Below are 52632 nucleotides of genomic sequence, written 5' to 3' on the forward strand. Positions count from 1 at the left end.
TAGGATCATTCATGGCGGGTGTGGTCTCCGGAAACGGCACGGATCGGCGTAAGCAACCAAATCCTACGTCATTTCAACGGTTTGAACCATATCCGCCAACCCCTCGTGAATTATTCGGGCTAGAGGAGGAGCGTTATGGCGACGCGCTGCTGACGGCGCTGCCGACCCGTCTCGTCAAGGCCGATGGGCTTCCCTCGCGCGGCGAGTCGCGGGGCGCCCTGTGGGTGGAGGTGCCCGTCGATGACGTAGTACTACAGATTTTCGTCACCCATCTTGGCCTGCTTGGCGCCGAACGTGTACGCCAGACCGAAGCTCTGATCGGGCCGGGATGGCTGGGGGCGCCGATGGCGGAGGATGCGCGCGTCATCCTTGCCGGTGATTTCAACGCGGTCTCGCGCTCGCCGTCCTATCGCATGCTCGCGCGGCGCTTTCGGGATGTGCAGATAGATGCCGGCGGCCGGCCCGTCTCAACCTTTCCCTCCCGCCTGCCGCTGCTGCGCATCGACCATATCTTCATCGGTGAGGGGATTTCCGTTCGCCGGACCTTCGTCCACGACACACCACTCGCCCGCCGGGCATCCGACCACCTGCCGCTCTGTGCGGACCTGGAGATCGCGTGATGCGGCACAATGGGCCTTTCATCGCAACAGCCGCTTGGTCGATCCCCAAGACGGTCGCGGGCCGTTTTCCAAAGACGGGCAGTGGCCTCGAACGCTATGCCGCCGTCTTCAACGGCGTCGAGATCAACTCGACCTTCTATCGCCATCACCAGAAGAAGACGTTCGTGCGCTGGGCAAGTGCGGTGCCAGCGCATTTTCTTTTCGCAGTGAAAATACCGCGCGATATCACGCATGAGGCGCGCCTACGGAACATCGGCCCGCTCTTCGATGTATTCGTGGACGAGATTTCTGTGCTGGAGGGAAAACTTGGCCCTTTGCTGTGCCAATTGCCGCCGAGCCTCAGATTCGACGCCGCCGAAGCCGAAGAGGCTTTCTCGGCCATGCGCCGCATTTTTACCGGCCCGCTCGTGCTCGAGCCTCGCCATAAAAGCTGGGCGTCCGCACCCGCCCGCGTGCTTCTTCAGAAATACGCTATCGGTCGTGTTCTGGCCGATCCGCGCCCGTATGGCCCGTATCCGATTTTCGTGAGGCGCCGGAATATGTCCCGTTGCACGGCACGACCCAAATTAATCACTCCAGCTACGACGATGCCGACATCCGTCGCATCGCCGATCAATTCGGTGCGGAGAGCTGGTGCGTCTTCGACAACACGGCCTCGGGCGCCGCCATCGAAAGTGCACTGGTGATGCGGGATTACATGGCGGGCCGGCGGGATGGATGAACATTTCTTTGCGCGCGACGTGGTTGCCGTCGCTGCCGATCTTCTCGGCGCGCGTCTGCTGGTCGATGGCGTCGGCGGGCTCATCGTTGAAACGGAAGCCTATAGGCAGGACGACGACGCATCACACAGTTTTCGCGGGCAGACGACTTGGAACGCGGCGATGTTCGGGGCGCCGGGACGGGCCTACGTCTATCGCTCCTATGGCCTGCACTGGTGCTTCAATATCGTGTGCGAGCGCGGCAGCGCCGTGCTCATTCGCGCGCTCGAACCGACACACGGGCTGGAGACGATGATGGCGCGGCGGGCAGTCGGCGAGGCACGCAAGCTGTGTGCTGGGCCGGGCAATCTGTGCAAGGCGCTGGCCATCACCGGGGAAATGAACGGGTTGTCGGTTCTTGCCGATCCTTTTTCCCTGGAGGCTTCCTCCGACGTGCCTGCTTTGATAAGTGGTGTGCGTATCGGCATCACCAAGGCTGCCGAGCGCCCATGGCGCTTCGCCGTCAGGGGATCGCGTTATCTGAGCCGCCCGACTTGAGCCACGCTCCTACGATTCCACGATATCAAGCTCGGCGGTGAAAGTCGTTCCATCACTTCCGTCGAAGGTGTGGGTGCCGTTCAACTGATTGACGACGCCTCTGATCAGGCGGCTTCCCATGCCCTGTTGCATGGTCTGCGGATCGAAGCCGACGCCGTTGTCTCGCACCGTGAGGCGGGCGCGGCGCTCCCCGATTGACTTGAGCGCGATGGAAATTCTTCCCTCGCGGCCATCGGTAAAGGCATATTTCAGGATATTGGTCAGAAGTTCGCTGATCAGCAAAGCGAGTGGGGTCGCATTGTCGGTGGAGACGGCGATCTCGTCGATGTCGTAGTCCACGGTAACGGCAGCGCCATAGGCGCTTACAAGCTTCTCGACAACGGAGGCTATGAGGTCCCGTGCGCAGAGGCGGGAGAATTCGTCGTGCCGGTAGATCTGCTCGTGCACCGCGACCATGGAGGAGATGCGGTCAGCAAGCGACCGCTGGATTTCCGCTGGCAGACGCTGAAGCTGGATGATGCTCTGGACGGCCTGCAGGTTGTTCTTGACGCGATGGTGTATCTCGCGAAGGAGCAGCTGGTTTTCAGCGATGGCATTTTGCAGCAATTGGGACTGGGCGGCTTCGCGCCGCCGCAGATGACGAATCCACTGGCCGGCGGCCAGCAGGCTGACGCTGGCGAGGACCAGTACCGAGATTGCTACCGTCACATCCCGCCAGAATCGCTGGATGCCGAAATCGTGGTCAGCCGAAGCGAGCGCGATCAGCCGGGTACCGTCGACAGTTCGATAGGCGACGATGCGGTGGGCGCCATCGACCGGCGAGATGGCCTCGTAGGTGCCATCCTGCGTGTTGATGAGGTAGTCCGTGAACAGCACGTATTTGCTCATGTCGAGCGGCCCGTCGGCGAGCGGATAGCGCGCGACGAGCTGGCCATCGGAACGCACGAAACTGACGGTGGAGTTCGGGCCGAGATTCACCGCCTCCCAGACATCGGCGAGAACCGCACCAACCTCGAAGGAAACGACGGCGGCGCCGGCGAAGCGGCCGTTTCGCTCCAGCCTGCGGCTGAAGGCAAAAATCTGTTCGCCGTTGAGGCGGCTGATCAGCAGGCTCGAAATATGCTGTTTCGCGCCCTTCGCCAAATCCGAAAAATAGGGCCGGTCGACGATGTTGATCGGCTTCACCATGGGATCGGTCGAATAGAGGGTAGTACCCTTCTCGTCGACCACATAGGCTTTCACCTGACCAGGCAGGTTCGCGACCGCCTCATTGATGTTGCGCACGGTGGCGGAGGCCTGTGGCGTGAGGCTTTCGCCGAGCGTCTCGTCGATGCGCTGGAGGGCTTGTCGCGCGAGGGAATCGAGCAGCGAAACATTGCTTGCGACGATCTTTGAGGCTGCAATGGCCCGCTCCTCGGTGCGGCGAACGGCGTCCCGGTAGCTTGTGTTGAGCCACAGGCCGAGCATCAGGAGCAACGAGACGAACATGGCGATGATGATCATCGCAGCCGCCCTCGCCAGCGTGAAATGGATGTTCAGCCCGCGCAACACCACTATCCCCCAAGTGCGTCGGTCAACCTTAGCCGGAAGGTTGAGTTCTGTCCCGCCTTTCGTAAAGCCGACCGTGGTCGGTCATCTACCGTACCTATCGCCTCGATAGCCTGGTGTCGCCGGACATGGCCCGCTTTATGATATCTTCCAGTTGCCGCTCGCCGAAGGGCTTCGACAGGCGAAGCAGATCGGCGCGGGCCTCAGGCGGCAGTTCCGAATAGCCCGTAGCGAGCACGATCGGGATGCCCGGCCAGCGTTCCCGCACGATGTCGGCAAGTTGGGAACCGGTCATCTGCGGCATGGCCTGATCGGTGACGATGAGGTCGATGTTCCGTTCGGCGAGGAACGTAAGGGCCTTGGTACCCGAGCTGGCCTCGCAGACGCTATGGCCCATATCTTCCAGCATCATCACAGTGTTCATCAGCACAAGCGGATCGTCATCGACGGCAAGCACGCTAAGCGCATCGACCTTGTCCGGAAACGGAGGTGGTACAGTATGCTCCTCCTGCTTTTCCTCCACGCCGGCCTCAGCGATCGGGAGCCACAGTTCAGCTGTCGTGCCTGCGCCTTCGACGGAGTGAAGCACCAGCTTGCCGCTGGACTGCGCCATCAGGCCCTGCACCATGGAGAGCCCAAGCCCGGTGCCTTTGCCGACGCCCTTCGTCGTAAAGAACGGCGCGGTGGCGTTCTTCAGCGTGTCCGGGTCCATGCCATGTCCCTCATCCTGGATGTAGAGGCAGAGATAGGCTTTCTCCCGCAGCTCGGGATGGGCTTTGTGCGCATGGGTCTCCAGCCGCGCGCCGATGAGCAGGCGGCCACCCTCCGGCATTGCATCGCGTGCGTTGATCGCCAGATTGAGGAGGGCGTTCACCATCTGGTTGGGGTCGGTTCGCACCGAAGGCAGATTCAGCGGAAAATGTGTTTCGACGACGACCGCCGGGCCGATGGACCGTTGCAGCATGTCCGTCATGCCGCGAATGAGCACCCAGAGATCGACGGGTTCGAAATCCAGATCCTGACGGCGGGAAAAGGCAAGCAACCGTTGAGTCAGCGATGCTCCGCGTCGCGTCGCCTGCAAGGCATTGTCGATCAGGGACTGGGCCTCGGGCGTGGGTGAGATGCGTCGTTTCAGAAGATCGAGGCTCGCCTGAACCGCCATCAGCAGGTTGTTGAAGTCGTGGGCGACGCCGCCGGTCAGCTGGCCGAGAGCCTCCATCTTCTGCGCCTGGAAAAGCTCTTCTCTCGCCAGTTCGAGCGCCTGTTGCGCATCGCGTTTTTCCGTTATGTCGCGCGTGATCTTCGCAAAGCCGATCAGCGAACCGTCGTCGCTGCGTATAGCGTCGACGACGGCGTTGGCCCAGAAGCGTGTTCCGTCCTTCCTCAGCCGCCAGCCTTCCGACTCATACCGGCCATCCCGCCGCGGTTTCGAGCGCCAGCTGTGGAATGCCGGCAAGCCTGTCCTGTTCAGGAAAGAAGTTGGATAAGTGCTTGCCGATGATCTCATCCGGCCGGTAGCCCTTGATGCGTTCCGCGCCGGCATTCCAGCTCGAGACGTGACCGTCGGCATCCATCATGTAAATCGCGTAATCCGTGACGCCCTGCACGAGAAGGCGGAACTGCTGCTCCGTCTTGCGAAGCTGTTCCTCGGCCTGTTTCCTCTCTGTCAGGTCGCGGGTGATCTTCGCGAAGCCGATAAGATCGCCGCCGTTATCGCGTATGGGATCGACGATGACATGCGCCCAGAATTCGGATCCATCCTTGCGCACCCTCCAGCCTTCACCTTCAAAGCGGCCTTCTTCAGCGGCATATTTCAAGGCCAACGAGGGAAGACCCCTGTCTCGATCGTCGGAACGGTAAAAGCGGGAGAAATGCGTGCCAAGCACCTCTTTCGCCTCATACCCCTTGAAGCGGCTCGCACCGGCATTCCAGCTGACGATATTGCCCTGCCGATCCAGCATGTAGATGGCATAATCCGTGATCGCATCAACCAGCAGCTTGTACCGGTCTTCACCGACAAGGGCCGATGCCCCATCCCCATTCATGCTGTCCCCCACCAAAGCCAACTGCATCAAACGTGGAAGGTTGGGAAAGGTTCCGCGGCCCCGATACTTTTTCGTGCTCCGAAGGCCTGTGCAGCATTGGAGCCAAAGGGATTGAAACATTCCGTGTCGCCGACCGTTTCCGCCTTCGAGTTCACGGAGGAAGCGATGGATTTCACAACCTTCATGCAGAAGCGGGAGCAGGCGGCCCTTGCCTATTGCCAAGGCGAAGCGTCGGCTCTGCCACGCCGTCCAAAAAGGAGTTTTCATGACCATGCATAAGCCCGAACAAATTCGCCGACGCGCTTATGAAATCTGGCAGGCTGAGGGGTGTCCGCCAGGTGGCGAGCTGCGGCATTGGCTCATCGCCGAGTCGGAATTTGATGAGGAACACAAGCCGGCAGGTCCCTTCAGGGGATTTTCCGTGCTGGGCGAGAGAGCCGGCGGTAATGCAGGCGCTGTCGAAGCAGTGCCGGCTGCCGCCACAGATGAGGTCGTGATCACGACCGGGAAAGAGCCGGCGCGCCGGAAGATCAAGCGCACGGAAGGGCCGTAGCTTGCGCGGGACCGGTGCAGACCGGCCGCCACCGGGACGTAAAATGGCGGCCCTGCGAGGATTGGCTCTGTTCCGGTTGCGCGCATCCGCGGCAACAAATGGAACAATCGTTCACTCCTCCCGTTTGCGTTCTAGCTCGGGAGGCGTGCATGGCCGGCGAAACATCAGCCCATCTGGAAGGCAGGATCAACGCGCACCGACGGCTGCTTGTCGAACTCGTTTCGATCCTCGGCTCGATTCCCGAAGCGCGCGACGCCCTGATTGCCATGGCGCGAGATAACGAGACGGTCATCGACCATCAGGAGGATCCGGGCGTGGAGCCCGATACGGCCTTTGCCGCCCAGCAGATCGCGGATGACGAGATCAGGAGAATTCTCAAGGCTGCGATAGCGCGCCTCGAAACCAGGACATGAGGATGAAACTATGGGTATGATCGAGAAGATTTCCGGCTATTTCAAACAACTGGCTGGCGAAGTCACGGGTGATCAAGCGCTGCATGACCGAGGCCGCCGGGAGACAGAAGGCGCGTATCGGGAGCAGGACGATCAGGTTGTGCCGGTTGCTCCTCGCGTGATGCCGGGCGCAGATAGCGTTGTCTCGGCGCAGACTGGCCGCGAAAAAATCATTCATGCCGATGCGGTGCCGCAATTCAAGGTTTCGCAGGCGGGCCGGACCAATGACGGCGTATCCAGCGCGAAGCCGCGCGTCATCACGGGCAGCGACGATGCCACAATACATCGCACACCGCCGGGTGTGGAAACGCCCAGCCAGGACTGGTCCGTGGGTTTCGACGAAAATGCTCCGCGCCAGGATATGCCGACGCCCGTCCCCAACTATTCCGATCCTGAAGAGCTGAAGCTCTTCCGGCTGGTTCCGATCGCTTCCGCGACGGACACCAACTGGGACATTGCACCCAATCACGGCGAAGTGGTTGTGCGCGCCCGCTCGAGTGGTGATGCGCGTGTTGTGGCCGCGGAAGCCGAGCTCGACTACATGGAAATTGATGCCCTGCCAGGGGACGGCAACTCCACGACTTCTTCGAGCGCGTTTCGCAACGAAAAGCTCTACACGGTGGTTGACGAGCGTAACCCCTCATATTCGGTCGACGGACCGCGCGAGGTCGTCGCCGGCACTGTCCGCGTCGACAACATTCGCCCAACCGAGATTTGAGGAGACCGGCCATGGCCCGCAGTCAAACCGCCCGTACAGCGGCGAAACAGCGTGATATTCAGGCAGAGGTCGCGGAGGCTGACCACAAAGGAGAGGTCGAGAAGCCGCAGGCCATGCAGGCCGGCGCGCGCCTCTATCCTGTCCCTCCCTTTCCCAAGCAGCATCAGCCTAAGCCGGGTGATGAGGCGAAGCTCGACCCACAACCGATGTACGACGCGCCCTTCTACAAGGGCTCGGAGAAGCTTAAGGGTAGGGTGGCGCTGATTACGGGCGGGGATTCCGGCATCGGACGAGCGGTTGCGGTCCTCTTTGCCCGAGAAGGTGCGGATGTCGCGATCGCACATCTTGCGGAAGGAAACGACGCCACGGAGACGATCGCTGCCGTGGAGGCGGAAGGGCAGCGCTGCATCGCCTTTGCCGGCGACGTCAAGGACAAGGCGTTTTGCGCCGATACGGTAAAGTGCGTGGTCAAGGATCTCGGCCGCCTCGATATTCTCGTCAACAATGCCGCCTTCCAGGTTCACAGCAGGGACATCGTCGATCTTTCCGAAGAGCATTTCGACGAGACACTGAAGACCAACCTTTACGGCTACTTCTTCATGGCGCAGGCGGCGGTACCGCATATGAAGCCCGGGTCAGCGATCATCAACACCGGCTCCGTTACCGGTCTTAAAGGGTCGAAAGACCTCTTAGACTATTCCACCACCAAGGGCGGCATTCATGCCTTTACGCGTTCGCTCGCCGGCCAGCTCGTGCCGCGCGGTATCCGTGTCAATGCCGTAGCGCCGGGACCGGTGTGGACGCCGCTCAACCCTTCGGACAAGGAGGCGGCGGACGTTGCAAAATTCGGCGCTAACACGCCGATGAAACGACCTGCCCAACCTGAGGAGTTGGCCCCGGCCTATGTCTTCCTCGCGTCGCCGCAGTGCTCCAGCTACATCACCGGCGAGGTGCTCCCCATCATTGGCGGCTATTGAGCAGCCAGGTACCAGGCCGATACCTGGAAACAACTTTCAAAGGATGTTGTCTGTGCATTGAGGCCCCCGTCGAGCGCGGGAGCCTTTGTTTGAGGCAGGGTGTTGCGCAATGAAGCGGTGGGCGGTTCCTGCATTTTTTCAACCGAACTGCCCACCCCGCGCGTTCAGGCAGCGTTGGCCTTGCCTTCGCGGTTCACCTTCGTTTCGGCGAGTTGGCTCAGCGCCTGGTTGGTTTTCATTTCTTCCGAAAGTGTCTGTTCGAGCAGCTGGGCGACATCCTTGTGCCCCAGCTGCAGGGCCCATGACTTCAGGGTGCCGTAGCGGGCGATTTCGTAGTGCTCGACGGCCTGTGCGGCTGCCAGCAGACCGGCGTCGAGCGCAGGCGATTCCTTGAATTCCTCCAGGATCTCCTGGCCTTCTTCGAGGATGCCGTCGATGGCCGGGCAGGTTTTGCCGCCGGCAGGCTTGCCGAGGATTTCGAACACCTGAACGAGGCGCTCGATCTGGTCTTCCGTTTCCTGCAGGTGTTTGCCAAACGCGGACTTCAACTCTTCGGCCTTGGCGCCGCGGATCATCTTCTTGAGCGCCGCGACGATCTTGCGTTCGGCGTAATAGATATCCTTGACCCCATCGAAGAAGAGGTCCTCCATTGTTTTCGTGGGCATTTCAATCTCCTCGCTTGGAATGAGCCGTTGATCAGCTCCGGTTTCATCAAGTGCTTTCCGTGATTGTTCCGGGTGCCGGACAAAGCGCTATCGGAAGCGCGCAGGCCGTTTCGTAAGATTCATCTGGATTTCAAGCCTGCTCGCAAAACGGCCGACAATGAGCACGAGCTTTCTGGTCTCCCGCTCATCGATGTTGTGCGATCGGCAGTACGCGATGACGTCGAACACGTTGACGGATAGTTTCGAACGCTTCTTGTCGAAATGTTGCATGACGTCGCTCCCCCGCTGGTGGTGTCACGTAAATGAATTGGGGAAGGGGATGTTCCTGCCGGCTGAGTGTTTGTACGGAACCGTACATGTTCCGGCTTCTGTCCAACCGAAAGGTGCTGCAATTCGGCGGGTCGGTACGGTTTCGTACGGAGCCGGCATAAGTCGGCACACCGCTTCATCTCGCCTCTTCGTCGTGACACATTCCGCTCTCCCGCAAGGGAGGGCGCAGTTGCCGTTTGGCGATTGGGCGGAGGCCTCAAGTCCTTCGTTGCCAAAGCTCCCCCGAGCGTTGGCCGCCCTATCCTTTGCGCGGCGTGCTCGGTTACGGAACGTTTGCCCCGCTTTGCCATTGTCTTCTCAATCCGGGAGGCGGCAATGGAACGGTATTATTTCAAGATCCAGGATCAGGACGGCGTACTGCAGCCTGATCGCGGTTTCGAATTCGCGGATATGGAAAAGGCCAAGGACGAGGCAAGGACGCTTCTCGCCGAGATGGCCATCGATGGTTTGCCGAATGAGCCGGTGGACAGTATTTCCGTCGAATTGCAGGATGCCAACCGCGTGCCCATCGTCACCTTCCGGCTGGTTCTCGAAGCGATCCCGCACGGCGCCCAGGAGGTGTGACAGCGGGGGCAGGCCCTTTCGCCGACGCGGTCACTCACCGCAGGCGAAAACCGGCGTGCCATCTTCGCGGCCCATGCCGACCAGCGCACACATTTCCGTTCCTCTGTCCGCTTCCGTACCGACGCCAGACTCTGGGTTGTCTCGCCGATTTTATGGTCATAGATGGACAGCCATTGACTTTAGGAAGACCGAAGCCTCTGGCGGATATGCGGTCGCTTAACCGCATGGGATCGTTGGATGGATGACGTATGGCAGGGCAGGTTTCGAAACACCCTGTTACGGCGTTTAGCGGAAGCAAGCCTGCAGCGGTTCGCCGCGCAATTGGAGTGCGTCGATCTCCCCCGTTCGCATCAGCTGTCTTGCCCCCATCAGCCGATGGAACACGCCTATTTCTTCGAGAGCGGCATTGCATCCGTCGTCATCCGCTCGCCGGAGGGGCAGCGTAGCGAAATCGGGATCATCGGAAGGGACGGCATGTGTCCGGTATCGGCGGTCCTTGATGTCGACGCCGACCCATTCTCTATCCACATGCAGATGCAAGGCCAGGCTTACCGTCTTCCCGTTGCAGACTTAAAAGCGGTTTTGACGGAAGATCGCGAGGTTCAAAGGCTGCTTGCGCGCTACACGCAGGCACTGGCTGTCCAGCAGGCCTATACCGCGCTTTCCAATGCCGTGCACCATATCGACGAACGGCTCGCCCGATGGATATTGATGTGCCACGACCGGGTGGACGGTTCGGATATCAGCCTGACGCACGAATTCATGTCGATCATGCTCGCCGTGCGACGCCCCAGCGTGACGACGGCGCTTCATGTGCTGGAGGGTAAGAAGCTCATCTACTCCGAGCGCGGCGTCGTCAGCGTGCGTAACCGGGCTGGCCTGGAAGCCTTTGCGCGCGACGCTTATGGCGAATGCGAAAAGGAATACGAGCGGCTCATCGGCGCCGTCGTCTCGCGGCCGGCTAGCTGATCGCTTCCTTGAAGGGCACCTGCGCCATCAGCTCCCCCCGTTCATCGACGATTTCGAAGAGACGCGTTTCATCGACGTGCCCCTTTCGCAAATCCTCGGCCAGAATCTCGCGCGCTGCAAGACGGGCCTCAGCGAGGGCGGCGTCCAGCGTATCGAAATCCGCACCCTCCCGGTCTTCGATCCGTTCCGTTCGGCTGCAGATGTGGAAGAAGTAGTGGGTCATGGATCGCCTCGCAGCGTCATTGCTCCCATAGGGACTGGCGAAGCCGCCAAGTGTTCCATTTTCTTTCCAGCCCCATCTGTACGCTATCGTACGGCAACCTCCGCGGGCCCGTCTCGTTTCCTTCGAAATGGAGGAATGAATGGACGCCTTGGTCTCCGAACCCGTTTCTCAGACGGTCTACGCCGGCATAGAAGCCCAGCTGCCCGCGCTCAGGCGCTTCGCCCAGCAGTTGACCCGTTCGGCGAGCGACCGGGAGGACCTGATCCAGGAAACGGTGATGCGAGCGCTTCGGTCCTCGCAACAGTTTCACCCCAATACAAAACTCCGCTCGTGGCTCTTCACGATCATGCGCAATAGCTTCAACACGGAATATCGCCGCCGCTGCCGGGAGCCTGTCGGACTGGACGACGGCCTGCTAGAACGGGCGAGCATCATGCCGCCGCAGGAATGGGCGGTTCGCCGCAGCGAACTGCGCTGCGCCCTGCGTCGCCTTCCGCCGCGCTCGCGCCGTACGTTGCTGCTCGTGGCGATGGGCGTTAGCTACATCGATACCGCACGGCTGTGCGACTGCGAGATCGGCACGGTGAAAAGCAGGGTCAACCGTGCGCGCAAGATGCTCGAAGACGACATCGGCCGACCCGGCGCGCAATGACGAAATAGCGGCGCGGTCGCGGCTGTTCTCTGGAACAAAGGCCGGTCTGAGCGGTTGGCTGTCATCATTCCCAGATCAAACCGCGGAGCAAGACGATGGCCGATCGCAAGACAGTATCTCGTAAGGAGGATTTTCGAGACTACGAGGAGCGGGACACCCGCGACGGCTGGCCCTATCCGGACGATGACGATGCACGTCGAGCCGCGCAGAACTTGCCTTACGCAAGCCCCGGCGCTGATTTGGATCAGCTGGGCAACGGGGGAGTCTCGATCACGCGTGATCCCGCTGCACGCGATGTCGACGGCGCGCCACTGTCGTTTGCAGATGAGACGGGCGATATCATCGGCGACGACGATCTCGAGGCGCGCATTATGGACACGCTCGAAAACGACGCCAGGGTCGATCTTGCAACGCTGGAGCTCACGATCCGCGACGGCGTCGCGGTGCTCGACGGCGCCGTCGATAGCGAAGAGGACCGCCGCCACCTCATCGGCTTCCTGCGCCGTGTGAAAGGGGTGCGTGACGTAGAGGCTGACGGGCTTCTCGCGCGTGGTGTCGACAGCCATTTGCCTCGCGACGTTACGGATTGAAGTTCCTCCGTACGATTTCGTACCATGATGCCGCTTTGAATCGCACCTATACGGACCTAAACTCATGCCTGTCGCACAGAGGAGGCGGGCGTGGGCAGCTACACTTCCAAGGGGACTTTCGAGCCGGACGAGTTGGGCGCATTGAAGTCGGTCTTCGATGAACTCACCTCGCAACCCTGGTTCGATGCGTCGGAGGAGGCGAGGGAGAGTTTTGCCAAGTATCTCTTCGAGACATTCCCCGCCGTCACCTTCGACCCCGTCAAGCACCGCTCCATCATCGAGGCCACTGCCCGCATGTTCTACACGCGGGATAGCGCCTAGCACTCTATTCTGAACCATCGCTCCCTTGCCGCGTTGCAACCCTGATCCCTGAAGAAGAGGAGAAGGTGCAATGTCCGATGACAGCACGAAAACCATGTGGGCGACATTCGCGACCCGAGAGGCCGCCGACCGCGCTGTCGAGCATCTCGTACAGCAATGCGGAATTGCCCGTACCGATGTGTTCGTGGAGCCCGATACGGACGCAAACACGGCTGGCACGGCGCCTTCCGGCGGTGACGCCACCCGCGCCGACGCGCCGCTCCACGGCGAAATCCGCGTTTCCGCCGATATCGCGCGTTTCGATCTTCTCAAGGCCGAACGGGCCTTCCGCCATGCCGGCGCGCGCAATGTCAAGGCGCAATAGGGGCCTGTCAAACCAGTAAGGAGTTTCCCATGGTTATTATTCCGACCGAACCCGGCCCCGGCCCGAATCCGGTTCCCGACCTGCCGCCCATTGGCGAGCCAAGCCCGCCGATCAAGGAGCCGGAGCCCGAGTACCTGCCCGATGAGGAGCCCAATCCGAACCCCGACGAGAACGACGAACCGGCCAAACAGACTGGCCTTCGCTGACCTGGAAAGCCCGTTGGGCCTCGCCGAATGAAACACGTCGGCGGGGCACGTTTGTCCTCTGGGCTGGACGGTGTTGCTGCCGGCTCGCGCCAAGTGAAAAATCCGGCATCAGCCTGAAGTTATTTTAAGAAATCTCAAAATTTACGCGGAACCAAACGCCCGTATCCCGGTTTGCTCCTTGCCTTCAACGGCTGAACACGAGGAGACATCATGAAAAAGCTTTTGCTCGCCGCTGCATTTGTCGGCGCATCGACCCTTGGCGCCTTCGCTCAAACCTCCACGGCGCCTGCCACCGATGGCGATACCCCGGCGATCGCGACTCCGGACGACAAGAACGCCACTGCGCCGGTCGAAGGCGCGAACAGCTTCACCGAGGAACAGGCCAGGGAGCGCATCGTCGAAGCGGGCTATGCCGACGTCACCGGGCTCACGCTCGATGACAAGGGCCTCTGGCGCGGCACCGCGATGAAGGACGGAAAGTCCGTCAACGTCGCGCTCGACTACCAGGGCAACATCGTCGCCAACTAAGAGGATATTTCCATGAAGAAAACCGCTACCGGACTTTTTGACAACTACTCCGATGCACGCGCCGCTGTCCGCGCCCTCGAAGCGAGGGGCATTCCCTCGGATGACATCAGCATCGTCTCGAACAACGTGGACGAACGGCAGACCGGCGACACGAATGCCGCCGAAGGCGCCGGAACGGGTGCCGGGATCGGTGCAGCCGTCGGCGGCGTCGGTGGCCTCCTGACCGGCCTTGGCATTATGGCCATACCGGGTGTCGGTCCGGTGGTCGCCGCCGGCTGGCTTGCCGCAACCGCGGCCGGCGCTGCCGCAGGTGCGGTCGCGGGGGGCGCGGCAGGCGGCATCATCGGTGCAATGACGGAATCCGGCGTGCCGGAGGAGCATGCCCATGTCTATGCGGAAGGCGTGCGCCGCGGCGGCACGCTTGTAACCGCCCGGGTCGAGGAGAACCTCTATGCGGAAGCCGAGGCGGTTCTGCGCCAGTCGAACTGGGTCGATCCGGTCGAGCGGCGCGCGGCCTATACCGAACAGGGTTGGACGCGCTTCGACGAAACGCTCGATCCCTACGGACCCGCAGAAATCGAGCAGGAGCGTCTGCGTTATCGGCGCTGACTGCAAACCGTATTTCTCGCTTTGAAGAAGGCCGGTCCGCGAGCTGCGGACCGGCCATCCTTATATCCCGTCGATCAGTGTGCCCGGTTCTTGCCCGCCCTTGCCAGGGCGGCGAGAAGGCGTAAATTCGTTCCATTATCTCTGGGAGCCGGAAGCGCCGAAACAAGCCTCGGCCAGAAACTGGAGGCGTGAACATGACTGCCCCATTGCGCTCAGCGCCCCTCAACAATCTCCTGCAGCTTCTGCCGGAAATCGATTTCCAGATGCTGGCGCCGGATCTGACACACAATGTCTTTCCAAAGGGCACGCCACTGGCGCATCGTGACAAGCCGATCGACACAGTGCATTTCCTGACCTCCGGTATAGGGTCTGTGGTGATCATGACGCCGCTCGGGCGGCGCGCAGAAGCCGGTATCTTCGGCTTCGACGGATATATCCCGACTGCCGCGGTCACCGGTGCGCGGATCAGTTCCTACGACGTCACGGTTCAGCTCGATGCCGAAGGCTACAGCATGGAGTTCGATGATTTCCGTCGCTGGATGGACCAGAGCAAACCTTTCGTGCAAATCATGAACCGGTCCATGGAGGGGTTCGCCGTTCAACTGGCGCACACGGCGGTCTCGAACGCGGTGCATGACGTCAACGCGCGCCTCGCCCGCTGGCTTCTCATGTGCCACGACCGCTCCCGCAGCGATGAGATGGCCGTAACGCACGAACTCCTCTCGGTGCTCCTCGGCGTCAGGCGCCCCAGTGTGACGACCGCGCTCCACGTCCTGGAAGGCGAAGGCCTCATCCGCTCACTGCGGGGCAGTGTCGTCATCCGCGATCGCTTGGCCCTCGAGGCTTTCGCACATGATTGCTATGGTCGACCCGAAGCGGAATATCGGCGTTTGATGAGTGATTTATCGTCGGAGAAGGTGAAGTGATAAGCAATCCGGAGGAGAGTTCGTTTAGATTATGAGCTAGTGCAAATTTGCAACGCGTTTTGCGCACGTTCGGCCCGCAGTCATTTGTTGCTATGGGCCGGCCTAAATCTGGCGTACTACGCCCTGCTTTGCATTGCCGCGCTGGCGGAGAGTAAGACCAATCGCCGGCATAGCTTGTTGTTGCGCTATCCTGTTTGTCGTGGGCGCAACAGCAATCTTTGCGTGAGTGAATATTCATAGCCGGACCGAGCGCGCAAAGATTGTGCAGTTGCCCGTGAACGCTCCGGCCAGAAGTCGGATCATGGGGATTGGCGGGCCGGCCTCGTCGAACAGCTAGCGCGACCTATTTTCAATTTAAGATCAATGTGTTCTGGAGGTATGGCAGGGGCATCGGTTCGTATCTCTTCAAGTGCCTGCCGCACGGCAATCAATAGTTTGACAAACTTTGCCATTGGCGGATATCGTTACCCATCAAGGAGATTCAAATGGCGACGATGAACGTATCCCTGCCGGACCCCATGAAAGATTGGGTTGAAGCCCAAGCTAAGACCGGTCGGTATTCGAATGCGAGCGATTACGTCAGAGACTTGATCCGCAGAGATCAGGCCCGTACCGACAAGATTGCCGAGATGCAGCGGTTTGTCGATGACGGAATTAGAAGCGGCGTTGGGAGCCGTTCAGCGGACGAGCTGTTTGCTGCAGCCACCACGCGAGCCGAGATCAGCCGCGGACGCGCTTGATGCCATTCATCCTATCGGTCCAAGCGGAAGAGGATGTAATCTCAATTGCGGAAGAAGGCATTCGCATCTTCGGAGCATTGGTTGCTAAACGATATCATGATGAGCTCTTCAATTTGTTCGAGCTAATTGCCGGCAATCCACGAATGGCGCGTGAGCGCCATGAGATTTCTCCGCCTGTTAGGATCCATCCCTTCAAGGCACACCTTGTAGTTTATCGCATCAAAGAGGACGGAAGCGTCTTTGTGATCCGTATCAGGCATAGCCACGAGGATTGGGCAGCAGATTCGCCCTAGTCAATTGTTTTGTCGAGTTCATGACTTGCTGGTCATAAGTTCGAACCTCATCAACGCCACCCTTGGTGCAGTCACCGATAGCGTGCTCGTCTATCTCCGCGGCCTTACCGGTCTACTTTCGCGATGGTTCTTCTGACCTCAGCACCGACAGTTCAGGCATCACGCTTTGCGGTGGTATTTGAGAAACGGGGATCGCCCAGGACGAAGGCGTCCCGTTTCACGGCCCACCGGCCATAGACCCGACAACGACCATCACAAGGGCATCGACGTCAATCTCGCCGCGGACATCCACGCGATCGCCCTGCCGCTGAACCCTGAGGCGCTGCGGAGCGTCTGCCGCCTGCCGTTCAAGCTCCTCGATTACGGCGTTCGCAGCTTTCGCTTCCATCGTCTCTCCAACTATATCGCGGGAACCCATTTCCAGAACACTCCTTCCTTACGCTCTTCATAGTGCTTGAATTCACATTCGAACCGTCGACCGTAGACGCGAGCGGCCTCAAGCGCCGCTTTGTTCGGCGGGTTCATGCCCGTTCCAGGCGCAAACCAGTCTTCCAGAAGGTCGTCGGGAATATAGGCCCCGATCCGCAGGGGCAGATATCGCAACACGTCGTCCATATTCCTTGGAGGTGCCATACCGTCTCCTCAATCGCTCCCTAGCCGGGTGCGGATCGCGTTCATCTGTTCGATTTCTGCACGTTGCCCGCGTGCGATTTGCGCGCAAAGGGTCGTCAGTTCGGGATCGGTGAGGGCCGCTTTCCTGCACATGAGAACCGCGCCGGAATGGTGGGGGATCATCGAGGCGATGAATTGCCGATCGCCGATCAACGCCTGTGTGCGTATGGCTGCGAAGCCGCTGATGAACAGGATGACGAAACCCGCAATGAGCAGAACGTTCAGCGTCCGTTTCGGATACATTCCCTTCATGGTCACAATCATGAGAACGCCCATCGGCGCGACCATGGTCAGCGCCATGTAGAGCATGTTGAGATTGTTCCTGAAATCGATCCAGCCATCGATCATGGAGAACATGACGACGTACATGGCTACAAGGCTGAGGATCATGTTGACGGCGAAAGCGACATAAGGATGCCCATTCATCCGATGCTCGGCCCGGGGTTGATCTTGCATGGCTAGGGCTTCCTGTCCTGTGAGACCGGCGGTGCGCGCCGGCCTCATTCTGTTAGAGGGTGCCTCAATGGGGCTGCGTGCCGGACTGGCTGTGCGCGCCGCCCGGACGGGAGATGGCGGCCAACGCCTCGCCGGCGCCATCTCCGCCGGTTTCTACGGCCACGTCGCCGAGCGACAGGATGCCCACCAGCTGCTTGTCGCGGCCAAGAACGGGGATGCGGCGGATTTTCTGACTACCAAGATTGCTGCAGACGTGATCGAGATCCTCATCTTCGAAGCAATATTTCACCTCGGCCGACATGACATCGCTCACTTTCGATCCGGGGCCCATGCCTTGGGCAACGGCCCGGATTGCAATATCCCGGTCGGTGAGCATGCCGACCAGTTTCCCGTCCTTTCCAACCGGCACGACGCCGGCATCGATTTCCGCCATGATGCGGGCGGCGTCCTGGATGGTCTCGTCCGCATTGGCGATGCGCACATTGCGCGTCATGACTTCGCTGACTTTCATGGTTGGAACTCCTCGTTCTCTCCGGCGCACATCCATCAATGATGCGCGTGCTGCTCGTTGCGCTTGCGGGTGGCGGCCGCTTTCTTTGCGGACGCCGAGCGTTCGGCCTTCGACCTCGCGGCAGACGCCGCTCCACCCTTTCGACCACCTTTTTCTGAGGAGGCGTGATTTTCCGCATGACCGCGGCCGGAACCAGATTTGTTGCCGCCACCGCTTTCCTTGTTGACGGTGGCCCAGGCACGCCGTTCGGCCTCTTTTTCCGAAACGCCGCGATCCTCATATCCTTCCTCGATATGTTCGGCTTTGCGCTTCTGCTTGTCGGTGTAGGAAGACTTGTCGCCGCGGGGCATTGCTTCTCTCCTCCTGATTTGGGTGAATTGGTTCTAACTCTGGTCGCCGGGCGTTGTTCCTCGCGGCTTCAGATCGCTTTGGGTCCGGTCCAGCAATGTCGAGAGGCGCTGATAGGCCTCCTTTGTCCCATGCGGGTGACGATATAGGGCTGGGAGATGGTCTGCCCCTCGGCAATCGGCAAAGGGGAATCCTCGTAGGCAAACTCCTGATAGCCCTCTCTTCAACGAAGCACTCGCGCGGCACGGCTTCCATGGCCTTGAGCACGCGTTTGTCCGCGATGCCGCGGCGGGCCAGTTGCCTCTTGACCATCTGAGATCGTGCGTCGGCATAGTCGAGCATGGCAGCCTCCCGGAGGGGGCGGCCCCTGCTGGGGCCGCATTGGCTTCAGTGGCGGAACGACTCGGACGGGGTCGCGGACGCATTCGCGGTGCGCGGTGTGTCGGACGTCGTCTCCATGGTCGTTGTCTGAGGTTCGGAGACGCGCAGGTTGTTCTGCACATGCTTCACCCCGGAAACCCGTTCCGTGATGTCCTCCGCATGACGCTTGGCGAAGCGCTCGGTCACCGTACCGTTCAGCGTGACTTCGCCGCTGCTGACGGAAACCTCTATGTCCGAGGCATCGATATGCGCATCGTCGGCAAGACGATCGTTGACGTCTTCGGCAATGCGTTCGTCCGACCGGGTGTAGTTCTTCGGGCCGCGGCCACGATGGCGTGCGTCCATTTCGCGCCGGCGCTGTGCATCGTCGTCGCCGAACCAGGACGCGACCTCGTCACCAGCGCGTTCGAAGAAACCGCGATCGGCATCCCATCCGGCCCTGTTGCCACGGTCGGAAGAGCCATAGCCGCGTTCATTATAGCCGTAGCCGGAACTCCAGCGGTCATCCGATTGGCGGCGCGGATAACCATAGGCATCGCGGTTGACGCCACCTGCGGGGCTGTTCGACCAGGGACGGTCATATCCCGGATAGTTTTCGCGCCCGGCGAAGGGACGCATACTGCCCGAGCGATCCTCCCGGCGATCGCTGCGGCCCGTGTCACGGCGATAGTCACGTTCGCCGCGATACTGGTTATCCATCATGCGGCGGCGTTCGGCGTCCTCGTCGCCGAACCAGGAGCGTGCCTCGTCGCTTGCCTTGTCGGACCAGTCACGCTCGCGCCGCCAGTCATCGCCGCGCTCACCATATCCGCGGTTGCCTTCACGGCCTTCCCAATCCCTTGCCATGGATCATTCCTCCTTGAAGTGCTCTTCAGAAAAATCACGCAGGCAGGTCCTGCCTGCGCGATACCAACTGGCGGCGGGAGGCAAAGTTCCGTTAATTGATGGGAAGCGCGGGCCGCGATATGCGACAGCACGATCGCTGGGCACTCGGCCTTCGTAAGCGCCAAGCATCGACATTGTCGCATATCGGCGTATGATGCTTGTCATGGACGGCAAATGCTACGGGCGCTGTCTTGGGAGAGTGACACCTTTCGCCCCAGTTCGGAGGCGGAGCCATGGGTTTCAACTCGGTTCGGTTTCTTCAAAACTCATCCTTGTCGAATGCTCCAAGGACTTCCGTTCGCCCATAGCCGACCCCGCCGCGCGATCAATAGGCAAGCTTGGAACCTCAAGCGGCCTTTGTCGCCAGCCGCGTCGAAGGAGACGTCGATGGATCATCTATATGTCAAGACGGTCTTCCAGCCACAGGAGCTGAAGAATCTCAAATTGCTGTTCGACGAGATCTCATCGCAGGTCTGGTTCGATCAGTCGGACGGCGCAAAGGAAGCCTTCGCCAAATATCTCATCGACACGTTCCCGAACGGTGCGTTTGACGCGAGAAAGCATCGTTCGGTTGTCGAGGCATCGGCAAGAATGTTCTACAGTCGTGAAACAGCCGTTTGACGCTCACCGGCCGGCCTACGCTAACACGGCTACGCTGCTTGGCCGTCACTTGCCCTTCTTCGACTTCTTGCCGAAATCCTTGCGCAACTCGTCCTTGGCGCTTTCCAGCGTGGCGCGGCGACTTTTGGTAAGTTGGTCGCCCGCCCGATTGATGTAGAATGTCAGCATGGACATGGCGGAGCGGAACGGGCTGGATTTGCGCCGGTCGCTCTCTTCCGCCGATTGCTTCAGGGAATGCGCGATTTTCCTGGCGCTGCCCTCCTTGAAAACGCCCGCCTTGAGATCCAGCGCATCGCTGTTTTCGGTCACGTCCTGCGACCATCTTTTCTTTTTCTTCGCCATGGTCATTCTCCTTCGCCGGGATAGGGCCGGTCCTTGAAGAGACGGGCGGCGTGCACCGTGTTGCGGGCAACGAGATCGAGCGTGGAGCGCACGACATCGGGAATTTCCTCGAGATCGATGAAATTGATCGAGCCCATCGCCTCGCCCACCCAATAAGTCACGGCATTGGCGGGAATGGTGAATCCGACGTCGTTCAACGCCTGGAACAGCTCGGCCGAGACGTGATGGGCACCATCCTCGTTGCCGACAACGGCGACGGCGGCGACCCGGCCGTAAGAAACCATGCGGCCCCTGTCGTCCTTCTCTTCCAGGAAGGCATCCATCCGCTCGAGCGCGCGCTTGCAGACGCTGGACGGCTGACCCATCCAGATTGGCGTACCCATCACGAGGATGTCGGCGTCGAGGATCTTCCGGCGTATACCCGGCCAGGCGTCACCATTTCCTTCGTCGGAGGTGACGCCAGGCTTGATGTCGTAGTCGGCGAGTTGCAGAAATTCCGTCGTCACGCCGAGCGGTTTCATCGCCGCGGCGAGCAGCCTTAGCATGCGATCGGTGGAGGAGGGGGTGCCGGCGGTTTTCGTTTTCAGGGTGCAGTTGAGGGCAAACGCAGTAAGGGTCATTGCGCGCTCCCGCTTTCCAGGATCTTGTCGATGGTGATCGGCAGGGTGCGAATGCGCTTGCCGGTTGCATGGAAAATTGCGTTCGACACGGCCGCGGCAACGCCGACGATACCGATTTCGCCGAGGCCTTTCACCCCGATCGGGCTTGCCTTGTCGTCTTCCTCCTCAACGAAGATCACATCGATGTCGTGAATGTCCGCGTGGGCGGGGATATGATAGTCGGCCAGATTGTGGTTCATGATGCGGCCGGTACGGTGGTCAATCATGCCTTCTTCGTGCAGCGCCATGCCGATGCCCATTACCACGCCGCCGAGAATCTGGCTTCGCGCCGTCTTGGGATTGAGGATGCGGCCGGCGGCAATCGCGCTGACGACGCGCGTGACGCGCACGACACCCAGTTCCTCGTCCACCTTCACCTCGACGAAGACCGCCGAATGGCTGTAGGAGGCATAACGCATCATGGACAGCATGTCCGGGCCGACCTTGGCATGTTCCTCGATCATGTCGAGATCTGCCGCGGCCATGATGTCGGCAACGGCGATACCGATCTGGTGATTGTTCTCAAGAACGAGGCGCCCTTCGGCTATTTCGACCTGCTCCTTGCGAGCCTTAGCGAGCGGCGAATTCTTCATTGACTTGGCATGGCCGAAAAGCGTCTTCACGACGGATTTCGCTGCGGCCTGAACGGCCGAACCGGTCGTTGCAGCGGTCCACGAGCCCCCTTCGACGCCGGTTTTCGGAAGGTCCGACTTGCCGATGTCTACCGTTACCGCCTCGATCGGACAGTCAAAGACCTCTGCTGCGAGCTGGCCGAGGATCGTGTACGTACCGGTTCCAATGTCGGAGGCGGCCGCGCTGACGGTGATCTTTCCGTCGGCTGAAAGACGAACTTTCGCTTCGCCCTTCGACATCATCGCTTCCCATACACCGCCCGCCATGCCCCAGCCGACGAGGTCGTTGCCGTCGCGCATGGAGCGCGAAGCGGGCGAGCGCTTCTCCCAGCCGAAACGTTCGGCACCCTCACGGTAGCAGGCATGCAGCGCCTTGGACGTGATGGCTTTATCTTGGTTCTGATCGCGCTGCACGAAGTTACGAACCCTCAGTTCCAGCGGATCGATACCGACCACGTAGGCGAGTTCGTCCATGGCAGTTTCGAGTGCGGTGACGCCGGTCGCCGCGCCCGGCGCACGCATGTCACCGGGTGTCGCGAGGTCGAGTTTGGCGATCTCGTAGGAAATCTTCACATTGTCGCACCGATAGGCGAGGCCGGACCAGTTTGCGACATTCTCCTGGTAGTCCTCGTGGCGGGAGGTGGCGTGCACGGCATGGTGCATGACGGCCTGCAACTGGCCGTCGGCATCCGCCGCCAGCGAGACCGTCTGCACGCAGGAGGGACGCCAGGAGAGGTAGAACATTTCCCGCCGGGTCATCTCCACCTTCATCGAACGGCCGAGGTCCAGGCTCGCCATCACGGCGAGGAAAAGATGGTGTTTCGGCCTGAGCGCCTGGCCGAAGGCGCCGCCGACGAAACCATTTTCCACGATCACCTTTTCGGGGTCGAGGCCGAACACGCCGCAGACGTAGTCGCGGCTGTTCTGCGAGCCCTGAGTCTTGTCGTGGATGGTGAGCGCACCGTTATCACCGACGCGCACGGTGGCCGCAAACAGCTCCATCGGATTGTGATGTTCGCCGAGGAGGGCATAGTCGGCGGAAATCCTGTGTGGCGCCGCGGCGAAGGCTGCCGCGGCGTCACCGCGTGGCGGGGGCGGCAGAAACTGCTTCATGCGGGCGACCGGCGGCTCGTAGCTGTTGCGCTGTTCTGCCACGATATCCGTATGCGCCTTGCCGGCCGTGTAATGGGCATGGATCAAGGCGGCGGCCTGGCGCGCCGCCTCCGGCGTTTCCGCCACAACAAAGGCGACCGGTTGGCCGTCGAACAGCACGCGGTCGCTTTCCAGAGGGCGGAACGGATGGCCGGGCAGCGCCACGGCGTCCTTCCATTTGCTGTCGCGATAGGCTGCTTTCGGCCGGTTCTCGTGGGTGTAGATCTTGACGACACCCGGCACGCGCTCCGCCGCGCGAAGATCCAGGGCGACGATGCGCCCGGTCGCGACGGTGGCGAGCGCGACATGGCCGAACAGCATTCCGGGTTCGAAATGTTCCGCGGCATATTTGGCTTGCCCGGTCACCTTGAGCGCCCCGTCGATGCGGGAGGTGGGCAGGCCGACGATTCTGGAACGGTCGAGCATTCTTGCCTCCTATTGGATTGCCTTCATCGTCTGGCTCTGCGGTGTTCCGCTGGCCGCTTGCCGCAATGCGCGCACGATTGCCCGCCGGGCGAGCGGGATCTTGAAGTCGTTGCCGCCCTGGCCCTTTGCCTCGGCGAGGAGGCGGTCGGCCACGCGCGTGAATGTCGCCTTTTCGGCCGGCGCGCCGGCGAACTCGGCTTCGGCGAGCGGATCGCGCCAGGGCTTATGGGCCACGCCGCCGAGCGCGACGCGCAGGTCGAGAATATGTCCGTCGGCGACTTCCATCGCCGCGGCGACGGACACCAGCGCGAAAGCGTAGGAAAGCCGGTCGCGCAGCTTCAGATAGGTGTAGTGGCGGGCGAAGTGGTCGGCTTCCAGCCGGATGGCGGTGACGAGCTCGCCGCGCTCAAGGATATTGTCGCGGTGCGGTGCATTGCCCGGCAGCCGGTGGAAATCGCCGAAGGCGATGTCTCGCGCGCTATCCGGTCCCACCACTTCCACCGTGGCACCCAGAGCGGCGAGCGCCACGCACATGTCCGAGGGGTGGACGGCTATGCAGCGATCGCTGGCGCCGAGGATGGCGTGCATGCGCGTAACGCCGCCGATGGCCGCGCAACCGCTGCCCGGCTCGCGCTTGTTGCAAGGCGTGGAGGGGTCGTAGAAATAGGGACAGCGCGTCCGCTGCAGCAGATTGCCGGCGGTCGTTGCAGCGTTGCGCAACTGCGGCGAGGCGCCGGCGAGAATGGCGCTCGCCAGTAGGGGATAACGCGTCTCGATCCGGGCATCATAGGCGACGGTCGAATTGCTCGCCAGCGCCCCGATGCGCAGCCCGCCATCGGCAAGCTCCTCGATTTCCCTCAAGGGGAGGCGGTTGATGTCGATGATCGCTTCGGGCCGCACCACATCGTATTTCATAAGGTCGACAAGGTTGGTGCCGCCGGCCAGGACGTGCGCCTGCGGGCGATCGGCGAGTGCAGCTACGGCGTCGGCGACGGTTTCTGCGCGGGTGTAAGAAAAGGGGTTCATTCCGCGGCCTCCCGCAGGGAAGCCCGCGTCGCGAGCACATCCTCAATGGCGTCGGCGATGTTGGTATAGGCGCCGCAACGACAGAGATTGCCGCTCATCAATTCGCGAATGTCTTCCCGCGTCCGGGCATGACCTTCTTTGAGGAGGCCGATGGCTGAACAGATCTGGCCAGGTGTGCAGTAACCGCATTGGAAAGCGTCGTGTTCGACAAAGGCCTTCTGAACGGCATGCATCCTGTCCAGTGTCCCCAGCCCTTCCACGGTGGTGATCGCCGCCCCGTCCAGCGTAACGGCGAGCTTGAGACAGGCATTCATGCGCTGCCCGTCAATGAGGACGGTGCACGCGCCGCACTGACCATGGTCGCACCCCTTCTTGGTGCCGGTCAGTTGCAGATCGCTGCGCAGGAGGTCGAGAAGCGTCGCCCAGGGATGGATATTGAGCGTATACGGCGTGCCATTGATCGTCAGCGAGAGGGGAGAGGCGGCAAGACGGCCTGTGAGCGCGGTGTCCATCGGTTCTGCCTTTCATTGCGAGGATGGATCGCTAACGAGAGGCAATGGCCATTGTTCCGCAATTAGGCTGCGAGCATGCCGCGGGCCGATGACACAACGGCAGGGCTGTCATTGTTGCGGATTGCTGATGCCACGCGTTGCGAAATAGGCGGCGAGCGCGACAATGTCGCTGTCCTCGAGATTGGTCGCCGCCTGCGTCATCAGCGCGCTGAACGGGCCGCCGCCGCGCTTCTTTCCCACAAAGAGCCGCAACTGATTGGCAAGATAGGCTTCGGTCTGGCCGGAAAGGCTGGGAAAAGCTGGATTGGCGCCAGTCTTGTCGTGACAGGATAGGCAGGCTGGAATCCGCTTGGCGGGATCGCCCTTCAGGGCGAGTGCTTCGCCGCGGGCCGCGTCTGCGGACGCCGTTTGGCGGAGGGCGGCCGTCCGGCGCGCAAAGTGACGAGCGATGGCACGGCGTTCCTTGTCGTCCAGTCCCTCGATCGCGACGGCCATGACGCCGCTCCCGCGCGTTCCGCCCGCATAGGCGGCGAGGGCCTGTTCCAGATAGGTGACGGATTGCCCGGCAAGCTGCGGTATGAGGCTTTGCCCGTCGAGCCGGTCCGGCGCATGGCAGCCGTTGCACGTCTCGATCACGCTGTCCATCGTTGTCGACCGCGCGGCGGCAAAGCCCGCGAGGTCGCGATAGCCCGCCGCGTCGAGCTGAGGATAGCGGCGCAGGAAGGCGACCATGGCCCAGGCTTCGTCTTCGCGCCCCGCCACCGGCCAGGCCGGCATGCCGGTGAAGCGCACGCCGTGCTGCACGACCTGGAAAAGCTCGGCGTCGCTCCATTCGGAGATCTTGTCCTTCAAGTCCGGCGGGGCGGGCAGCATGTTGCGGACACTCGCCGGCGGCGGCAGAGCGGGCGAACCGTGACAGAGGGCGCAGCCTTTCTCGAAATGGCCCGCCGCCATCGGCAGCATGCCTTCGGTGAAGGCCGGGACCGGCGTTCCGATCGCCGCCGTGCGCACGGAGGAGCGCATCACCCAGTGCAGGAACCAGTCGGTCGCCTTCCAGTGGCCCGTGCTCGCGCCCACCCCGATGATGCCAGACCAGGCAACGAGGAAGGCGGCGACCATGCCGGCAAGGACGAGGCCGGCGATCTGTTTCCAGCCGATCAGCATTGCGCCCCGTCCTCCCGCAGCAGCCCGGCCAGAAGCACGATCCCTCCGACGAGATAGGCGCAGGCGCCAACCATCAGCATGACGACCCCGCCGATCTGCTGGTCGGCGGCGGCCGAAAGCGAAAAGCCGAAGCAGGAGACGTCGCCCTCGCCGTAGAGAGGACGCGGGGCGAGCGCCAGCAGCACGCCGAGCAGGGTCATGTGCATGGAAGTGAACAGCAGCCCGGCCGCACCGGCAAGGCGGCCTTCCCCCGGCCGGAAGCAGACCCGCCAGAGCAGGACGCCCGCCGCCAGGAAGCTTGCCTGCTCGATGAGGGAGAGGGCGAAACTTGCATCGGCGACCATGCGCAGCGCCGGCAGGTGCCAGAACCAGACGGCGACGAGCTCGACGAACGATGCGAGCATGGGCGTCATCCGGGCGACCCCCGGAAACGCATCGAGCCGCGTGCCGGGCTTGCCGCAGGCGATGAGCGGCGCGGCGACCGCGACGATGCCCATATGGACGACCATATGGACGGTGAACGAGCCCCCGCCGAAGCTCGCCACGAGGACGGCGCCAAGCACGGCGAGGAGGAGAAGGCCGATGATGCGCGCGGACCTCTTCATGGCTGGCAGGCCTCGATGAAGACGAGTGGTACGGCGACGAAGAGCACTGCCACGAAGCTGAGGCCGGAGAGCAGCAGCGTCGCGAAGCCCTGGAAGAGCAGACGATCCCTGCGGGTTGGCTCGTCGTGCGGCGGATCGCCGGAGCCGAAGCCCCATTGCCGCCAGGCGAGAAAGGCGGAGAGGACGATCCCGCCAAGGGCCGCAACCGTGACGGCGCCGAGCGCGAGGCGCATCGTCTCGAAGGAGAGCGGCGCGGCGCCCGCTTTCGCGCAGTAGGTCGCGGCAGTGATGTAGCAGGCAAGGAAATGCAGCGCCCAGATGGTCGGCGCGGTAAAGAGGGTCCAGAGACTTTCGATTTCCTTCGGGATCAGGCGCATGGGCATCACCTCAATTCCGGAAAGAGGCCGAGAACGCCGAAGGACGTGATCGCCGTGATGACGAGGAAGTGCCAGTAGAGCACGACATTGCGCAGATCCATGTCGTATCGGGCGCTCATCCGGCCCGCGAGGCTCCGCGCCAGGCAATAGGCCTGCATGATCACGCCGACGCCGCCATGCACGACGGTCCACAGGGCGACGACCCAGACGATGGCCGGATAGACGTGTGCGGTCGGATCCATGCCGGTGAGATAGGGCCCGGCAAGGCTGGCGCCACCGGCGGCAAGCGTCAGGAGGGCGGAGAGCACGAGCCAGAGGCGCGTTCGCGCGTGGCGGTCGCCTTTGTTTGCCCTGCGGGCCGCCAGCATCGCCAGCCAGGCGAGCGTGAAGAGGCCGGCGGCGGCGAGCGGCCAGAGCAATCCCGGCCCCCCATGCCCGCCGGTGAAATCGTCATGGATGGTCCAGTAGAAGAAGTAGCCGAACATCAGGCTGGCATAGGCGGTGCCGTCGCCGGCCATGGTGATGAACATGGCCCACCAGCCGACCGATTGTGGGCCGGACGTGTAGAGCGGCAGCGTCTTGCCAAGCCCGACGTTGCGCATCTCCTCTCGGGAAATGACTGCTGTACCCGTCCAGAGCCAGGCAACAATGGCCACCAGCGTTATCACCGCGCAAGCGGCGGTAATGATCCACCAGTGGAAGGTCAGCGCGATGAAGACGCCGCCCAACGAGAACGCGGCGAGGATACTCAGAATGGTAGTGCCACCGACGCGCAGGCACTGGATCGGCTCGGCATCGAGCACGGACGTAACCAGCGTTTCGCGCGCGCCATCCTTGGCGTCGGGCAGATAGTAGCGGCCTGCCTTGATGTCCTCGACGAGGCCGGGCTGGTCCCAGATCGGATACCGGCTCCTGATGATCGGGATGGAACGCACGCCCCATTTCTCTTCCGGTTCGCTGATCCATTCCAGCGTGCCGGCGTTCCAAGGGTTCTGCTCTTCCTTTGGCTGGCGATGTTTGGGTCTCAGCACGTCGACGACGACGATGGCCACCCCTGCCGCGAAGATGAAGGCGCCGATGGTCGAGATCAGGTTGAACCAGTCCCAGCCGATATCGGCCGGATAGGTGAAGACCCGCCGCGGCATGCCGCGCAGGCCCGCCAGATGCATCGGGAAGAACGCAACGTTGAAGCCGATGAACATCAGCCAGAAGGCGATCTTGCCCAGATTGTCGGAGAGTTTTCGGGCGTTCAGCAGCGGATAATAATAGTAGATGCCGGCGACGACAGGAAACAGCATGCCGCCGATCAGCACATAGTGCAGATGGGCGACGATGAAATAGGTGTCGTGCGCCTGCCAGTCGAAGGGCACGAGCGCCACCATGACGCCGGTCAGCCCGCCGATGACGAAGATTGCGAGACCACCGGCGCCGAACAGCATGGGCACGGAGAAGATGACGCGGCCAGCGAGCATGGTGGCGATGAAGACGAAGATCTGCACGCCGGTGGGGATCGCCACGGCCTCGGAGGCTGCCGAGAAGAACGCGAGCGAGATCTGCGGCAAGCCGGTGGTGAACATGTGGTGGACCCACAGGCCGAAACTAAGGAAACCTGTTCCGACGGCGGCCAGCACGATCCAGGAATAGCCGACGATGGGGCGCTGCGAGAACGTCGGCACGATCATTGCCATCAGTGCGATGGCGGGCAGGAAGATAATGTAGACCTCCGGATGGCCGAAGATCCAGAAAAGATGCTGCCAGAGCAACGGGTCGCCGCCGCGTGTCTCATCGAAGAACGGCCAGTCGAACATCCGCTCCATCTCGAACAGGATGTCGCCGGCAATCAGCGGCGGAAAGGCGAAGAGGATCATGCCGGCGACGATGAGGAGATACCAGGCGAAGAGCGGCATTATGTTGATGCGCATGCCGGGTGCGCGGCACTTCATGATGCCGACGATCAACTCCACGGCGGCGGCGATGGAGGCGACCTCGATGAAGGACAGGCCGAGCAGCCAGATATCCGCGCCGATGCCCGAATATTCCTTGTCGGTGGCGAGCGGCGGGTACATGAACCAGCCCGTATTGGGCGCTGCGCCAAAGAAGATGGAGCCACAAACGAAAACGCCGCCGAGCGCGAAGCTCCAGAAGCCGAAGGCGGAGAGGCACGGGAAAGGGAGTTCGCGCGCGCCGAGCATCGAGGGCAGCAGAAAGATCGCCACCGCCTCGAAGATCGGCACGGCGAAGAGGAACATCATCACCGTGCCGTGCAGGGTGAAGGCCTGGTTGAAGGTGTCGGCGGAGAGGAAATCGTTGTCGGGAACGACGAGCTGCACACGCACCAGAAGGGCCAGCACCCCGGCAAACAGCATGAAGAGGAAGGCCGCAGAGCCGTACCACAGGCCGATCTCGGTATTGTTGACCGACGTCCAGTAGCGCCAGCCGGAGGGTGTGCGCCAGACCTCGCGAAGCTCGCCTTCCTGCGCCTTTCGCTCTTCGACGGAAAGCTCGGAAGGGGCGGTCATTTGAGCCCCACGAGATAATCGGCGATAGCAGTTATTTCCGTGTCGGGAAGCATATCGAAGGTCGGCATTTTCGCGCCGGGTTTGACGGTCTGCGGGTTGCGGATGAAACGCGCAACGTTTTCGACCGTGTTGGCAAGCGTGCCTGCCCCGACAGTTTGGCGTTGTCCGAAGGAGGTCAGGTCCGGGCCAAGGCTTGCCGCCGGCGTCATGCTCCGTATGCCGTGACAGCCGGCGCAGCCGTGGTAAGCAAAGAGCCGCTCTCCTTCGTGATCGCTGGGCGCATTGCCCGAGGCCTGTGCGCGACGCCAGGTTTTGTAATCCGCGGACTCCATGACGATGACGGAAAAAGCCATCAGCGCGTGCGAAGTGCCACAGAATTCGGCGCAGGGCGCACGGAAGACACCCGTCTTCGTCGGCAGCAGGGACGATATGTTCGTGCGGCCGGGGATCATATCCATCTTGCCGCCGAGTACCGGAATCCAGAAGGAATGAATGACATCGGCCGCCTTGAGCGCGAAGGCAGTCCGCTCGCCAGCAGGAAGACGCAATTCGTTCGCTGTCTCGAAGGCGGGCGTACCGTCGGCGGCCGGATAGCGGATACGCCACCAGAATTGTTCCCCCGTCACCTCGATCATGCCCTGTTCCGGCGCCTGCTGCGCGAACCACGGGCGGATCACCGGCATCAGCCACACTGCATAGGCAAGGAGCGCCAGAAGCACGACAACGGGAAAGGCGACGCCGCCGAGCAGGATCAGCCTGCCTGCCTGCTCCTCGGTCCATGACGTTTCCCGGCGTCTCGCCGCGTGAAGAAGCAAGCCGACGACCGCGAACCACACCAATGCCCCGCCAAGCACCATGACGAGAAGAAGCTGGTAGATCGCAGCCGCCTCCTCACCGGCGGGCGCAAGTGCCGACTGAACGCCGGAACAGCCGCTCAACGGCACCAGCAATATGGGGATGGCGCGCCGGGAAATTGCTCTCGCTCCTGTGGATCTCCTCAATCGATATGGCCCGCTTTTGTGGACCGGCAAGGTGTGCCGGAAATCCTGCCGCGACAGGACCGCGCCTTCCGAAGAAATCTCTATGCGGAACATTCCCTCCGTTGGCGCGTAAGGGAGTAGTTCAAACGAAGCAGATTTACGCCGATGTCTTTTGACAACACGACGTCCGTCTCCCGCTGCCTGATGCGCGCCGCCTACCGATTCTTCGCGTCGTTCCCAGTCGCCTGTTTCTTCCTTACCGTACTGACAGACATCGCTTATTGGCAGACCTCGAACCTGCTCTGGCTGCATTTTTCCGAATGGCTACTTCTCGCCGGGTTGATCTTCGGCTGTTTCGCCTTCGTGATCGCGGTGCTTGTTCTCGCCATCTGGAGGAAAGGCCCTTCATGGCCCGCGCTGCTGGGAGGGATCGTGGTGCTCCTCGCGGCGGCATTGAACAGCTTCATCCATACCGCCGACGGGTGGACGGCCGTCGTCCCCTATGGATTGGCGGTGTCTATCGTGACCGTGGTCGCAATGCTCATGACCGCTTGGTTGGGCCGGAAGGAGGCTTTTCATGTCTAGGCGCGCCCTCCTTCTCGCCGCTCTTGTGGTCGCCGGCTGCAGTGGTAGCGATGACTTTGATGCCTCGCGTCAAATTGGCCCCGATCCGATACTCCCTGACCCGTCGCAAAGCCTGTGGCCGGACCTCAAGGTGGCGAAGGTGGTCGGTTGGACGGAAGGGCAAAGACCGGAAGTTCCGGCGGGCCTCTCGGTCTCCGCCTATTCCAAGGATCTCGCCAATCCTCGCACCGTGCACACGCTTCCGAACGGCGACGTGCTCGTCGTGCAATCGAAGGCGCCCGCCGGCAAGCCGCTGAACCGGCCCAAGGATATCATCCGCGGCTGGATCATGGGTATGGCGGCCGGCGGCGGAAGGGGAGGGGGCGAGACGAATCGCATCACGCTTCTGCGCGACACCAACCGCGACGGCACGGTGGATGAGCGGCGCGATCTCCTGACCGAGTTGAATTCGCCGTTTGGCGTCGCATGGCATGACGGAACGCTGTACGTCGCCGCAGCAGACGCTATCCTCGCCTATCCCTACGAACTCGGTGGCGGAGAGATCACGGCAGAACCGAAGATCCTGACGCCGCTTCCCGGTGGGCCGATCAATCATCACTGGACCAAGGACCTCGCCCTCAGCCCTGACGCACGGTTCCTCTTCGTCTCCATCGGATCGAACTCCAATGCGGGAGAGCGGGGCATTGAGGCCGAAAAAGGACGCGCAGCCATTTGGCAGGTCGACCGGCAGACCGGTGCGGCAAAGGTCTTTGCTTCGGGTTTGCGCAATCCCAACGGCCTCAATTTTCACCCGCAGACCGGCGAACTCTGGACGGTGGTCAACGAGCGCGACGAACTCGGCCCCAATCTCGTTCCCGACTATCTCACCTCGGTGAAGGAGGGTGGTTTCTACGGCTGGCCCTGGAGCTACTACGGACAGCATGTCGATCCGCGGGTTCATCCGCAGCGTCCTGACATGGTCGAGCGGGCGATCGTGCCGGACTATGCGCTATCGAGCCATGTCGCGGCGCTGGGCCTCGCCTTTGCCAACGATTCCGCCATGCCGGAGGCGTTCCGAGACGGTGCCTTCGTCGGCAATCACGGCAGCTGGAATCGAAACGCCTTCAACGGCTACAAGGTCATCTTCATCCCCTTCGCCAACGGGCGCCCATCCGGCGCCGCTCAGGATGTCGTGACCGGCTTTCTGGCAGGGGACGAGGCCCGTGGCCGACCGGTCGGTCTTGCCATGGACGGAACGGGAGCCCTGCTCATCGCCGATGACGCCGGCAATACCGTTTGGCGCGTCGCGGCCGCCGATGGGTCCATAACGGCGCAGCCGCTTTCGACGGACAGGGTTTCGGTATCGGTCTCAAATGACGGGACGTCGACGGAGCCGCTGGAAGAGAAGCCAGGGGATGCGGCGACCGCCGACGGATCTGCAATGCCCGCCCAGACAGATATCGCCCCCGCGGTTTCGCCGGAAGACGGCCAATAGGCGGCACAAGCGACAGGAGCGCACAATGTTCATCGTTCTGGGAGCAACGGGCCATATCGGGTCCGAACTCGTGAACCTGCTCGATGCGGCCGGCGAAAAGGTCATCGCGATCGTGCACGGCGCCGGAAAGGCCGACGACATCCGCACCGAGAATGTCGAGCCGATCGTTCTCGATGTGGGGAAGACCGCGCCGTTGCACGATCTCTTTCGTCGAGGCCGCCGCGCCTTTCTCCTTAATCCGCCGGCCGATCCGAGCGGCGATACGGACGCAGCGGAAACGGCGACAGCGCGTGCCATCACGGACGCCCTGCCCGGTTCGGGCCTTGAAAAGATCGTTGTCGCCTCGACCTATGGCGCCCAGCCGGGAGAGGGGATCGGTGACCTGTCCGTCCTGTTCGACTTCGAGCGGCAAGCCGAGGCAAGCGGCGTTCCCACCGCAATAAACCGTGCGGCCTACTACTACACGAACCTAGACATGCTGCTGGAACCCGCGAGGGAAGGCGTCTTGCAGACACCCTTTCCGGGCGACATGCGTTTGCCGATGGTTTCGCCTGTCGACATCGCGAAAGTGGCCGCCAGCCGGCTTCTCTCCGACGCTGGCGACGCTGGCATACGCTATGTCGAAGGTCCGCGGCGCTACACGTTCGACGATGTGGCGGCGGCCTTCTCTACGGCGCTCGGCCGCCCGGTGCGACGGGAGACCATTCCGCGCGACAAATGGCAGGAAAGCTTTCGCGCCGCAGGCTTCTCGCCGGATGCAGCCCGGGCCTATGCGCGGATGACCGCAGCTACGGTCGATGGCCCCCAACTGCCGGTCGATCCTGTACGCGGCGAGATTGCCTTGCTGGACCATATCAGGAGCCTGAGCGGACAGTAGGCACCCAGGCCGGCGCTCCGCATTAAAGCAGATTCACCACGGCCGGGAACTTAGGGCACGACTGCGGGTTCTCACAAGGTCGAGATAGGGAGGTTTCCATGAAAAAGCTCATACTTATTGCCTGCGTCGGGTTATCGCTCGCTGCATGTACGGCAACGGAACGGGGCGCCGGTGTTGGCGCCGCGACGGGCGCCGTTGTCGGCGGCGTTGCGACCGGCAATGTGCGCGGCGCAGCCGTTGGAGCAGCGGTCGGCGGTGTCGCCGGCGCGTTGATCGGCAATGTCGCGGATCAGCCAGGACGCTGCTACTACAGGGACCGGTACGGTAACAGATACGTCGATCGTTGCTAGGTTCGACCGCATAGGTGCGGACCCTGGGCATTTTTGCTGGGGTCTGCCCGCACACCGGCGTATGCATTCCACCTTTTCCCGTCATCAGGATTGCTCGGCTCGAGCTTCACATGTCAGGTGTTTGCGCTTCCCGCGGGAACATCGCCAAGGGCAGTGAGTTCGAAGCGCAAGCCCGTTGCCGATGGAGACCGAGATGTCCGAGAACGATGCGCGCCGACCCCGTCCGCCGCAGCCCGCGCAGGAGCAAGCTCCACCCGGCCTGACGAGCGCGATGAAGCCGATTCCTGACCACGGCGAGGAGAGTTATGCCGGGGCGGAAAGACTAAAGGGGAAGGTGGCATTGATCACCGGTGCCGATTCCGGCATCGGCCGGGCGGTCGCCATCGCTTTCGCGCGCGAAGGCGCCGATATCGCGATTTCCTATCTGAGTGAAGACCAAGGCGCCAATTAAACCGCGCGCTGGGTTGATGAGGCGGGACGCAAGGCCATCGTCCTTGCAGGCGATATTACGAGCGATGATCACTGCCGCCATCTTGTGCGGCAGTGCCTGGAAAACTTCGGCCAGCTCGATATCCTCGTGAACAATGCCGCTTTCCAGCGGACCTATACGGATATCGGCGATATCAGCACCGAGGAATGGGACCGCACGTTCCGGACCAATATCTACGCGCCGTTCTTCTTGGCTCGCGCGGCCATTCCGCACATGAAGCCCGGCAGCGCTATCATCAACACGACCTCGATTCAGTCACGTCAGCCGTCGCCGCATCTTCTCGCCTATGCAGCGACTAAGGGGGCAATCTCGAACTTCACCGCAGGGCTCGCCGAAATGGTCGCCGACAAGGGAATCCGTGTGAACGCCGTCGCGCCTGGACCGATCTGGACGCCGCTCATTCCCTCCACCATGCCACCCGAGAAAACGAAGGATTTCGGCAAGCAATCCCTCATTGGCCGCGCTGGCCAGCCCGCCGGACTGGCAGGGGCCTTCGTCCTGCTGGCCTCCGACCTCGGTAGCTACATGACGGGCGCGGTGATCCCCGTCACGGGCGGCGAGATCATGATCTGAGAGAGGAAACGATGACCGACATACGCAAACATGGTTTCGAGAGCGATGCGCAATTGCGCGAATATCTGCAGGAGATCGAGGAGGCGGCGCCTCTTGTCGGCGTCCTACCGGCGAGCGATCAGGATGTGCTCGATGACCTTGCGACGCTGCGCGCCGAAATCGCCAGCCTGCGAGAGCGGATCGGAATCCGACGCCACGGTAAACGGATGGTGCGGTGGCAACGCGTCGCCGGTGTGGCAGCTTTTCTTTTGCTTGCTGCCGTGGTCGGCAGACGAGAAAAGCCCCGGTAAAACCGGGGCTTTCCCGCCTTCATGTAAATTTACCCGAAGGCTCACGCGCAAAGACGGCAGTTTACCGAGAACCCGCGGGACGCCGGCAACCGAATTGAGCACGTCGATCTCGACTGTTCCGAAATGGCCTCCGCCCTGTTCCTGCCGTTGCTCTATTTGTTGCGTCCGGATTGCTTGCCTTCAGCGGACGTTGTCGGTTCCACATGCTTCTTCACCGTGGAAGTGTTCGTGGCCGAGACGGGGTCAGAAGCAGGGAACGTATCTTCCAATCCTTTTTGAAGCTTGCCTTTCGCGTCGGCACTTGCCTGACGGGCCTGCTCCTCCTGCAAAGACTTTACCGCCGGTGATTCAGTTCGGTGTTCCATGTTTCCTGTCTCCTTCGCTCCGCGCAAGCTTGGTTTCGTTGGCTTCGGAATGTGTGCCATCGGAAACGCTGCCGGGATGCGGATCCGAGATATCGCGGCCCGATTCCTGCGATTGGGGCCTCCGTCGGCCGTCAGCAGTTTTGTCGAGGTTTCTTGGGTCGTGCTTCATGGTTGCCGCCTCATGATCGGTCGGGTTGTTCGTCGTCGAAACCAACGTCCCAGTCCTTTTGTGGCTTCTTGCCGGGGGCGTTCGATTTACCGTAGCGTCCTCGGAACCGGTGATGACCGTCGGCTTTGCGCTGGCAACGCCATCGGCCCTGCGATCAGCTTGAGACGGCGCGAATGCGCCGTTCCGTTCGCGCTTATTGTCCATCGCGGCGTTCCCTCACCTTCAAGGCGTCGGACGGGCGATTGCGTTCCGGATCCTTGTTCGTCTCCCCGACGGCGTCACGCGCGCGGTCGGGATCGTCCTTGGCCGGAAGATAGCCGCGGGGCCGGCTCTCTTCAGGGCCCTCCCAGCGGGGGGATTGGTCGGTCGTGCCGGGTGCACCGTCCCGGGGTTTGTCGATACCCATGTCGGATCTCCTTTCCAGACCCTAACCCATCCGCTCCCGTGATGTTCCATCATCCCACGGGGACGGGAAGCGCGCGCTTGTGAGCGCTCGCCCTGTAGGCCGAGAGAATCCGCTCGGACGCCGCCGGCGCGATGGGCCGCCCCTCCAGGAAGTCGTCGATCTGGTCATAGGTCACGCCGTAGACGTCTTCGTCGGGTCGCAGCGGCGCATCGGATTCGAGGTCTGCCGTCGGTACTTTCCAGACGAGGTGGTCCGGTGCACCAAGCGCGGCGGCCACGGCGCGGACCCGCCTTTTGTTGAGGCCGGCAAGCGGAAGGACATCGGCGGCACCATCGCCGAACTTGGTGTAGAAGCCCATAAGCGCTTCGGCGGCGTGATCGGTGCCGATGACGATGCCGGATGCGGTGCCGGCGATCGCATATTGCGCCACCATTCGCTGGCGCGCCTTCACGTTTCCGAGGATGAAGTGATGGCGCAGGAGAGGATCGATGCCGCCGGCAAGGACGGCGGCCATCAGGCTGTCGGCAGCGGGTTTGATGTCCACGGTCAAAATGCGATCGGGAGCGATGGTGGCGACCGCGGCGGCCGCGTCGTACTCGTCCGCCTGGACCCCATAGGGCAGACGAACAGCAATGAAGGTGGCAGCGTGTCCGTCCTCGCGAAGCTCCCGCACAGCGCGCTGGGCCAAGAGGCCGGCCGTGAGGGAATCGACGCCGCCACTGATGCCCAGCACATAGGCCGCCTGGCGGCTCTCGAGGAGATAGGTTTTCAGAAACGCGACACGTTTGTTGATTTCATGCATGGCATCGAAATCGGGGCGAACCCCGAGCGCTTCGATGATTGCTGATTGCTCCATCACTTCCCATTTCTCCATGACGTCTGTTTGCACATTGCCTATCCTCCCGTTTTGGAATGGGGTGCGGCAACTGGTTTTGACTCTGGCGAGCCGCGAAAGCGCAGAAAGATCGAGAGGACCACGAGAACAGCCGTGGACAGAAACTCCGATTGCCAGTTCTGGAAGGACTCGAACCAGAATTGCGCACTACCGGCATGCTGCCAGATCGTCGGCGGAGGCTTGCCGTGGCCCAGCGCTTCGACCGCCTCGGCGGCTGCGCTGTGGTGGAGGTGAAGCGCAAAGCTCATGAGGAAGAGAGCGAAGAGCGCAAAGCCGAGGGAATAGGCATAGAGGCTGGCCGATAGGCCGCCAAGCCGGACGGGCAGTGGTACATCCGTGTTGCCGGCATGAGCGTCAGTATTTCCGTCCTGTTCTGCGCCGCCGTCCGGATCCTTGGATTCGGCCGAACCTCGCTGGAAGAGGAAAGCCGTCAGCGCGACATAGGCGGACATCTGGAGAAACTCGCTTTCCCAGTTCTCGAAGAGGGCGGACAGGAAATGCCCGCTGGCGAGGTATGCGGCCAGTGATACGCCGGGCTGGTGGTGGCGCGTCAGTTCATCGTTGTAGACTGAGATCCCTGTCGCCATCATTCCCGCGAGCGTCGTCATCGTCGCGACAGTCAGCACGATCGTCAAACCGTTGTCTCTCAGCACCTTCATTGCCCGAAACTCCGCACATGGTCCCGCCTGTCAGAAACCCGGCGTGCCGGACAATGTTCCCCGGGGCTATGTGTCGGAAAAGGCAGTGAAACGACGGCCGTCGGTGCGGTGTGGAACATTGCGTTAAGGCGGAAGTTGTTGTCCACGCGCACGACGCGTTCACGACATGAAGGAGATTTCAAAATGGGTCGCGGTATTCTTCTCTGGCTCCTGGGTATCCCCCTGCCGATCGTCATCCTGCTTGTCCTGTTCATGCGATAGGAGACGACAATGGCTAGCTACTCGACGGGCGTTTCCGACGTCGGCATCGAATCCAATGTTCCAGCTCTGGCATGGGGGCCGGTCATCGGCGGCGCGACAGCGGCGGCTGCGATAACGCTCATCCTTCTCCTTCTGGGATCAGGCGTCGGGCTCACCATGGTGTCGCCGTGGTCGGGAGAGAGCGCCTCGTTCACGACGGTCAGCGTGACGGCCGCCATCTGGTTCGTCATCGTCCAGTGGCTTTCCTCGGCGCTTGGGGGCTATCTCACCGGGCGCTTGCGCACGAAATGGGCCGGCATCCATACCGACGAAGTGTTCTTCCGCGATACCGCGCATGGTTTTCTGAGCTGGGCGCTGGCGACCGTCGTGGTAGCCGGGCTGGCCGGGTCCGCCTTCACCTCGCTGGTCGGGAGCGGTGTGCAGGCGGCATCGTCCGTTGCAGCGACCGCCAGCGTCGGCGCCACGGCCGCGACAGCCGGCGGCGACGAGGCTCCCGATCTTGCAACGGGATACTTCACGGACCTGCTCCTGCGTCCGCAGGATGCAGCGGCAAGGGCGCAATCGGACGACGCGGCTGCTACCGCCGAAGTGTCGCGCATCCTGATGCAGGGCGCAGCCAAGGGAGAGGTTCCAGAAGCCGATCGCGCCTATGTCGCGACCATCGTAGCTTCCCGCGCGGGTATCCCCCAGGAGGAGGCCCGCACGCGTGTCGACCAGGTGCTGCAGCAGATCGAGGACGCGAAGAATACCGCCCTTCAGGCTGCCGACGATGCCCGAAAGTCGGCCGCCACGGTCGCGTTGCTCGGCGCCCTGTCCTTGCTGGTCGGCGCCTTCGTTGCCTCCGCCGCTGCCGCTCTCGGTGGACGCCAGCGCGACGATGACGAGGCAGCACTGGTGGCGAAGGCGTAGATTTTACGCCGGATGACGGGCTTGCACGCGAAAAATGGCATCAGGCGCAGCATGGCGCCTGGTGCCGACGACGCAGGGCCGGACCCATCCCAATTGCCGGGACGGTTCCGTTTCAGCGCTCAATGCGGTCCTCCTCGAACTGTGCGGCGCCTTCCACGGGCTTCAGCCATCGTTCGCGTCGTTTGACCCAAAGCTCGTAGGTTGGGGTAAGGCAGGTAGGCGCATCGTCGAGAATGCCGAGCTTGACCTCGACCTCCCGGTCATCGACAGAGAACAGTCGCGATCCGCATCGCGGGCAAAAACAACGGCCCTGCAGCGCGGCTGTCTCGCCGGAATAGCGGAAGCGATCCCGCGGCCAGATGGCATAAAAGGTGAAGGCAGACCCGCTTTCCTTCCTGCAATCCGTGCAATGGCAAATCCCTATTCGCAGCGGTTCGCCATGGACAGATAGCCGAACCTGCTGGCAGAGACATTGTCCTGACAAGGTTGGCATGTGGATGTCCTCTAACGTCGATGAGGGTGCCTGCCCATAACGATCACCCGTGTCGACGGTTCCGCCTCGGCGACCCGGGCGAGATACGCCTTCGCTTCAATCCGCCACTCTGCGCCTCATCCCGTTGTTTGCCCGATGCGCGATAGCCTTTCTCGCAAACATTTGACAATGTTCCTGATTTGCCTTGTCTATGGTGCTGTAGCGATTATCTAATCGCGTTGAATGGTCCTGCCTGCGGATGGGGAATTTTGTGTCGAGTCTTGAGTTTGCTCGCCACAGGGGCGAGATGGCGCGGTTGATCGGTTCGTTCGACTGGAGTCGTACGAGCATCGGTCCCGTCACGGAATGGCCACAGCACCTTCGATCCGCCGTCGACATCATGCTCGGAGCGGATCTCCAGATCGTCATGTTCTGGGGGCCGCAGTTTCTCGCCCTCTACAACGACGCCTATGCACCGACCATCGGCGACAAGCATCCGCACGCCTTGGGCCGGCCCGCACGCGAATATTGGGCGGAACTGTGGACCGATCTCGAACCGCTTCTCAAACGGGTGTTTGAGACGGGCGAGACGGTTTCGGCAAAGGATCGGCCATTTTACATAGAGCGGGGGCGCGGGCCGGAGACGGTCTATTTCGACATTTCCTACTCGCCCGTCCACGATGCGACGGGCTCGGTCGCCGGCGTGTTCTGCATCGTCAACGAGACGACCGAACTCAGGCGGGCGCAGGTCCTGGAGCGACGTTTGGCGGCGATCATAGCTTCCACCGACGACGCCATCCTGAGCGCCGATCTCGACATGACGATCACCAGTTGGAATCGAGGCGCCGAGCGGCTTTACGGCTACGGTGCCGAAGAGATGGTTGGTCGGTCGGTTTTAATGCTCATTCCGGAAGACCAGGGCGAGGAGGAATACGACCTCTTTCGCCGGATCGGGCTGGGCGAGCATGTGCCGCCCTATGAAACCAGACGCCGGCGCCGTGACGGCACTCTCGTGGATGTATCTCTTACGGTTTCTCCCATCTATGGTGGGGCGGGCGAGATCATCGGGGCGTCGAAGATCGCGCGGGACATCACGGCGAAGAAGCAGTTCGAGCGCTTTCAAGCCATGGCCATGGGCGAGCTAAAGCACCGCATCAAAAACATCCTGTCGACGGTCACGGCAATCGCGCGTCAGACATTTGTCAACGGCGACGAGGAGCGCGATGCCGTGAGGACGTTCGACGAGCGCCTGGCATCGCTCGCGCGCGCCCATGACGTGCTGACAACCGGGAATTGGGAGGAGGCCGATCTGCGCACGGTGATCGATACGGCTTTGCAGCCCTATGCGCCGGATCGGTTCCGTATCGAAGGGCCGGCGATCAATGTCGGGGCGCATGCCGTGACGGCGCTGACGCTTGCCTTCCATGAACTTGCAACAAATGCCGCGAAATACGGTGCCCTGTCGCGAGAGGGCGGGGTCGTTTGCATCCGTTGGCACGGCAGCCGGGACACCGCGCGTTTCAAGCTTCAGTGGAGAGAAGAAGGCGGGCCGGACGTCGTCGCTCCGACGCGGCGCGGATTCGGATCGAAGCTTATCGAACGTCTTCTTGCCACCGAGCTCAACGGCGAGGTTCTGCTAGATTTTGCTCCCTCGGGCCTGATTTGCAATGTGGACGCTTACCTGAGAGCCGAGATATCCGGCCCTAGCTTGAGCCCGGACGCAAGCTGATGTCGGTAGGCGTTCGGTGGAACAATCCAGTGCACTTGCCTGTTCCCGATCCATTGGTGGTTGACGGAGACGGCATTGCATCAGTCCAGGTATCAGAGCGGCAAGGCCCTGTCGGAACGACACAAACTCTTCGATAACGCGGAAATGCGTGGTCGTCTTCAGTCCATGTATCGTGTCGAGAGCGAAGCCGACCAAAGGTTTCAGGATCTGCTCGAGCAGCTTGACGAGGCGTGCTCTCACCGACGGGCGATGCATGAACGGACCGGCCCGGGGCAAGGCCAGATTCGTCAATGATCTTCAAAGCCGGCTATCCCGGACGATGTGCCTGGCATAGTCTGTCGAAAGGAGATTCCGAGGACATCGGCGCGACGCTTCCAGGAGTGGGTACGATGGTGCTGGAGGACCTTTATAGACTGCTGAAGGCCGGCCACGTTCAGGCGCAAGGTGTCGTCGATACGATGAGCCAGGCTGTCGTCGTTCTCGACAGGAATCTGTGCGTGACCACGGCCAACAACGCCTTTGTCAAGACGTTCAGGGTCGATCGCGACGAGGTTATCGGAACGAACTTCTTTGACCTCGGCAACGGTCGCCGCAGTGATCCCGAAGGCGGCGGCGGTCGTCGGCTTCGAGGTGAAACACGATTTTCCGTTGATCGGACCGAGAACCTTTCTGGTCGATGCGCGTCGCCTGGTGCATCCGGACGACAACAGTTCAAGCATTCTCGTCATCTTCGACGATGTCACCGAGCGCCAGCGCCGGGACGCCGAAAAGGACTTCATCATATCCGAGACGCGCCACAGGATGGCGAACCTCTTCGCGGTCGTCCGAGCCATCGCCGTGCAGACGGAGACGCGGGACCGTACGGCAGGCGAATACCGCGATAGCCTGCTGGGACGATTGCAGGCGAGGCTGCGCGCGCAGGAAATCGCCGCCAGCCACGAGGCGACGGATTTTGAGGATCTGCTTCGCCAGTCTGTCGGCGAGGCGGGGGAGGGGCGTCTTGACTGCACGGGCGTCCCCCTCCAGGTACCCAGTTCGCGGGTGCTCGCCATCGGCATGATTTTCCACGAGTTGGGAACGAACGCGCCGAAATATGGCGCCTTGTCTGCAGCAAGTGGCCGGGTCCATGTCACGTGGGCCGTGGAGGAGGACCTTGAGGAGACTTCCAATCTGGTATGCGAATGGCGGGAGATCGATGGGCCGCCCGTGTCGCTCCCGAGCCGGAGGGGCTACGGAACGGAGCTTATCGAGAGAACCTCCGCGCATCTCGGCGGGCACGTGGAACTTCACTACCATCCAGGCGGTTTACGCGCATCAATCTAAATCCCGCTGTGAGGTCCCATGAGCAACCCTGCGAAAGATGCTATCGAACGCAGGCTCTCCGTTCTTGTTGTCGAGGATGACCTGTTCATCGGGCTGGAACTGAAAGCCTGTCTTGAGGATGCTGGTTTTCTGGTTCTGGGTCCGGTTGGATCGGTAAGAGACGCACTCAACCATATCGCGAAACGACGGCCCGACGCAGCAGTGCTCGACGTCAATCTCGGAAGGGAAAAAGTGACGCCGGTGGCTGAGCGGCTGAACGTGCTCAATGTGCCGTTCGTTATTGCCAGTGCCAGCGATCCCGAGGAACTGGCTCAGTATTCCGAACTCTCCAACGCTCGCAACATCGGGAAGCCGACGGATTTGAAAGTGCTCGTAAATTCGATTCTTGCACTGGCCGGGTAGCTTCGATCATGCTGTTGAGTGGCTCTTGAAAACCGGGCCACAAAAACCAAATAGGTGGCGCCAGAATTGTCATTGAAAGGAGGATTGCGATGCTGGCTGACGTCTATTTCTCTGTTCCCCTTCAGGTATCTTTCCCTAATGGGGTGACGCGCTCCTTCGAAAGCGTCCATGACACCGTCGGCTTTCTCGAGAATGAATGGCCCCTCCGACATGGCGAGCGATATAAGCGCGCTTGTCGAAAATGCCGAGCGGCGCTTTACCGAATGACGCCGGTCGCTGTTGCAAGAGAGGCGTTCGTCGCTGCTTGCCTTGAAGCCGGCCTTCCCGTTCAGGGCCTACGGCCGACTTGGCATCGGTCTGGCCCGTCATCGCCGCCGCGCATGAGCGCTTAGCGTTTGCGCATCACGCGTCGGTTGGAACATACCGGCACGACGCTGGTTCAATTCTTATGACCAGCAGGAGGTGTCCGATGACCAACGATCGTGAAGACAAAATCCGCGCCCGTGCCTATGCAATCTGGCAGCGAGAAGGCTCTCAGGATGGCGTTGCGCTTGATCACTGGATCCAGGCTCAGGAAGAGGTTGACGCTGAGCCTGGAGCCGTCGCGCAGAAGAGTGCACGAGATCCTGACAAGCTCGAGAACCGCCCGCCGCCGCCCAGTTAGGGCGGAAGGTAGACCAGGCACTTTTCAAATAGCCGCTCGGCCTATGGAGGGCCGGGCGGCTTTCCGTTCGTACGGAATCGGACAATAGGCGCCACCGTCATTTGAATTTCCAAAACCAGTCCTATTGTCACTCCATGCAGACCACGTTCTGGGAGGAAATCATGGGTATTGCATTGAAGAAACCCACTGTGGGCGTGTGGGCCGCGCCTGTCGTCATCGAATTTCAACCCGGGTGCGGCGAAACCGTCCATGGTCCGGAACAGGCGTTACACTACCTTTTGATCCGTTGGCCTGTTCAGCGAGGACGGCGCTACGAACAGGCTTGCATGGTGACTGCGATGCGCGTGGAGGGACATCACGGACTGTCACAAGCGCGGGAAGCATTTATCGCGGCTGCCGTAGAAGCGAATATCCTCTCGATGATGCGAACGACCGGTTCGCTTGGGGCAAGCTCAATTTCCAGCCATTGATGAAAACGGATTGACGGTCTTCGGCTTCCAGTCGCCCGCATCCTGGCGGGCGACGCCTATTTGCTAAGAGCCGGATGACCCGTCGCCGTAGCTTCCTAAATGCCAGTGTAAGGTTCGAAGCAGCGGCACCGCCGGCTTGTTGTCAGATCGTTTCCGAAGGCTGGCCATGGCTCGGCACCTCGGCGACCGCGTTGTGCTGGAGGTGAAGCGGCATAACCGGCGCTTCGAGTGACATGGAGGCGGTCATCTGAGCTGTTGTCCAGCATGGAAGACGGTTCGCGCCGCCGGCCCCCAACGGCAAGGTGTTCACACGGGTTGTCTGCGTGCGCTTGGTCTCATCGCGAAACTGCTATCCGGAAACCGACGATAAAAACGCCTCCGTCGATATGGCGTCCATCTGGGCAGTAAACCGGCTTTCGAGCAGTCTCAACGACGCGTCGTGCGTTTCATCCGCGCCGCTGCAGACGGCATCCGTCAGGATGATGGCACGGTAGCCCAAATCGACGGCACCGAGGGCCGTTGCGAGGACGCAGACATCGGTCTCGCCACCGGTGATGACAAGCGTTTTGACGTCCTGGCCCCTTAGAAACGCATTGAGCCGTCCGTCGATCCACGGAGAATAGGTCCGCTTGTCGAAAACGATGGCGGGCGGCGTGAATGCGGCAAGTTCGGGGAGTAGGCCATACATCTCGGCCGGGAGATGCTCGGCGGTCATCATCCACCACTTCTCATAATAGGCGCGCCACATGCCTGTCGCATTGGTTGGACGGGCGGGCGGCAAAAAGCGAGAGAAGATCGTTCGGTCTGCATAGTTGCTGGCGACTTCCAGCACTTGTGGCGAGACTCGCTCCATCCAGGTGACTTTCCAAGGCGTGTCTTCAGCAAACATGCGCTGCATATCCACGCAGATATGTCGCCACTCACCGTACATCTCCACTCCCATCGCATCGGTCCGGGCGTCTTTCGCATTTTAGGGACGGGCGGAGAGCCGCCTCTCCGCCCGTTCCGCATCATGCGGCCTTGGTCTTGCCTTCGCGGTTGACCTTGGCCTCTGCAAGCTGCGTCAGGGCCTGATCGGTCTTGGTTTCTTCGGCGAGCGTCTGATCGAGCAGCTTGGCGACGTCGTTCTTGCCAAGCTGCATGGCCCAGGACTTCAAGGTGCCGTAGCGGGCGATTTCGTAGTGCTCGACAGCCTGAGCGGCGGCAAGAAGACCAGCGTCGAGCGCGGGCGAGCCCTTAAATTCCTCGAGGATCTCCTGACCCTCTTCGAGAATGCCATCGATGGCCGGGCAGGTCTTGCCGCGCGCCGGCTTGCCGAGAAGCTCGAACACCTGCACGAGCCGCTCGACCTGTCCCTCGGTTTCTTGCAGGTGCTTGTCGAATGCGGCCTTCAGGTCTTCGGCCTCGGCGCCGCGGATCATCTTCTTGAGGCCGGCAATGATCTTGCGCTCGGCGTAGTAGATGTCTTTGATACCGTCGAGGAAAAGGTCTTCCATTGTCTTGGTAGGCATGGGTCTCTCCTGTTGTCGTGAATGTTTGCCAGAGTGGCGGGCGCGATCGCGCGGGGAGTCAACCAGCCTTTCTGACCTTTGTTCCCCGCGCACACGGCAAAGAATGCTGCCGACTAAGCAGGCGGAACGGATGCCTTGCCAAGCTTGACGGAGGGCTCGCGTGCCCAAAGGCGCAGCTTGCCGAGTTCCGCGACGAAGGCAGAGAGGCCGTTTTCGCCAGGCAGTTCGATGACACCTTCATCGAGCCTGTCGGCAATCCCGGCCACCTGCAGGAGCGGGAGGGCATCGGTGACGTGGCCAATGAACTTGCAGTGCTGGAAGGCATCGGCGACGAAGTCCCGCGCGGTCGCTTCTTGAAGAAGATCATCCATCGCCGCCTTGGCCGGCAGGAGCGCGACCGCGTCGAAAAGCACCGAAGGACCGCCGTCGATCATGAACTGCGCCGGCACCCATGAACCGTCGGACGCCGTCACGCCGCTGACTTTCGGCGCGATCAGTGCGACCTCTGCCTTTTCCGCCGCGATGGCGTCCCGCAGGCCGGTCAGAAGGTCGATATCGACGCCGTCCGTGATGAGGATGCCAAGCTTGCGTCCCTCGAAGCATTTGGGTCCTCGTTCCACAATGCTGAGCGCAGGCGAGGCCTCCAGATCCTGCCGTGTCGGCATTGCGGCATCGGCGGGTTTCGGCATGGACTGGAAGCCTAGTTTCTCGGCGACGGTGTTGGCGAGGGTCTCGTCGATATTCATCAGATGCGAGACGACGCGTTCGCGGATCACGGGCGCTTCGACCTTGCTGAGCTCGAAGGTCAGAGCGGCCGCGATGTGCCGCTGCTCGGCTGGGGTTTGGCTAATGTAGAACTGGCGCGCCTGGCTATAGTGGTCGGCAAAGCTTTCGGGGCGTAGCCTCACCTTCTGGCCCTGCTCTTCCGCAGGGAAATGCGGAAAACCGGCCGACGGCGATTCCCGCGGCCCCTCGCCCCAGGAGTTGGGCTGATAGTTGGCCCGGCCGACGGGGTTGCGCATGGCCATGTGCCCGTCCTGCTGGAAATGATGTAAGGGACATTTCGGCGCGTTGATCGGGATATGCGTGAAGTTCGGGCTGCCAAGGCGTTTCAACTGGGTGTCGAGGTAGGAGAAGTTGCGGCCCTGCAGCAGCGGATCGTTGGAGAAATCGATGCCGGGCGGGACATTCTGGGTCATGAAGGCGACCTGCTCCGTCTCAGCGAAGAAATTCTCCGGCATGCGATCGAGAACGAGGCGGCCGACCGGTTTCACCGGCAGCACCTCCTCGGGAATGATCTTGGTGGGATCGAGGATATCGAAGTCGAAGCTGTCGGCGAAATCCTGATCGAACAGCTGCAGACAGAGCTCCCATTCGGGGAAGTTACCAGCCTGAATCGCGTTCCAAAGGTCGCGGCGATGATAGTCGGGATCGGCGCCGTTGATCTTCACCGCCTCGTTCCAGGCGACGGATTGCAGACCGAGCTTGGGTTTCCAGTGGAATTTGACGAACGTGGGCTCACCCTTCGCATTGAGGAGACGGAAGGTGTGCACGCCGAAGCCTTCCATGAAGCGGAAGGAGCGGGGAATGGCCCGGTCCGACATGACCCACATGATCATGTGCATGCTTTCCGGTGTCAGGCTGATGAAGTCCCAGAAATTATCATGCGCGCTCTGGGCCTGCGGGAAGGCGCGATCGGGTTCTTGCTTCACCGCATGCACCATGTCGGGAAACTTCATGGCGTCCTGGATGAAGAAGACCGGGATATTGTTGCCGACGAGATCCCAGTTGCCTTCCTGCGTATAGAGCTTGACGGCAAAGCCGCGGACGTCGCGGGCGAGATCGAAGGAGCCCTTGTTGCCGGCGACAGTAGAGAACCGCACGAAGGCCGGGGTCTTCTCGCCGGCGCGCTGGAAAATATCCGCCCTCGTATAGGCAGCGAGGGATTCATACGTCTCGAAGAAGCCATGTGCTCCGTATCCGCGCGCATGCACGACCCGCTCTGGGATGCGTTCGTGGTCGAAGTGGAAGATCTTCTCGCGGAAATGGAAGTCGTCGACCAGCAGCGGCCCGCGTGCGCCGACGCGCAGCGAGTTCTGGTCATCAGCGACGGGACCGCCTTGCGCCGTCGTCAGAACGGGCGTTTCGCCCTCGGCAACCTGGTGCAGCTCGCCGCCATTGCCACGCGCCATCTTCTGATCGTGGACCTGCGCCGTGGTCGCCGTGGTTTTCGAGGATTTCGCTGATGCGGGTTTCGAGGATGTACTCTTGGCCATGGTGCGCTCCCTGTTTGCGGATGGCCAACAACACAAGCCGCGAAAGGTTCCGTATGCCGACACATTCGTTGTCTCGGCGACCCGGTCCGTCCGCAAACGTACAGGAACTTCGTCTCCCGTCTTCGGTTTTGACCATCCTGATAGGAGGTCACTATGCAACTCATCGAAACGAATGTTCACAGCGCAGAAGGCACGACGACGGTTGAATTTGTCGGGGAGGGCCGCGAGAAGGTATCGGTGTGCATGGTTGCGCATGATGTATCTGAAGATGCCGCGGTCACGCGCGCCAAGGAAATCATGGTCCAGCTCACCGCTTTCGATTCCGATCCACAACAGCAAGGCGATATCGAAGACGAGACTATAAGCGTGGAAGCTGTCGAGACCACTGGCTTCACGTCCGAAGTGCGGAGCTGACCCATGGGGTCTCCCGTTACGGTGATTACTGGCGCCGCATCTGGAATAGGGCGGGCGACGGCGGAACTTCTTGCGTCAACGGGCCATCGTCTCGTGCTCTTCGACCGCGACGAAAATGCTCTCTCCCAAACGCGCGAGGCTCTTGTGGCCGACGCCGAGGCAATCGCGATTGCCGGTGACGTGTCTGATGAATCTGACGTTGGTGAGATCGTCCAGAAAACGAAGGCCCATTTCGGCCGCCTGGACGCGGTCGTGGCGAACGCCGGCATCAATGGCGTCTGGGCACCGATCGAGAATCTAATGCCCTCCGAATGGGACGAGACGATCTGCATCAATCTTCGCGGCACTTACCTGACGCTTCACAAGGCCGTTCCGCTGCTGAAGCGTGCTGGAGGCGGCGCAATTGTCATCGTATCGTCGATCAACGGGGTACACACTTTCACCAATCCAGGTGCGACCGCCTATAGCGCGTCCAAGGCAGCGCAGGTGGCCATGGCGCAGCAGCTGGCCCTTGAGCTTGGAAAACATCGCATCCGCGTCAATGTCGTCTGCCCGGGAGCGATCGACACAAACATTGTCGCCGGCTCTGAAATCCGCAACCGCGCGGAAACGGAAGTGCCTGTCATTTGGCCGCAGGGCAGCATTCCCTTGACCGATGGCAAGCCGGGCCAGGCAATCGACGTTGCCAAGGTCATCCGTTTTCTGCTCAGCGCCGAGGCATCGCATATGACAGGCTCTTCGGTCTTCGTCGACGGCGGTCAGGGGTTGCTGCGATGATGGCCGTTGATGGTGGCTGGGGGCCGCATTTTTGCAAGGACGGCTCGACAGTGTTCCGGCTTTGGGCGCCGGCCGAATCCTCTTTGAAGCTGGACATCGACGGCCGCCAGGTGGTGATGGAGCGGCAGGATGAAGGTTGGTTCGCGGTCCGTCTCGACCATCAGCCTGTGGGCGCTCTCTACTGCTATGTGCTATCCGATGGCAGGCGCGTGCCCGATCCCGCCTCTCGCTTTCAGCCGCTGGGTGTCGATGGCCCCTCGTTGCTATGCGCATCCGACCGTTTTGCGTGGAAACAAACCGGTTGGTGCGGACGCCCGTGGGAAGAGGCTGTGTTCTATGAACTCCATGTCGGGACGTTCACGCGGGAGGGAACCTATACCGCGGCAATCGAGCACTTGTCCGCACTTGCGGAGATCGGCTTCACCGCGATCGAACTTATGCCGATCGCCCAGTTTCCCGGCCGCTGGGGCTGGGGTTACGACGGTGTATTCCAATTTGCACCGCACAACGCCTATGGCACGCCGGACGATCTCCGGCACTTCGTTGACGCTGCTCATCGGTGCGGGCTGATGGTCTTCCTTGATGTGGTCTACAACCATTTCGGACCGGAAGGAAACTTCCTGCCGCACTATGCCCCCGAGTTCTTCCATAGTGAGGATCCCACGCCGTGGGGACCTCGTATTGCATTCGATGAGCCGGCAGTACGATCCTACTTTATCGGAAACGTTCTTCATTGGCTGCAGGCGTATCGGTTCGATGGCCTTCGGCTCGACGCCGTCGATCAGATCGTCGATGCCGGAACGCCGCACATTCTGCAGGAAATCTCCGACACGGTGCATTCGGCGTTCACAGATCGTCATGTGCATCTTATTGTAGAAAATTCCAGCAATGGCGGCGATTTGCTCGCGGCAAATGAAAATGGCCATCGCCTGTTTGCGGCGGACTGGAACGACGAATTCCATCACGCCATGCACGTTGCTGTGACCGGAGAAGCCGAGGGCCACTATGCGCCCTACAAGGAGCGGCCTTGGCGGCAGATCAAGCAGGCGCTGACGGAGGGCTATCTGAACCAAGGCAAAGCCACGGTCGGTTCAGTCTTGCCGCATCCTGCATCCTTGGCACCAACAGCCTTCGTACACTTTCTTCAAAATCACGATCAGGTCGGCAACAGGGCGCTGGGTGACCGGCTACACGCGTCACTCGACCCGAGGGTTCATCGTCTCCTGACCGAAATTCTCTTCCTGTCGCCGCAGATTCCCCTGGTCTTCATGGGCGACGAACATCTCAGCGACCGTCCGTTTCGCTTCTTTGCCGACTATAGCGGAGATCTGGCCGCCGACATCCACCGGAACCGATTCAGGGAGGCGGAGAATTTTGGAGGCTATCCCACCGGGGCAGGGCCGGAGGATATCGTGGATCCGAACGATTGGACGGCCTTCACAGGGGCAAAGCTCGACTGGTCAAACCTGGACGCGCCGGAGCGCGAGGACTGGCGAGCATTCATGACTCGGCTGATCGACATCCGCCGTCAGTACGTGGTCCCATTGCTCGCAGATGCCCAGGGCTACGCGGGGACCATCGTATCGGACACGGACGCGGAACTCTTCGTCGACTGGCGGCTGATTGGCGGGCTGCTCCAGCTGCGGGCAAATGCCTCCGACGAGCCTCGCGACCTTGGTGGAGACCTCGGCGATCTCGTTTATGCGAGCTGCCGGGACGGGGAGCGGGATACCGTCCCCGCCTGGTCGATCCTCCTCTTTGTTCGGCCTTCGGGGAGTTTCACTGACGAGGCTGGGTCATGATGGTGTTGGCGCGGAACTTCATTGCGCCACCTCGGTTCGCGTGTCGGCGCTGCGCTGAGGACGTGCGCCATACAAGAGCTTGCGATCGATGACGAGCATAGCATCTAGATCGCCTGGCGATTCAGCGGATGAAGGAGATGCTCTGCGCGACGGCGGTTCAGAACCCGCCATCCTGAGACAGCTGGGGCCTGGGCTGATTACCGGCGTAGCGCACGACGACCCCTCGGGGATCGCCACCACCACATCCTTTGAGATACAGGCGAAGCCTTAGAGTGTGTTCCATTAGCACAAACCCCTCAGTTTTTGCGGCCTCTGCGATTGTATGGAAACTGGTGCCAAGGTTTTCGACGGTTGTCATCTGTTCATGAATGATTGTGTTAGGCGCCTGATTATTGAATCGACAAACGGTGCTCTCGATGTAGGAAACATCCACGGGTGGCATTTCGTACCGGGCGCTTTCCAGGTTGGCTGAAACGCTTGCACCCGCAACCAAATGAGGTGCGCCTTGCCCTGGCCAGCTAGTACTGGTGCTTTCCAGCCCGAGGAACTCGCAGCGCTGAAAGCGCTTTTTGACGAGATCAGCTCGAAACCGTGGTTCTCGAAAGACGAGCGGACGCGGAAGAGCTTCGCGAAGTACCTCTTCGATACCTATCCGGGATCGACCTACGTCCACTCAACATCGAGCTCTTGTGTAAACGGCCGCACGCACGTTTCACGGCGTCAACGAGTAAGAACGGCGCCAGACTGTCAAGCATTGGTCGTCCCAGCCGTGGTCGAAGGAGTTTCGTTTCGCGGGGTGGACTTTCGCCTGGTTGAGCGTATCCTGTATACGGGGTGGCAATTGATACGGGCGCCATCCGTGTGAGCAGTAGCGCGCTTCCGCCCCAGGCAAAAAGGGGGCGACGATGAACAGTCATCCCTTGAAGGGGACGTTCCAGCCCGAGGAACTGAGGTCGCTGCAAAAGATCTACAACGAGATCACCCCGCAGCGACGGAACCCATAATGCGCAACGACACCGATCCACTGTCGAAGCATCCGCGCGGATGTTCTATTTGGCCGACGCGGTCGATTGAGGTGGATGATTTCTCGAAGAGGCTCATTTCGAGCCTCCTTTCGGGTGTGAAATCTCAAGGCAATCCTGGCAAGAATGCCTCTCGTTGGAGGTGAAATAATGGAACACAGTGAACTTTTGCGGAAGGAGAAGTCCGCGTGGGGCAACATTGACGAAAGCACCCAGGCTGCACGCGAAATAGTGACCTCCGAACGAAGGATCCGCGAAGAAAAAACGCGTCGTTTGCGAGAAGCGCGGCTGAAGAAGGAATGCTCTGGAGCGTGCGAGAAAGGTTGAGGTTGGGCGGATAGAACGCCTCTTCGGCCAAGTGGCGCGGAGTCGGAACCACCGGTATCTATCGCCCCTCTTGACGGGAAGAAGTTCTCCGGAACAATAGCTTTTGCCGTAAGTTTCCTTCCTGTCTCGATTTTCAGGGAGTACCAGCCATGACTCATCAGCAGGATGAACGCGGCGATCCGTTGACACGCACTCACGATCCCGCGCGGCAGGAATACACCGCGCGGGAAACCCGGCAGGGTGGCCTTGGCCGGCCGGTGATGAAAGTGCTCGCCATCAGCTTGGCGCTTTCGTTCCTTGTCTGGGGAGCGGTGGAGATTTGGGGCGAACGCGTCGACCCCAAAGTTGATACGGAACAGACATCCTCGACCTCGAAAGACATGCAGCCTCCCACCCAGGATACTATTGACAATACCGTCCCGGGCGGCGGCGAAACGGTTCCTGCCGATCGTGATGCGACCCAACCGTCGAGCACCGGCGGTGATAGCAAGAGCGTTAGCCCAGACGGTACGGAAAATTGATGCGGGCGCGTTCGGTTCGTTGCGAAGGAATCCAATGATGCCGCTCTGGTCAAGAATGGTAGCCTGCTTCGTTTTGAGCGTGCCGTAGCCGGAGTAGATCGACTGCGACCAACGCAAGTAGGTATCGGGCAGCCCGGTGTCGACTGCGGCCCCTTGAGCCTCGTGACCGTCTCCGGTCGATTCGATGACGCAGCGCTGGAAC

64 protein-coding genes and 5 pseudogenes (1 of these 69 only partly in view) are annotated in these 52632 nt (G+C 61.4%); 37 read left to right on the forward strand and 32 right to left on the reverse strand.

All coding sequences use genetic code 11. The annotated features are described in order from the left end of the window. From P9A16_RS30330 to P9A16_RS30340, 3 genes are all read left to right on the forward strand, one after another. Positions 1 to 620, forward strand: a 620-nt coding sequence (locus P9A16_RS30330) for an endonuclease/exonuclease/phosphatase family protein (protein ID WP_278026303.1), incomplete at its 5' end; no start/stop codon positions are given. After that, complete coding sequence (locus tag P9A16_RS30335) at positions 620 to 1306, forward strand: DUF72 domain-containing protein (RefSeq protein ID WP_023513067.1); 687 nt, start codon at positions 620 to 622, stop codon at positions 1304 to 1306. The genes P9A16_RS30330 and P9A16_RS30335, both read left to right, overlap by 1 nt. Before the next feature lie 27 nt (positions 1307 to 1333). Next, complete coding sequence (locus tag P9A16_RS30340; protein WP_023513066.1) at positions 1334 to 1876, forward strand: DNA-3-methyladenine glycosylase; 543 nt, start codon at positions 1334 to 1336, stop codon at positions 1874 to 1876. 9 nt (positions 1877 to 1885) lie between these two features. Here P9A16_RS30340 and P9A16_RS30345 read toward each other — a convergent pair whose 3' ends face one another. Together P9A16_RS30345 and P9A16_RS30350 are read right to left on the reverse strand one after the other, a co-directional pair. Next, entirely contained in the window at positions 1886 to 3424 is a 1539-nt protein-coding gene (locus P9A16_RS30345) for a sensor histidine kinase (protein ID WP_051758806.1), read from the reverse strand. A gap of 97 nt (positions 3425 to 3521) precedes the next feature. After that, positions 3522 to 5469, reverse strand: a pseudogene (locus P9A16_RS30350) (PAS domain S-box protein). A gap of 265 nt (positions 5470 to 5734) precedes the next feature. Here P9A16_RS30350 and P9A16_RS30355 point away from each other — a divergent pair. The 4 genes from P9A16_RS30355 (at position 5735) to P9A16_RS30375 (ending at position 8169) form a co-directional block, all read left to right on the forward strand. After that, positions 5735 to 6022 (forward strand): DUF2934 domain-containing protein, encoded by a 288-nt coding sequence (locus tag P9A16_RS30355; RefSeq protein WP_024271515.1) that lies wholly within the window; start codon positions 5735 to 5737, stop codon positions 6020 to 6022. A gap of 149 nt (positions 6023 to 6171) precedes the next feature. Further along, positions 6172 to 6435: a hypothetical protein gene (locus tag P9A16_RS30360; protein WP_024271516.1), complete on the forward strand. Its 264-nt coding sequence runs from the start codon at positions 6172 to 6174 to the stop codon at positions 6433 to 6435. A 400-nt stretch (positions 6436 to 6835) separates the two neighbouring features. Beyond that, the gene (locus tag P9A16_RS30370; protein ID WP_037409404.1) at positions 6836 to 7192 is read left to right on the forward strand and encodes a hypothetical protein; all 357 of its coding nucleotides are present in this window, start codon (positions 6836 to 6838) and stop codon (positions 7190 to 7192) included. 11 nt (positions 7193 to 7203) lie between these two features. Next, entirely contained in the window at positions 7204 to 8169 is a 966-nt protein-coding gene (locus P9A16_RS30375; RefSeq protein ID WP_023516841.1) for an SDR family oxidoreductase, read from the forward strand. 164 nt (positions 8170 to 8333) lie between these two features. Here P9A16_RS30375 and P9A16_RS30380 read toward each other — a convergent pair whose 3' ends face one another. Both P9A16_RS30380 and P9A16_RS30385 read right to left on the reverse strand, forming a co-directional pair. Then, complete coding sequence (locus P9A16_RS30380; protein WP_278026304.1) at positions 8334 to 8834, reverse strand: YciE/YciF ferroxidase family protein; 501 nt, start codon at positions 8832 to 8834, stop codon at positions 8334 to 8336. Positions 8835 to 8921: 87 nt separating this feature from the next. After that, positions 8922 to 9104 carry a hypothetical protein gene (locus P9A16_RS30385; protein WP_024271518.1) on the reverse strand — a complete coding sequence of 61 codons (183 nt, stop codon included), beginning with the start codon at positions 9102 to 9104 and terminating at the stop codon, positions 8922 to 8924. Between the two features lie 375 nt (positions 9105 to 9479). On the opposite strand from P9A16_RS30385, the gene P9A16_RS30390 reads away from it, so the two are divergent. Both P9A16_RS30390 and P9A16_RS30395 read left to right on the forward strand, forming a co-directional pair. Continuing rightward, positions 9480 to 9728 (forward strand): DUF6894 family protein, encoded by a 249-nt coding sequence (locus P9A16_RS30390; protein ID WP_024271519.1) that lies wholly within the window; start codon positions 9480 to 9482, stop codon positions 9726 to 9728. Between the two features lie 237 nt (positions 9729 to 9965). Next, positions 9966 to 10697: a Crp/Fnr family transcriptional regulator gene (locus P9A16_RS30395; protein ID WP_024271520.1), complete on the forward strand. Its 732-nt coding sequence runs from the start codon at positions 9966 to 9968 to the stop codon at positions 10695 to 10697. Here P9A16_RS30395 and P9A16_RS30400 read toward each other — a convergent pair. Next, the gene (locus P9A16_RS30400) at positions 10690 to 10920 is read right to left on the reverse strand and encodes a DUF6894 family protein (protein WP_023514017.1); all 231 of its coding nucleotides are present in this window, start codon (positions 10918 to 10920) and stop codon (positions 10690 to 10692) included. The two genes, P9A16_RS30395 and P9A16_RS30400, sit on opposite strands and share 8 nt — an antisense overlap. A 139-nt stretch (positions 10921 to 11059) precedes the next feature. Between P9A16_RS30400 and P9A16_RS30405 the strand changes: the two genes are divergently transcribed. The 10 genes from P9A16_RS30405 to P9A16_RS30450 all read left to right on the forward strand — a co-directional run bounded on the left by P9A16_RS30405 (position 11060) and on the right by P9A16_RS30450 (position 16149). Beyond that, on the forward strand, positions 11060 to 11572 hold the full coding sequence (locus P9A16_RS30405) for a sigma-70 family RNA polymerase sigma factor (RefSeq protein ID WP_023514018.1): 513 nt from the start codon (positions 11060 to 11062) through the stop codon (positions 11570 to 11572). Between the two features lie 95 nt (positions 11573 to 11667). Continuing rightward, a complete protein-coding gene (locus P9A16_RS30410; protein ID WP_023514019.1) occupies positions 11668 to 12162 on the forward strand; it encodes a BON domain-containing protein in 495 nt (164 codons plus the stop codon). Positions 12163 to 12252: 90 nt separating this feature from the next. After that, on the forward strand, positions 12253 to 12483 hold the full coding sequence (locus P9A16_RS30415) for a hypothetical protein (protein WP_024271521.1): 231 nt from the start codon (positions 12253 to 12255) through the stop codon (positions 12481 to 12483). A 70-nt stretch (positions 12484 to 12553) separates the two neighbouring features. Further along, entirely contained in the window at positions 12554 to 12847 is a 294-nt protein-coding gene (locus P9A16_RS30420) for a hypothetical protein (protein WP_023512850.1), read from the forward strand. 29 nt (positions 12848 to 12876) lie between these two features. Beyond that, the gene (locus P9A16_RS30425) at positions 12877 to 13053 is read left to right on the forward strand and encodes a hypothetical protein (protein WP_023512851.1); all 177 of its coding nucleotides are present in this window, start codon (positions 12877 to 12879) and stop codon (positions 13051 to 13053) included. Between the two features lie 210 nt (positions 13054 to 13263). Then, positions 13264 to 13581: a hypothetical protein gene (locus tag P9A16_RS30430; RefSeq protein ID WP_023512852.1), complete on the forward strand. Its 318-nt coding sequence runs from the start codon at positions 13264 to 13266 to the stop codon at positions 13579 to 13581. A gap of 12 nt (positions 13582 to 13593) precedes the next feature. Continuing rightward, entirely contained in the window at positions 13594 to 14190 is a 597-nt protein-coding gene (locus tag P9A16_RS30435) for a general stress protein (protein WP_023512853.1), read from the forward strand. 194 nt (positions 14191 to 14384) lie between these two features. Beyond that, on the forward strand, positions 14385 to 15116 hold the full coding sequence (locus P9A16_RS30440) for a Crp/Fnr family transcriptional regulator (protein ID WP_024271522.1): 732 nt from the start codon (positions 14385 to 14387) through the stop codon (positions 15114 to 15116). 485 nt (positions 15117 to 15601) lie between these two features. Continuing rightward, positions 15602 to 15856 carry a type II toxin-antitoxin system ParD family antitoxin gene (locus tag P9A16_RS30445; protein WP_024271439.1) on the forward strand — a complete coding sequence of 85 codons (255 nt, stop codon included), beginning with the start codon at positions 15602 to 15604 and terminating at the stop codon, positions 15854 to 15856. Further along, positions 15856 to 16149, forward strand: coding sequence for a type II toxin-antitoxin system RelE/ParE family toxin (locus P9A16_RS30450; protein WP_037409354.1), 294 nt, complete (start codon positions 15856 to 15858; stop codon positions 16147 to 16149). The genes P9A16_RS30445 and P9A16_RS30450 overlap by 1 nt, the downstream gene beginning before the upstream one ends. Positions 16150 to 16366: 217 nt before the next feature. Here the strand turns inward: P9A16_RS30450 and P9A16_RS30455 are convergent, their stop codons facing one another. From P9A16_RS30455 to P9A16_RS30485, 7 genes are all read right to left on the reverse strand, one after another. Next, on the reverse strand, positions 16367 to 16567 hold the full coding sequence (locus P9A16_RS30455; RefSeq protein ID WP_024270782.1) for a hypothetical protein: 201 nt from the start codon (positions 16565 to 16567) through the stop codon (positions 16367 to 16369). Next, a complete protein-coding gene (locus tag P9A16_RS30460; RefSeq protein WP_024270783.1) occupies positions 16549 to 16782 on the reverse strand; it encodes a hypothetical protein in 234 nt (77 codons plus the stop codon). Before P9A16_RS30460 ends, P9A16_RS30455 begins: the two co-directional genes overlap by 19 nt. 9 nt (positions 16783 to 16791) lie before the next feature. Continuing rightward, positions 16792 to 17277, reverse strand: coding sequence for a DUF305 domain-containing protein (locus tag P9A16_RS30465; protein ID WP_024270784.1), 486 nt, complete (start codon positions 17275 to 17277; stop codon positions 16792 to 16794). 64 nt (positions 17278 to 17341) lie between these two features. Beyond that, positions 17342 to 17788 (reverse strand): CBS domain-containing protein, encoded by a 447-nt coding sequence (locus tag P9A16_RS30470; RefSeq protein ID WP_024270785.1) that lies wholly within the window; start codon positions 17786 to 17788, stop codon positions 17342 to 17344. Between the two features lie 35 nt (positions 17789 to 17823). Then, positions 17824 to 18138: a hypothetical protein gene (locus tag P9A16_RS30475; RefSeq protein ID WP_024270786.1), complete on the reverse strand. Its 315-nt coding sequence runs from the start codon at positions 18136 to 18138 to the stop codon at positions 17824 to 17826. A 68-nt stretch (positions 18139 to 18206) separates the two neighbouring features. Next, complete coding sequence (locus P9A16_RS35830; protein WP_430441042.1) at positions 18207 to 18320, reverse strand: hypothetical protein; 114 nt, start codon at positions 18318 to 18320, stop codon at positions 18207 to 18209. Between the two features lie 203 nt (positions 18321 to 18523). Next, complete coding sequence (locus tag P9A16_RS30485) at positions 18524 to 19363, reverse strand: BON domain-containing protein (protein ID WP_024270787.1); 840 nt, start codon at positions 19361 to 19363, stop codon at positions 18524 to 18526. A gap of 426 nt (positions 19364 to 19789) precedes the next feature. Here P9A16_RS30485 and P9A16_RS30490 point away from each other — a divergent pair, with 426 nt between their 5' ends. Beyond that, positions 19790 to 20023 (forward strand): hypothetical protein, encoded by a 234-nt coding sequence (locus P9A16_RS30490; RefSeq protein WP_024270788.1) that lies wholly within the window; start codon positions 19790 to 19792, stop codon positions 20021 to 20023. A 45-nt stretch (positions 20024 to 20068) separates the two neighbouring features. Here the strand turns inward: P9A16_RS30490 and P9A16_RS30495 are convergent, their stop codons facing one another. The 10 genes from P9A16_RS30495 to P9A16_RS30540 form a co-directional block, all read right to left on the reverse strand. Further along, entirely contained in the window at positions 20069 to 20365 is a 297-nt protein-coding gene (locus tag P9A16_RS30495) for a DUF3175 domain-containing protein (RefSeq protein ID WP_023516355.1), read from the reverse strand. Between the two features lie 2 nt (positions 20366 to 20367). Further along, positions 20368 to 20985 carry a flavodoxin family protein gene (locus P9A16_RS30500; RefSeq protein WP_023516356.1) on the reverse strand — a complete coding sequence of 206 codons (618 nt, stop codon included), beginning with the start codon at positions 20983 to 20985 and terminating at the stop codon, positions 20368 to 20370. Next, positions 20982 to 23234, reverse strand: coding sequence for a xanthine dehydrogenase family protein molybdopterin-binding subunit (locus P9A16_RS30505; protein WP_024270789.1), 2253 nt, complete (start codon positions 23232 to 23234; stop codon positions 20982 to 20984). The genes P9A16_RS30500 and P9A16_RS30505 overlap by 4 nt, the downstream gene beginning before the upstream one ends. A gap of 9 nt (positions 23235 to 23243) precedes the next feature. Next, entirely contained in the window at positions 23244 to 24260 is a 1017-nt protein-coding gene (locus tag P9A16_RS30510; protein ID WP_023511840.1) for an FAD binding domain-containing protein, read from the reverse strand. Beyond that, positions 24257 to 24772 carry a (2Fe-2S)-binding protein gene (locus P9A16_RS30515; protein ID WP_024270790.1) on the reverse strand — a complete coding sequence of 172 codons (516 nt, stop codon included), beginning with the start codon at positions 24770 to 24772 and terminating at the stop codon, positions 24257 to 24259. Before P9A16_RS30515 ends, P9A16_RS30510 begins: the two co-directional genes overlap by 4 nt. A 108-nt stretch (positions 24773 to 24880) precedes the next feature. Then, a complete protein-coding gene (locus P9A16_RS30520) occupies positions 24881 to 25936 on the reverse strand; it encodes a c-type cytochrome (protein WP_023514579.1) in 1056 nt (351 codons plus the stop codon). Next, positions 25930 to 26541: a cytochrome c oxidase assembly protein gene (locus P9A16_RS30525; protein WP_024270791.1), complete on the reverse strand. Its 612-nt coding sequence runs from the start codon at positions 26539 to 26541 to the stop codon at positions 25930 to 25932. Before P9A16_RS30525 ends, P9A16_RS30520 begins: the two co-directional genes overlap by 7 nt. Beyond that, positions 26538 to 26918: a hypothetical protein gene (locus P9A16_RS30530; protein ID WP_023513711.1), complete on the reverse strand. Its 381-nt coding sequence runs from the start codon at positions 26916 to 26918 to the stop codon at positions 26538 to 26540. The genes P9A16_RS30525 and P9A16_RS30530 overlap by 4 nt, the downstream gene beginning before the upstream one ends. 5 nt (positions 26919 to 26923) lie before the next feature. Next, complete coding sequence (ctaD, locus tag P9A16_RS30535; RefSeq protein WP_023513712.1) at positions 26924 to 29437, reverse strand: cytochrome c oxidase subunit I; 2514 nt, start codon at positions 29435 to 29437, stop codon at positions 26924 to 26926. Next, positions 29434 to 30381 carry a cytochrome c oxidase subunit II gene (locus P9A16_RS30540; RefSeq protein ID WP_443021722.1) on the reverse strand — a complete coding sequence of 316 codons (948 nt, stop codon included), beginning with the start codon at positions 30379 to 30381 and terminating at the stop codon, positions 29434 to 29436. The genes ctaD and P9A16_RS30540 overlap by 4 nt, the downstream gene beginning before the upstream one ends. Positions 30382 to 30582: 201 nt before the next feature. Between P9A16_RS30540 and P9A16_RS30545 the strand changes: the two genes are divergently transcribed. The 6 genes and pseudogenes from P9A16_RS30545 (at position 30583) to P9A16_RS30570 (ending at position 35056) form a co-directional block, all read left to right on the forward strand. Beyond that, positions 30583 to 31002 carry a DUF2231 domain-containing protein gene (locus P9A16_RS30545; protein ID WP_023511992.1) on the forward strand — a complete coding sequence of 140 codons (420 nt, stop codon included), beginning with the start codon at positions 30583 to 30585 and terminating at the stop codon, positions 31000 to 31002. Further along, the gene (locus tag P9A16_RS30550) at positions 30995 to 32476 is read left to right on the forward strand and encodes a PQQ-dependent sugar dehydrogenase (protein WP_023511991.1); all 1482 of its coding nucleotides are present in this window, start codon (positions 30995 to 30997) and stop codon (positions 32474 to 32476) included. The genes P9A16_RS30545 and P9A16_RS30550 overlap by 8 nt, the downstream gene beginning before the upstream one ends. Before the next feature lie 25 nt (positions 32477 to 32501). After that, the gene (locus P9A16_RS30555) at positions 32502 to 33353 is read left to right on the forward strand and encodes an NmrA family NAD(P)-binding protein (protein ID WP_023511990.1); all 852 of its coding nucleotides are present in this window, start codon (positions 32502 to 32504) and stop codon (positions 33351 to 33353) included. A 98-nt stretch (positions 33354 to 33451) separates the two neighbouring features. Further along, a complete protein-coding gene (locus P9A16_RS30560) occupies positions 33452 to 33703 on the forward strand; it encodes a glycine zipper domain-containing protein (protein ID WP_023511989.1) in 252 nt (83 codons plus the stop codon). Positions 33704 to 33896: 193 nt separating this feature from the next. Beyond that, positions 33897 to 34766, forward strand: a pseudogene (locus P9A16_RS30565) (glucose 1-dehydrogenase). 11 nt (positions 34767 to 34777) lie between these two features. Further along, positions 34778 to 35056: a hypothetical protein gene (locus P9A16_RS30570; RefSeq protein WP_023516208.1), complete on the forward strand. Its 279-nt coding sequence runs from the start codon at positions 34778 to 34780 to the stop codon at positions 35054 to 35056. 152 nt (positions 35057 to 35208) lie between these two features. Here P9A16_RS30570 and P9A16_RS30575 read toward each other — a convergent pair whose 3' ends face one another. The 5 genes and pseudogenes from P9A16_RS30575 to P9A16_RS30595 all read right to left on the reverse strand — a co-directional run bounded on the left by P9A16_RS30575 (position 35209) and on the right by P9A16_RS30595 (position 37550). Continuing rightward, on the reverse strand, positions 35209 to 35421 hold the full coding sequence (locus tag P9A16_RS30575) for a hypothetical protein (RefSeq protein WP_024270793.1): 213 nt from the start codon (positions 35419 to 35421) through the stop codon (positions 35209 to 35211). 179 nt (positions 35422 to 35600) lie between these two features. Next, a pseudogene (locus P9A16_RS30580) lies at positions 35601 to 35794 on the reverse strand (hypothetical protein). Beyond that, entirely contained in the window at positions 35784 to 35996 is a 213-nt protein-coding gene (locus P9A16_RS30585) for a hypothetical protein (RefSeq protein WP_023515961.1), read from the reverse strand. Before P9A16_RS30585 ends, P9A16_RS30580 begins: the two are co-directional and overlap by 11 nt. Positions 35997 to 36045: 49 nt before the next feature. Beyond that, on the reverse strand, positions 36046 to 36852 hold the full coding sequence (gene nadE, locus P9A16_RS30590; RefSeq protein ID WP_430441350.1) for an ammonia-dependent NAD(+) synthetase: 807 nt from the start codon (positions 36850 to 36852) through the stop codon (positions 36046 to 36048). Positions 36853 to 36890: 38 nt separating this feature from the next. Then, positions 36891 to 37550, reverse strand: a complete 660-nt coding sequence (locus tag P9A16_RS30595) for a DUF6766 family protein (RefSeq protein ID WP_024270796.1) — start codon at positions 37548 to 37550, stop codon at positions 36891 to 36893. 270 nt (positions 37551 to 37820) lie between these two features. Here P9A16_RS30595 and P9A16_RS30600 point away from each other — a divergent pair, with 270 nt between their 5' ends. Continuing rightward, positions 37821 to 38720, forward strand: a complete 900-nt coding sequence (locus P9A16_RS30600) for a hypothetical protein (protein ID WP_023515554.1) — start codon at positions 37821 to 37823, stop codon at positions 38718 to 38720. Positions 38721 to 38832: 112 nt separating this feature from the next. Here the strand turns inward: P9A16_RS30600 and P9A16_RS30605 are convergent, their stop codons facing one another. Further along, positions 38833 to 39213, reverse strand: coding sequence for a GFA family protein (locus P9A16_RS30605; RefSeq protein WP_024270797.1), 381 nt, complete (start codon positions 39211 to 39213; stop codon positions 38833 to 38835). Between the two features lie 286 nt (positions 39214 to 39499). On the opposite strand from P9A16_RS30605, the gene P9A16_RS30610 reads away from it, so the two are divergent. The 7 genes and pseudogenes from P9A16_RS30610 to P9A16_RS30635 all read left to right on the forward strand — a co-directional run bounded on the left by P9A16_RS30610 (position 39500) and on the right by P9A16_RS30635 (position 43780). After that, a complete protein-coding gene (locus P9A16_RS30610) occupies positions 39500 to 40921 on the forward strand; it encodes a sensor histidine kinase (protein WP_024270798.1) in 1422 nt (473 codons plus the stop codon). A gap of 458 nt (positions 40922 to 41379) precedes the next feature. Further along, a pseudogene (locus P9A16_RS35720) lies at positions 41380 to 41439 on the forward strand (hypothetical protein); the annotation flags it as partial. Between the two features lie 52 nt (positions 41440 to 41491). Next, positions 41492 to 42244, forward strand: coding sequence for a sensor histidine kinase (locus tag P9A16_RS30615; RefSeq protein ID WP_024270799.1), 753 nt, complete (start codon positions 41492 to 41494; stop codon positions 42242 to 42244). 18 nt (positions 42245 to 42262) lie between these two features. After that, complete coding sequence (locus tag P9A16_RS30620) at positions 42263 to 42646, forward strand: response regulator (protein ID WP_024270800.1); 384 nt, start codon at positions 42263 to 42265, stop codon at positions 42644 to 42646. A gap of 89 nt (positions 42647 to 42735) precedes the next feature. Continuing rightward, positions 42736 to 43038: a DUF982 domain-containing protein gene (locus P9A16_RS30625; RefSeq protein ID WP_081870638.1), complete on the forward strand. Its 303-nt coding sequence runs from the start codon at positions 42736 to 42738 to the stop codon at positions 43036 to 43038. 77 nt (positions 43039 to 43115) lie between these two features. Beyond that, on the forward strand, positions 43116 to 43310 hold the full coding sequence (locus tag P9A16_RS30630; RefSeq protein WP_024270801.1) for a DUF2934 domain-containing protein: 195 nt from the start codon (positions 43116 to 43118) through the stop codon (positions 43308 to 43310). Between the two features lie 161 nt (positions 43311 to 43471). Beyond that, positions 43472 to 43780: a DUF982 domain-containing protein gene (locus P9A16_RS30635; RefSeq protein WP_063832220.1), complete on the forward strand. Its 309-nt coding sequence runs from the start codon at positions 43472 to 43474 to the stop codon at positions 43778 to 43780. Between the two features lie 349 nt (positions 43781 to 44129). Here the strand turns inward: P9A16_RS30635 and P9A16_RS30640 are convergent, their stop codons facing one another. From P9A16_RS30640 to catE, 3 genes are all read right to left on the reverse strand, one after another. Continuing rightward, positions 44130 to 44711: a cysteine hydrolase family protein gene (locus P9A16_RS30640; RefSeq protein WP_024270802.1), complete on the reverse strand. Its 582-nt coding sequence runs from the start codon at positions 44709 to 44711 to the stop codon at positions 44130 to 44132. A 79-nt stretch (positions 44712 to 44790) separates the two neighbouring features. Beyond that, positions 44791 to 45291 (reverse strand): YciE/YciF ferroxidase family protein, encoded by a 501-nt coding sequence (locus P9A16_RS30645; RefSeq protein WP_023513649.1) that lies wholly within the window; start codon positions 45289 to 45291, stop codon positions 44791 to 44793. Between the two features lie 113 nt (positions 45292 to 45404). Beyond that, the gene (catE, locus tag P9A16_RS30650) at positions 45405 to 47567 is read right to left on the reverse strand and encodes a catalase C (RefSeq protein WP_024270803.1); all 2163 of its coding nucleotides are present in this window, start codon (positions 47565 to 47567) and stop codon (positions 45405 to 45407) included. A gap of 153 nt (positions 47568 to 47720) precedes the next feature. Between catE and P9A16_RS30655 the strand changes: the two genes are divergently transcribed. The 3 genes from P9A16_RS30655 to treZ are packed head-to-tail and all read left to right on the forward strand — an operon-like array spanning position 47721 to position 50560. Continuing rightward, positions 47721 to 47981, forward strand: coding sequence for a hypothetical protein (locus tag P9A16_RS30655; protein ID WP_024270804.1), 261 nt, complete (start codon positions 47721 to 47723; stop codon positions 47979 to 47981). A 3-nt stretch (positions 47982 to 47984) separates the two neighbouring features. Next, the gene (locus tag P9A16_RS30660; protein ID WP_024270805.1) at positions 47985 to 48758 is read left to right on the forward strand and encodes an SDR family oxidoreductase; all 774 of its coding nucleotides are present in this window, start codon (positions 47985 to 47987) and stop codon (positions 48756 to 48758) included. Beyond that, complete coding sequence (gene treZ / locus P9A16_RS30665; protein ID WP_024270806.1) at positions 48755 to 50560, forward strand: malto-oligosyltrehalose trehalohydrolase; 1806 nt, start codon at positions 48755 to 48757, stop codon at positions 50558 to 50560. Before P9A16_RS30660 ends, treZ begins: the two co-directional genes overlap by 4 nt. Before the next feature lie 2056 nt (positions 50561 to 52616). Here the strand turns inward: treZ and P9A16_RS35835 are convergent. Continuing rightward, positions 52617 to 52632 (reverse strand): annotated as a pseudogene (locus P9A16_RS35835) (IS110 family transposase) (its annotated part continues 350 nt past the right edge of the window); the annotation flags it as partial.

It is taken from the genome of Shinella sp. 838 (genome assembly GCF_029623935.1).
Lineage (GTDB): Bacteria > Pseudomonadota > Alphaproteobacteria > Rhizobiales > Rhizobiaceae > Shinella.

What these genes read in the sequence shown, in the direction of transcription:
- P9A16_RS30430 (WP_023512852.1), top strand. Translation starts at nt 13,264, where the DNA reads ATGAAAAAGCTTTTGCTCGCCGCTGCATTTGTCGGCGCATCGACCCTT.
- P9A16_RS30550 (WP_023511991.1), top strand. Translation starts at nt 30,995, where the DNA reads ATGTCTAGGCGCGCCCTCCTTCTCGCCGCTCTTGTGGTCGCCGGCTGC.
- catE (WP_024270803.1), bottom strand. Translation starts at nt 47,567, where the DNA reads ATGGCCAAGAGTACATCCTCGAAACCCGCATCAGCGAAATCCTCGAAA.
- P9A16_RS30340 (WP_023513066.1), top strand. Translation starts at nt 1,334, where the DNA reads ATGGATGAACATTTCTTTGCGCGCGACGTGGTTGCCGTCGCTGCCGAT.
- P9A16_RS30395 (WP_024271520.1), top strand. Translation starts at nt 9,966, where the DNA reads ATGGATGACGTATGGCAGGGCAGGTTTCGAAACACCCTGTTACGGCGT.
- P9A16_RS30450 (WP_037409354.1), top strand. Translation starts at nt 15,856, where the DNA reads ATGCCATTCATCCTATCGGTCCAAGCGGAAGAGGATGTAATCTCAATT.
- P9A16_RS30385 (WP_024271518.1), bottom strand. Translation starts at nt 9,104, where the DNA reads ATGCAACATTTCGACAAGAAGCGTTCGAAACTATCCGTCAACGTGTTC.
- P9A16_RS30445 (WP_024271439.1), top strand. Translation starts at nt 15,602, where the DNA reads ATGGCGACGATGAACGTATCCCTGCCGGACCCCATGAAAGATTGGGTT.
- nadE (WP_430441350.1), bottom strand. Translation starts at nt 36,852, where the DNA reads ATGGAGCAATCAGCAATCATCGAAGCGCTCGGGGTTCGCCCCGATTTC.
- P9A16_RS30375 (WP_023516841.1), top strand. Translation starts at nt 7,204, where the DNA reads ATGGCCCGCAGTCAAACCGCCCGTACAGCGGCGAAACAGCGTGATATT.
- P9A16_RS30490 (WP_024270788.1), top strand. Translation starts at nt 19,790, where the DNA reads ATGGATCATCTATATGTCAAGACGGTCTTCCAGCCACAGGAGCTGAAG.
- P9A16_RS30570 (WP_023516208.1), top strand. Translation starts at nt 34,778, where the DNA reads ATGACCGACATACGCAAACATGGTTTCGAGAGCGATGCGCAATTGCGC.
- P9A16_RS30410 (WP_023514019.1), top strand. Translation starts at nt 11,668, where the DNA reads ATGGCCGATCGCAAGACAGTATCTCGTAAGGAGGATTTTCGAGACTAC.
- P9A16_RS30520 (WP_023514579.1), bottom strand. Translation starts at nt 25,936, where the DNA reads ATGCTGATCGGCTGGAAACAGATCGCCGGCCTCGTCCTTGCCGGCATG.
- P9A16_RS30495 (WP_023516355.1), bottom strand. Translation starts at nt 20,365, where the DNA reads ATGGCGAAGAAAAAGAAAAGATGGTCGCAGGACGTGACCGAAAACAGC.
- P9A16_RS30525 (WP_024270791.1), bottom strand. Translation starts at nt 26,541, where the DNA reads ATGAAGAGGTCCGCGCGCATCATCGGCCTTCTCCTCCTCGCCGTGCTT.
- P9A16_RS30625 (WP_081870638.1), top strand. Translation starts at nt 42,736, where the DNA reads ATGCTGGCTGACGTCTATTTCTCTGTTCCCCTTCAGGTATCTTTCCCT.
- P9A16_RS30435 (WP_023512853.1), top strand. Translation starts at nt 13,594, where the DNA reads ATGAAGAAAACCGCTACCGGACTTTTTGACAACTACTCCGATGCACGC.
- P9A16_RS30655 (WP_024270804.1), top strand. Translation starts at nt 47,721, where the DNA reads ATGCAACTCATCGAAACGAATGTTCACAGCGCAGAAGGCACGACGACG.
- P9A16_RS30360 (WP_024271516.1), top strand. Translation starts at nt 6,172, where the DNA reads ATGGCCGGCGAAACATCAGCCCATCTGGAAGGCAGGATCAACGCGCAC.
- P9A16_RS30380 (WP_278026304.1), bottom strand. Translation starts at nt 8,834, where the DNA reads ATGCCCACGAAAACAATGGAGGACCTCTTCTTCGATGGGGTCAAGGAT.
- P9A16_RS30555 (WP_023511990.1), top strand. Translation starts at nt 32,502, where the DNA reads ATGTTCATCGTTCTGGGAGCAACGGGCCATATCGGGTCCGAACTCGTG.
- P9A16_RS30355 (WP_024271515.1), top strand. Translation starts at nt 5,735, where the DNA reads ATGACCATGCATAAGCCCGAACAAATTCGCCGACGCGCTTATGAAATC.
- P9A16_RS30335 (WP_023513067.1), top strand. Translation starts at nt 620, where the DNA reads ATGCGGCACAATGGGCCTTTCATCGCAACAGCCGCTTGGTCGATCCCC.
- ctaD (WP_023513712.1), bottom strand. Translation starts at nt 29,437, where the DNA reads ATGACCGCCCCTTCCGAGCTTTCCGTCGAAGAGCGAAAGGCGCAGGAA.
- P9A16_RS30405 (WP_023514018.1), top strand. Translation starts at nt 11,060, where the DNA reads ATGGACGCCTTGGTCTCCGAACCCGTTTCTCAGACGGTCTACGCCGGC.
- P9A16_RS30465 (WP_024270784.1), bottom strand. Translation starts at nt 17,277, where the DNA reads ATGCAAGATCAACCCCGGGCCGAGCATCGGATGAATGGGCATCCTTAT.
- P9A16_RS30645 (WP_023513649.1), bottom strand. Translation starts at nt 45,291, where the DNA reads ATGCCTACCAAGACAATGGAAGACCTTTTCCTCGACGGTATCAAAGAC.
- P9A16_RS30485 (WP_024270787.1), bottom strand. Translation starts at nt 19,363, where the DNA reads ATGGCAAGGGATTGGGAAGGCCGTGAAGGCAACCGCGGATATGGTGAG.
- P9A16_RS30475 (WP_024270786.1), bottom strand. Translation starts at nt 18,138, where the DNA reads ATGCCCCGCGGCGACAAGTCTTCCTACACCGACAAGCAGAAGCGCAAA.
- P9A16_RS30640 (WP_024270802.1), bottom strand. Translation starts at nt 44,711, where the DNA reads ATGTACGGTGAGTGGCGACATATCTGCGTGGATATGCAGCGCATGTTT.
- P9A16_RS30660 (WP_024270805.1), top strand. Translation starts at nt 47,985, where the DNA reads ATGGGGTCTCCCGTTACGGTGATTACTGGCGCCGCATCTGGAATAGGG.
- P9A16_RS30400 (WP_023514017.1), bottom strand. Translation starts at nt 10,920, where the DNA reads ATGACCCACTACTTCTTCCACATCTGCAGCCGAACGGAACGGATCGAA.
- P9A16_RS30575 (WP_024270793.1), bottom strand. Translation starts at nt 35,421, where the DNA reads ATGGAACACCGAACTGAATCACCGGCGGTAAAGTCTTTGCAGGAGGAG.
- P9A16_RS30500 (WP_023516356.1), bottom strand. Translation starts at nt 20,985, where the DNA reads ATGACCCTTACTGCGTTTGCCCTCAACTGCACCCTGAAAACGAAAACC.
- treZ (WP_024270806.1), top strand. Translation starts at nt 48,755, where the DNA reads ATGATGGCCGTTGATGGTGGCTGGGGGCCGCATTTTTGCAAGGACGGC.
- P9A16_RS30630 (WP_024270801.1), top strand. Translation starts at nt 43,116, where the DNA reads ATGACCAACGATCGTGAAGACAAAATCCGCGCCCGTGCCTATGCAATC.
- P9A16_RS30600 (WP_023515554.1), top strand. Translation starts at nt 37,821, where the DNA reads ATGGCTAGCTACTCGACGGGCGTTTCCGACGTCGGCATCGAATCCAAT.
- P9A16_RS30545 (WP_023511992.1), top strand. Translation starts at nt 30,583, where the DNA reads ATGTCTTTTGACAACACGACGTCCGTCTCCCGCTGCCTGATGCGCGCC.
- P9A16_RS30370 (WP_037409404.1), top strand. Translation starts at nt 6,836, where the DNA reads ATGCCGACGCCCGTCCCCAACTATTCCGATCCTGAAGAGCTGAAGCTC.
- P9A16_RS30460 (WP_024270783.1), bottom strand. Translation starts at nt 16,782, where the DNA reads ATGGCACCTCCAAGGAATATGGACGACGTGTTGCGATATCTGCCCCTG.
- P9A16_RS30470 (WP_024270785.1), bottom strand. Translation starts at nt 17,788, where the DNA reads ATGAAAGTCAGCGAAGTCATGACGCGCAATGTGCGCATCGCCAATGCG.
- P9A16_RS30585 (WP_023515961.1), bottom strand. Translation starts at nt 35,996, where the DNA reads ATGGGTATCGACAAACCCCGGGACGGTGCACCCGGCACGACCGACCAA.
- P9A16_RS30510 (WP_023511840.1), bottom strand. Translation starts at nt 24,260, where the DNA reads ATGAACCCCTTTTCTTACACCCGCGCAGAAACCGTCGCCGACGCCGTA.
- P9A16_RS30390 (WP_024271519.1), top strand. Translation starts at nt 9,480, where the DNA reads ATGGAACGGTATTATTTCAAGATCCAGGATCAGGACGGCGTACTGCAG.
- P9A16_RS30595 (WP_024270796.1), bottom strand. Translation starts at nt 37,550, where the DNA reads ATGAAGGTGCTGAGAGACAACGGTTTGACGATCGTGCTGACTGTCGCG.
- P9A16_RS30455 (WP_024270782.1), bottom strand. Translation starts at nt 16,567, where the DNA reads ATGGGTTCCCGCGATATAGTTGGAGAGACGATGGAAGCGAAAGCTGCG.
- P9A16_RS30420 (WP_023512850.1), top strand. Translation starts at nt 12,554, where the DNA reads ATGTCCGATGACAGCACGAAAACCATGTGGGCGACATTCGCGACCCGA.
- P9A16_RS30620 (WP_024270800.1), top strand. Translation starts at nt 42,263, where the DNA reads ATGAGCAACCCTGCGAAAGATGCTATCGAACGCAGGCTCTCCGTTCTT.
- P9A16_RS30515 (WP_024270790.1), bottom strand. Translation starts at nt 24,772, where the DNA reads ATGGACACCGCGCTCACAGGCCGTCTTGCCGCCTCTCCCCTCTCGCTG.
- P9A16_RS30425 (WP_023512851.1), top strand. Translation starts at nt 12,877, where the DNA reads ATGGTTATTATTCCGACCGAACCCGGCCCCGGCCCGAATCCGGTTCCC.
- P9A16_RS30440 (WP_024271522.1), top strand. Translation starts at nt 14,385, where the DNA reads ATGACTGCCCCATTGCGCTCAGCGCCCCTCAACAATCTCCTGCAGCTT.
- P9A16_RS30530 (WP_023513711.1), bottom strand. Translation starts at nt 26,918, where the DNA reads ATGCGCCTGATCCCGAAGGAAATCGAAAGTCTCTGGACCCTCTTTACC.
- P9A16_RS30610 (WP_024270798.1), top strand. Translation starts at nt 39,500, where the DNA reads ATGGCGCGGTTGATCGGTTCGTTCGACTGGAGTCGTACGAGCATCGGT.
- P9A16_RS30605 (WP_024270797.1), bottom strand. Translation starts at nt 39,213, where the DNA reads ATGCCAACCTTGTCAGGACAATGTCTCTGCCAGCAGGTTCGGCTATCT.
- P9A16_RS30560 (WP_023511989.1), top strand. Translation starts at nt 33,452, where the DNA reads ATGAAAAAGCTCATACTTATTGCCTGCGTCGGGTTATCGCTCGCTGCA.
- P9A16_RS30635 (WP_063832220.1), top strand. Translation starts at nt 43,472, where the DNA reads ATGGGTATTGCATTGAAGAAACCCACTGTGGGCGTGTGGGCCGCGCCT.
- P9A16_RS30505 (WP_024270789.1), bottom strand. Translation starts at nt 23,234, where the DNA reads ATGCTCGACCGTTCCAGAATCGTCGGCCTGCCCACCTCCCGCATCGAC.